General features: G+C 68.5%; 50 protein-coding genes, 1 tRNA gene and 1 pseudogene (2 of these 52 only partly in view). 29 read left to right on the top strand and 23 right to left on the bottom strand.

Annotated features, from left to right (window positions below; genetic code table 11):
• The 5 genes from OG866_RS19985 to OG866_RS20005 form a co-directional block, all read left to right on the top strand.
• A protein-coding gene (locus tag OG866_RS19985; RefSeq protein ID WP_329336524.1) for a transglycosylase domain-containing protein crosses the window boundary here: on the top strand, window positions 1-2,169 show its 3' portion. The gene continues 108 nt to the left of window position 1, outside the view; 2,169 of the gene's 2,277 nt are visible here — the last part of the coding sequence; its start codon lies beyond the left edge, outside the window; it ends in the stop codon at window positions 2,167-2,169.
• Window positions 2,170-2,453: 284 nt separating this feature from the next.
• Window positions 2,454-2,903, top strand: coding sequence for a transposase (locus OG866_RS19990; RefSeq protein ID WP_329336527.1), 450 nt, complete (start codon window positions 2,454-2,456; stop codon window positions 2,901-2,903).
• A gap of 58 nt (window positions 2,904-2,961) precedes the next feature.
• A complete protein-coding gene (locus tag OG866_RS19995; protein WP_329336529.1) occupies window positions 2,962-3,579 on the top strand; it encodes a hypothetical protein in 618 nt (205 codons plus the stop codon).
• A gap of 46 nt (window positions 3,580-3,625) precedes the next feature.
• Entirely contained in the window at window positions 3,626-4,021 is a 396-nt protein-coding gene (locus OG866_RS20000; protein WP_329336530.1) for a hypothetical protein, read from the top strand.
• Between the two features lie 45 nt (window positions 4,022-4,066).
• On the top strand, window positions 4,067-4,504 hold the full coding sequence (locus OG866_RS20005) for a hypothetical protein (RefSeq protein ID WP_329336532.1): 438 nt from the start codon (window positions 4,067-4,069) through the stop codon (window positions 4,502-4,504).
• Between the two features lie 71 nt (window positions 4,505-4,575).
• Here OG866_RS20005 and OG866_RS20010 read toward each other — a convergent pair whose 3' ends face one another.
• The 6 genes from OG866_RS20010 to OG866_RS20035 form a co-directional block, all read right to left on the bottom strand.
• Window positions 4,576-4,977, bottom strand: a complete 402-nt coding sequence (locus OG866_RS20010; RefSeq protein WP_329336533.1) for a hypothetical protein — start codon at window positions 4,975-4,977, stop codon at window positions 4,576-4,578.
• Window positions 4,978-5,021: 44 nt separating this feature from the next.
• Window positions 5,022-5,432, bottom strand: coding sequence for a hypothetical protein (locus tag OG866_RS20015; protein ID WP_329336535.1), 411 nt, complete (start codon window positions 5,430-5,432; stop codon window positions 5,022-5,024).
• A gap of 36 nt (window positions 5,433-5,468) precedes the next feature.
• A complete protein-coding gene (locus OG866_RS20020; protein ID WP_329336537.1) occupies window positions 5,469-5,672 on the bottom strand; it encodes a LuxR C-terminal-related transcriptional regulator in 204 nt (67 codons plus the stop codon).
• A gap of 509 nt (window positions 5,673-6,181) precedes the next feature.
• The gene (locus OG866_RS20025; RefSeq protein WP_329336539.1) at window positions 6,182-6,346 is read right to left on the bottom strand and encodes a hypothetical protein; all 165 of its coding nucleotides are present in this window, start codon (window positions 6,344-6,346) and stop codon (window positions 6,182-6,184) included.
• A 65-nt stretch (window positions 6,347-6,411) separates the two neighbouring features.
• Window positions 6,412-10,746 (bottom strand): golvesin C-terminal-like domain-containing protein, encoded by a 4,335-nt coding sequence (locus tag OG866_RS20030; protein WP_329336541.1) that lies wholly within the window; start codon window positions 10,744-10,746, stop codon window positions 6,412-6,414.
• A gap of 567 nt (window positions 10,747-11,313) precedes the next feature.
• A complete protein-coding gene (locus OG866_RS20035) occupies window positions 11,314-11,781 on the bottom strand; it encodes a GatB/YqeY domain-containing protein (protein ID WP_329336543.1) in 468 nt (155 codons plus the stop codon).
• A 100-nt stretch (window positions 11,782-11,881) separates the two neighbouring features.
• Between OG866_RS20035 and OG866_RS20040 the strand changes: the two genes are divergently transcribed.
• The 3 genes from OG866_RS20040 to OG866_RS20050 all read left to right on the top strand — a co-directional run bounded on the left by OG866_RS20040 (window position 11,882) and on the right by OG866_RS20050 (window position 13,912).
• Complete coding sequence (locus OG866_RS20040; RefSeq protein ID WP_329336544.1) at window positions 11,882-12,808, top strand: metallophosphoesterase; 927 nt, start codon at window positions 11,882-11,884, stop codon at window positions 12,806-12,808.
• 193 nt (window positions 12,809-13,001) lie between these two features.
• Window positions 13,002-13,796 (top strand): Pr6Pr family membrane protein, encoded by a 795-nt coding sequence (locus OG866_RS20045; protein WP_329336546.1) that lies wholly within the window; start codon window positions 13,002-13,004, stop codon window positions 13,794-13,796.
• Window positions 13,797-13,838: 42 nt separating this feature from the next.
• Window positions 13,839-13,912 (top strand) — tRNA-Pro (locus OG866_RS20050).
• A 119-nt stretch (window positions 13,913-14,031) separates the two neighbouring features.
• Here OG866_RS20050 and OG866_RS20055 read toward each other — a convergent pair.
• Window positions 14,032-15,539, bottom strand: a pseudogene (locus tag OG866_RS20055) (LacI family DNA-binding transcriptional regulator).
• Between the two features lie 444 nt (window positions 15,540-15,983).
• Between OG866_RS20055 and OG866_RS20060 the strand changes: the two are divergent.
• From OG866_RS20060 to OG866_RS20075, 4 genes are all read left to right on the top strand, one after another.
• On the top strand, window positions 15,984-17,459 hold the full coding sequence (locus OG866_RS20060; protein ID WP_329336548.1) for an ATP-binding protein: 1,476 nt from the start codon (window positions 15,984-15,986) through the stop codon (window positions 17,457-17,459).
• Window positions 17,460-17,528: 69 nt separating this feature from the next.
• The gene (locus OG866_RS20065; RefSeq protein WP_329336550.1) at window positions 17,529-20,297 is read left to right on the top strand and encodes a Z1 domain-containing protein; all 2,769 of its coding nucleotides are present in this window, start codon (window positions 17,529-17,531) and stop codon (window positions 20,295-20,297) included.
• Window positions 20,294-21,304, top strand: coding sequence for a PD-(D/E)XK motif protein (locus tag OG866_RS20070; RefSeq protein WP_329336552.1), 1,011 nt, complete (start codon window positions 20,294-20,296; stop codon window positions 21,302-21,304). The genes OG866_RS20065 and OG866_RS20070 overlap by 4 nt, the downstream gene beginning before the upstream one ends.
• A complete protein-coding gene (locus OG866_RS20075) occupies window positions 21,297-23,306 on the top strand; it encodes an AIPR family protein (RefSeq protein WP_329336554.1) in 2,010 nt (669 codons plus the stop codon). The genes OG866_RS20070 and OG866_RS20075 overlap by 8 nt, the downstream gene beginning before the upstream one ends.
• 40 nt (window positions 23,307-23,346) lie before the next feature.
• Here OG866_RS20075 and OG866_RS20080 read toward each other — a convergent pair whose 3' ends face one another.
• Window positions 23,347-23,535 carry an AbrB/MazE/SpoVT family DNA-binding domain-containing protein gene (locus OG866_RS20080; RefSeq protein WP_329336555.1) on the bottom strand — a complete coding sequence of 63 codons (189 nt, stop codon included), beginning with the start codon at window positions 23,533-23,535 and terminating at the stop codon, window positions 23,347-23,349.
• Window positions 23,536-23,591: 56 nt separating this feature from the next.
• Here OG866_RS20080 and OG866_RS20085 point away from each other — a divergent pair, with 56 nt between their 5' ends.
• On the top strand, window positions 23,592-24,041 hold the full coding sequence (locus OG866_RS20085) for a very short patch repair endonuclease (protein WP_329336557.1): 450 nt from the start codon (window positions 23,592-23,594) through the stop codon (window positions 24,039-24,041).
• A gap of 12 nt (window positions 24,042-24,053) precedes the next feature.
• Here the strand turns inward: OG866_RS20085 and OG866_RS20090 are convergent, their stop codons facing one another.
• A complete protein-coding gene (locus OG866_RS20090; RefSeq protein WP_329336558.1) occupies window positions 24,054-25,991 on the bottom strand; it encodes a DNA cytosine methyltransferase in 1,938 nt (645 codons plus the stop codon).
• A gap of 411 nt (window positions 25,992-26,402) precedes the next feature.
• Window positions 26,403-28,445 carry a hypothetical protein gene (locus OG866_RS20095; RefSeq protein WP_329336560.1) on the bottom strand — a complete coding sequence of 681 codons (2,043 nt, stop codon included), beginning with the start codon at window positions 28,443-28,445 and terminating at the stop codon, window positions 26,403-26,405.
• Between the two features lie 189 nt (window positions 28,446-28,634).
• Between OG866_RS20095 and OG866_RS20100 the strand changes: the two genes are divergently transcribed.
• From OG866_RS20100 to OG866_RS20110, 3 genes are all read left to right on the top strand, one after another.
• Window positions 28,635-30,023, top strand: a complete 1,389-nt coding sequence (locus tag OG866_RS20100) for a DNA-binding protein (protein ID WP_329336562.1) — start codon at window positions 28,635-28,637, stop codon at window positions 30,021-30,023.
• Between the two features lie 83 nt (window positions 30,024-30,106).
• Complete coding sequence (locus OG866_RS20105; protein ID WP_329336564.1) at window positions 30,107-30,667, top strand: hypothetical protein; 561 nt, start codon at window positions 30,107-30,109, stop codon at window positions 30,665-30,667.
• Entirely contained in the window at window positions 30,664-31,344 is a 681-nt protein-coding gene (locus tag OG866_RS20110; protein ID WP_329336566.1) for a hypothetical protein, read from the top strand. Before OG866_RS20105 ends, OG866_RS20110 begins: the two co-directional genes overlap by 4 nt.
• A 332-nt stretch (window positions 31,345-31,676) precedes the next feature.
• Here OG866_RS20110 and OG866_RS20115 read toward each other — a convergent pair whose 3' ends face one another.
• A complete protein-coding gene (locus OG866_RS20115) occupies window positions 31,677-32,633 on the bottom strand; it encodes a DMT family transporter (RefSeq protein ID WP_329336568.1) in 957 nt (318 codons plus the stop codon).
• Window positions 32,630-33,241, bottom strand: a complete 612-nt coding sequence (locus tag OG866_RS20120) for a TetR/AcrR family transcriptional regulator (protein ID WP_329336570.1) — start codon at window positions 33,239-33,241, stop codon at window positions 32,630-32,632. The genes OG866_RS20115 and OG866_RS20120 overlap by 4 nt, the downstream gene beginning before the upstream one ends.
• A 168-nt stretch (window positions 33,242-33,409) precedes the next feature.
• On the opposite strand from OG866_RS20120, the gene OG866_RS20125 reads away from it, so the two are divergent.
• From OG866_RS20125 to OG866_RS20135, 3 genes are all read left to right on the top strand, one after another.
• On the top strand, window positions 33,410-34,438 hold the full coding sequence (locus OG866_RS20125) for a formylglycine-generating enzyme family protein (RefSeq protein ID WP_443063544.1): 1,029 nt from the start codon (window positions 33,410-33,412) through the stop codon (window positions 34,436-34,438).
• A gap of 240 nt (window positions 34,439-34,678) precedes the next feature.
• Window positions 34,679-34,996: a zinc-ribbon domain-containing protein gene (locus OG866_RS20130; RefSeq protein ID WP_329336572.1), complete on the top strand. Its 318-nt coding sequence runs from the start codon at window positions 34,679-34,681 to the stop codon at window positions 34,994-34,996.
• A 78-nt stretch (window positions 34,997-35,074) separates the two neighbouring features.
• Entirely contained in the window at window positions 35,075-35,746 is a 672-nt protein-coding gene (locus OG866_RS20135; RefSeq protein WP_329336573.1) for an O-methyltransferase, read from the top strand.
• On the opposite strand, the gene OG866_RS20140 is transcribed toward OG866_RS20135, so the two are convergent.
• The gene (locus tag OG866_RS20140) at window positions 35,689-36,600 is read right to left on the bottom strand and encodes an NAD(P)H-dependent oxidoreductase (protein WP_329336575.1); all 912 of its coding nucleotides are present in this window, start codon (window positions 36,598-36,600) and stop codon (window positions 35,689-35,691) included. The genes OG866_RS20135 and OG866_RS20140 overlap by 58 nt on opposite strands.
• 125 nt (window positions 36,601-36,725) lie before the next feature.
• Between OG866_RS20140 and OG866_RS20145 the strand changes: the two genes are divergently transcribed.
• Entirely contained in the window at window positions 36,726-37,559 is an 834-nt protein-coding gene (locus OG866_RS20145; protein WP_329336577.1) for a helix-turn-helix domain-containing protein, read from the top strand.
• On the opposite strand, the gene OG866_RS20150 is transcribed toward OG866_RS20145, so the two are convergent.
• Together OG866_RS20150 and OG866_RS20155 are read right to left on the bottom strand one after the other, a co-directional pair.
• Window positions 37,560-38,267, bottom strand: coding sequence for a TIGR03943 family putative permease subunit (locus OG866_RS20150; RefSeq protein WP_329336578.1), 708 nt, complete (start codon window positions 38,265-38,267; stop codon window positions 37,560-37,562). It lies immediately after the preceding gene.
• Window positions 38,264-39,301, bottom strand: coding sequence for a permease (locus OG866_RS20155; protein ID WP_443063651.1), 1,038 nt, complete (start codon window positions 39,299-39,301; stop codon window positions 38,264-38,266). Before OG866_RS20155 ends, OG866_RS20150 begins: the two co-directional genes overlap by 4 nt.
• A gap of 238 nt (window positions 39,302-39,539) precedes the next feature.
• Between OG866_RS20155 and OG866_RS20160 the strand changes: the two genes are divergently transcribed.
• On the top strand, window positions 39,540-41,417 hold the full coding sequence (locus tag OG866_RS20160; RefSeq protein WP_329336580.1) for an NAD-binding protein: 1,878 nt from the start codon (window positions 39,540-39,542) through the stop codon (window positions 41,415-41,417).
• 154 nt (window positions 41,418-41,571) lie between these two features.
• On the top strand, window positions 41,572-41,982 hold the full coding sequence (locus tag OG866_RS20165) for a hypothetical protein (protein WP_329336581.1): 411 nt from the start codon (window positions 41,572-41,574) through the stop codon (window positions 41,980-41,982).
• Here OG866_RS20165 and OG866_RS20170 read toward each other — a convergent pair.
• Window positions 41,979-43,811, bottom strand: coding sequence for a S9 family peptidase (locus OG866_RS20170; protein WP_329336582.1), 1,833 nt, complete (start codon window positions 43,809-43,811; stop codon window positions 41,979-41,981). The genes OG866_RS20165 and OG866_RS20170 overlap by 4 nt on opposite strands.
• 131 nt (window positions 43,812-43,942) lie before the next feature.
• Here OG866_RS20170 and OG866_RS20175 point away from each other — a divergent pair, with 131 nt between their 5' ends.
• Both OG866_RS20175 and OG866_RS20180 read left to right on the top strand, forming a co-directional pair.
• Complete coding sequence (locus OG866_RS20175; protein WP_329336583.1) at window positions 43,943-44,317, top strand: nuclear transport factor 2 family protein; 375 nt, start codon at window positions 43,943-43,945, stop codon at window positions 44,315-44,317.
• Between the two features lie 43 nt (window positions 44,318-44,360).
• The gene (locus OG866_RS20180; protein ID WP_329336584.1) at window positions 44,361-45,146 is read left to right on the top strand and encodes an SURF1 family protein; all 786 of its coding nucleotides are present in this window, start codon (window positions 44,361-44,363) and stop codon (window positions 45,144-45,146) included.
• Between the two features lie 55 nt (window positions 45,147-45,201).
• Here the strand turns inward: OG866_RS20180 and OG866_RS20185 are convergent, their stop codons facing one another.
• The 4 genes from OG866_RS20185 to OG866_RS20200 all read right to left on the bottom strand — a co-directional run bounded on the left by OG866_RS20185 (window position 45,202) and on the right by OG866_RS20200 (window position 49,739).
• Window positions 45,202-46,359, bottom strand: coding sequence for a hypothetical protein (locus OG866_RS20185; protein WP_329336586.1), 1,158 nt, complete (start codon window positions 46,357-46,359; stop codon window positions 45,202-45,204).
• Complete coding sequence (locus OG866_RS20190) at window positions 46,356-46,931, bottom strand: SigE family RNA polymerase sigma factor (RefSeq protein WP_329344205.1); 576 nt, start codon at window positions 46,929-46,931, stop codon at window positions 46,356-46,358. The genes OG866_RS20185 and OG866_RS20190 overlap by 4 nt, the downstream gene beginning before the upstream one ends.
• A 460-nt stretch (window positions 46,932-47,391) precedes the next feature.
• A complete protein-coding gene (locus tag OG866_RS20195) occupies window positions 47,392-48,462 on the bottom strand; it encodes an aspartate-semialdehyde dehydrogenase (protein WP_329336588.1) in 1,071 nt (356 codons plus the stop codon).
• Entirely contained in the window at window positions 48,462-49,739 is a 1,278-nt protein-coding gene (locus OG866_RS20200; protein WP_329336589.1) for an aspartate kinase, read from the bottom strand. The genes OG866_RS20195 and OG866_RS20200 overlap by 1 nt, the downstream gene beginning before the upstream one ends.
• A gap of 277 nt (window positions 49,740-50,016) precedes the next feature.
• Here OG866_RS20200 and OG866_RS20205 point away from each other — a divergent pair, with 277 nt between their 5' ends.
• From OG866_RS20205 to OG866_RS20220, 4 genes are read left to right on the top strand one after another with little or no spacing between them, the layout of a single operon-like run.
• Window positions 50,017-50,745, top strand: coding sequence for a tRNA-dependent cyclodipeptide synthase (locus OG866_RS20205; RefSeq protein ID WP_329336590.1), 729 nt, complete (start codon window positions 50,017-50,019; stop codon window positions 50,743-50,745).
• The gene (locus OG866_RS20210) at window positions 50,735-51,922 is read left to right on the top strand and encodes a cytochrome P450 (RefSeq protein ID WP_329336592.1); all 1,188 of its coding nucleotides are present in this window, start codon (window positions 50,735-50,737) and stop codon (window positions 51,920-51,922) included. The genes OG866_RS20205 and OG866_RS20210 overlap by 11 nt, the downstream gene beginning before the upstream one ends.
• A gap of 60 nt (window positions 51,923-51,982) precedes the next feature.
• On the top strand, window positions 51,983-52,666 hold the full coding sequence (locus OG866_RS20215; protein ID WP_329336593.1) for a response regulator transcription factor: 684 nt from the start codon (window positions 51,983-51,985) through the stop codon (window positions 52,664-52,666).
• The gene (locus OG866_RS20220; RefSeq protein ID WP_329336595.1) at window positions 52,663-54,018 is read left to right on the top strand and encodes a sensor histidine kinase; all 1,356 of its coding nucleotides are present in this window, start codon (window positions 52,663-52,665) and stop codon (window positions 54,016-54,018) included. The genes OG866_RS20215 and OG866_RS20220 overlap by 4 nt, the downstream gene beginning before the upstream one ends.
• On the opposite strand, the gene OG866_RS20225 is transcribed toward OG866_RS20220, so the two are convergent.
• On the bottom strand, window positions 53,984-54,493 hold the full coding sequence (locus OG866_RS20225; protein ID WP_329336597.1) for an SgcJ/EcaC family oxidoreductase: 510 nt from the start codon (window positions 54,491-54,493) through the stop codon (window positions 53,984-53,986). The two genes, OG866_RS20220 and OG866_RS20225, sit on opposite strands and share 35 nt — an antisense overlap.
• A 158-nt stretch (window positions 54,494-54,651) precedes the next feature.
• On the bottom strand, window positions 54,652-56,727 hold the full coding sequence (locus OG866_RS20230) for a tetratricopeptide repeat protein (protein WP_329336599.1): 2,076 nt from the start codon (window positions 56,725-56,727) through the stop codon (window positions 54,652-54,654).
• A 63-nt stretch (window positions 56,728-56,790) separates the two neighbouring features.
• On the opposite strand from OG866_RS20230, the gene OG866_RS20235 reads away from it, so the two are divergent.
• Complete coding sequence (locus OG866_RS20235; RefSeq protein WP_329336601.1) at window positions 56,791-57,522, top strand: sulfite exporter TauE/SafE family protein; 732 nt, start codon at window positions 56,791-56,793, stop codon at window positions 57,520-57,522.
• Between the two features lie 8 nt (window positions 57,523-57,530).
• Here OG866_RS20235 and OG866_RS20240 read toward each other — a convergent pair whose 3' ends face one another.
• Window positions 57,531-57,671: the 3' portion of a tetratricopeptide repeat protein gene (locus OG866_RS20240; protein WP_329336602.1), read on the bottom strand. It continues 2,001 nt past the right edge of the window; the window shows 141 of its 2,142 coding nt (coding positions 2,002-2,142); its start codon lies beyond the right edge, outside the window; the stop codon is at window positions 57,531-57,533.

Consider the following 57,671-nt stretch of genomic DNA (forward strand, 5'->3'; position numbering starts at 1 on the left):
GCCTTCGGCGCGCTCGGACTCGCGGCCAAGGGATCGGTGGAGAGCTTCGACGAGCTCCCGGCCAATCTGAAGACCCCGCCGCTGAGCCAGCGCACCACGATCCTCGACGCCAAGGGCGCCACCATCGCCACGGTCTACTCGCGTGACCGCACGGTGGTCGAGCTCAAGGACATCTCGCCGTACATGCAGAACGCCATCGTGGCGATCGAGGACTCGCGCTTCTACAAGCACGGCGCGGTGGACCTGAAGGGCGTGCTGCGCGCCCTCAACAAGAACGTGCAGAGCAGCGGGGTCGCCGAGGGCGCCTCGACGCTCACCCAGCAGTACGTGAAGAACGTCTTCGTGGAAGAGGCGGGCGACGACCCGACGAAGGTCGCCCAGGCCACCCAGCAGACCATCGGCCGCAAGATCAAGGAGCTGAAGTACGCGATCCAGGTCGAGGAGGAGCTCGGCAAGAAGAAGATCCTCGAGAACTACCTGAACATCACGTTCTTCGGCCAGCAGGCGTACGGCGTCGAGGCCGCCGCCCAGCGCTACTTCTCCACGTCCGCCAAGGACCTCACCCTCGCCCAGTCGGCGCTGCTCGCCGGCATCGTCCAGTCGCCGAGCCGGTACGACCCGATCAACGACGAGGCGGAGGCGACCAAGCGGCGCAATGTCGTGCTGCAACGCATGGCCGAGGTCGGTGACATCTCGGCGGCCCAGTCCAGGAAGGCGCAGAGCGAGAAGCTGGGCCTGAAGGTCAGCAAGCCGAGGAACGGCTGCATCACCGCGGTCGACGACGCCGGGTTCTTCTGTGACTACGTGCGCAACGTCTTCCTCACCGACCCGGTCTTCGGCAAGACCAAGGAGGCCCGGGCCAAGACCTGGAACCAGGGCGGCCTGACCATCCGTACGACGCTCGACCCGCAGGCGCAGGACTCCGTCAAGAAGTCGCTGAAGGACCACGTCTACGAGAGCGACAAGGTCGCCGCCGCGGCCACCCTCGTCGAGCCCGGCACCGGCAAGATCGTGGCGATGGGGCAGTCGAAGCCGTACGGCACCAACGCCAAGCAGCACCAGACGGTGATCAACTACTCGGTCGGCTACGGCATGGGCGGCTCCAACTTCGGCTTCCCGACCGGTTCGACGTTCAAGCCGTTCGTCGCGGCGGCCGCGTTGGAGGAGGGCCGGCCGGCCGACCAGGAGTACTCGTCGCCGTACCAGATGGAGTACCCGAGCCCCGTCCAGACCTGCGACAGCAAGCCGTGGGTCAACACGAGGGGCGAGAAGCTGGAGAACGAGTCGGAGTCGGAGAAGGGCCCCTACCGCCTGCGCAAGGCGATGGAGCTGTCGGTCAACACCTACTTCGTGCAGATGATCTCCGACATCGGCCTGTGCCCCGTGGTCAACATGACCAACAAGCTCCAGGTCGTCCAGGGCAACGGCGACAAGCTGCCCGAGGTGCCCGCGATCGCGCTGGGTTCCAAGGGCATCTCCCCGCTGACGATGGCGACCGCGTACGCCGCCTTCGCCGCCCGCGGCATGTACTGCACGCCGGTCGCCATCGAGTCGATCACCCAGAAGGTCGGCCAGGCGAAGAAGTCGCTCGAGGTTCCCAAGTCGACCTGCTCACGCGCGATGTCCGAGAAGACCGCGGACACCGTCAACCAGCTCCTCAAGGGCGTGGTCGACTCCGGTACCGGCAAGACGGCGGGCCTCTCCGACCGCGACAACGCCGGTAAGACGGGTACGACGGACTCCCGCAAGAACGCCTGGTTCGTCGGCTACACGCCGAACCTCTCGGGCGCCGTCTGGGTGGGCAGCGCCTCCCAGAAGGTCGAGATGAAGAAGATCTACATCGGCGGCGAGTACAACGAGCTCGTCTACGGCGGCCAGGTCCCGGGCCCGATCTGGAAGGACGCCATGACCGGCGCCCTCGCCGGGAAGGACGCCCCGAACTTCAACTTCGTCGACATCCCGGAGGACAACCCGGGTCGCGGTGACGGCGACGGGAACGGCAATGGCAACGGGGACGGCAACGGCGACGGGGACAACGGCGACGACAACGGCAACACCGGCGGCCAGGGCGACGGCGGTACCGACGGCGGTTCGTTCCCGACGCCCACCTTCTCCATCCCGGAGAACCTGTTCCAGGGCAACAACGGGAACGGCGGCGGGCGCGGGTAAGGCGTACGCCTGAGCGAACGGGCCAGGACACCGGAGGCTGCGACTTCTGGCGTCCTGGCCCTCTGGCGTCCTGGCCCTCTGGCGTCCTGGCCCTCTGGCGTCCTGGCCCTCTGGCGTCCTGGCCCTTCTGGCGGCCTGGCCTTCTGGCGTCCTGTGCCTACTGGCGTTTTGGCCTTCCGGCGTCCCGGCCGTCCGCTGTCCAGCCCTGCTGCCATGTTGGCGTGATTGCGACAACTTGGCTCGACCCGCCTCCGTCTCATGTGGCACCGACGACGATGGTGCGCATGGCTGGTGATCTCTCCCGACGACTGGTCTCCGACGAGTTGTGGGCCCTGGCAGAGCCGTTGCTCCCCGCGTTCACGCCGCGCAGACAGGGCGGAGGCACGGCTCCCGTGGACGAGCGCGCGGTGCTCACCGCGGTGGTGTACGTGCTGACCAGCGGCTGCGCCTGGCGGCTGCTGCCGCCCTGGCTCGGGGTCTCGCCGGCGACCGCGCATCGCCGCTTCACCGCCTGGACGGAGGCCGGAGTGTGGCGACGGCTGCGCCGGACCGCGGTGCGTGGCGGGCCCGCGCGTCCGGGCGAGTCCGACTGGGCCGCCGTGATCGTGGACGCCGCGGCGGTGCGGGCCGCAAAGGTGCCCTTTCACGCCCTCGGAAAAGCACCACATGAGACGGACACGAAGTCACAGAATTACTCAGCAACCCCCCAACTCGGGCACCATCAAAGCCCTTGACTCCTCAATTGCGCTGATGATCCTCTGACCCTCACGCGCAGGAGGGGAGGAGTGATTCATGGGATTGCTGAACATCTCCGAGAGGCGAATACGGGGCTTCTTGGCGGGCACAGCGGCCACTCTGGCGATTTTTGCCGGTGTCAGCGCATGCGGCTCGGCCACGGCCGGTGAGGAACACGGGAAGCCGGCCGCAGCGAATGATGAAAGCGAATCCCCCATCCTCCCGGCCAAGGGCCCGCTCGACAGCGCCATGAGGGAAACGGCAGACCAGCGCAAAGGGTTCTCGCTCCGCGATGCGACGGGCCTGAACCGATATGTGAGTCCGGCCCACGCGAAGAAATTCAAGGTCTGCTTCGAGAAGGAGAAACCGAACCTCAGCGCGGTGATCTTCTTCGCGGTCCGGAATTCCGAGACATGCCCCTCGAAGGTCGGCGCCGAGGTGAAAGCCGGCGCCACGCCGAACGTCGTGGGCACCCAGCTCCGCAAGGCCACCGACCAGCTCGTGCTGGCGGGCTACGCACCGCCGCACATACGCGTGGACGTGAGCGGCAAAGCCGTCTCCAAAGAGCGGAGTTGGTCCTACGAGGTCTGCGGGCAGACGCCCGCGGCCGGCACCCCCTTCTCGGCGGACCTGAGGCCACGGCTCGTGATCTCGGCCTCCTGCCACAGGGACTGAACCAGAAACCGACGGATCCAGCACGAGAACAAGAAGGGGTCATCCCATGCGCAAGCTCGCACGCGCCGTGGCCGTACTTCCGATCATGGCGGCACTCAGCATCGGCATGACGGCGACCGCCGAGGCCGAGACGAACTGCACCGACTATTCCGACAACGGCGGCGCCAAGGCCACGTTCCAGGCGTACGGCGAACATCTCCTGATCGACGACATCTTCGCCGACGGGCATTCCGCGATCGGCGGCATCGAGATCTACGGCGACGGCCACTACTTCTACTGGAACAGAATGAGCGCGGACGGCGGCGTCCGCGATGTCGACCTCGACATAGCCGAGGGGACTTCGGTCGTCATCAACGCCTGGCTCGGTGACTGGGACGGCACGGTTACGGGCGGGATCGACTTCGGCTCCAACGTCGTAGCGAACTGCCACGGCGTGGCCTGATCCATCATTCGCGTACCCATACAAGAAACGGAAGTGTGATTGACCATGCGCAGAATTCTCGCGACCTCGGCCGCCCTCGCCCTGTCGCTCACCGGCCTCAGCATGGCGACCGCCCCCGGCGCCTTCGCCGCCACGGACGCGGCCGCCGAGTACGGCTGTCCGGGGAGTCTCATCGACACGTACAACACACCCGCGACCGGTGAAGTGTGGGGGCAGCTGCGTCTGTACTACTCCTCGGCGAACGGCGGGACCAACTGTGCCGTGCTGCTGGCGAAGAAGTACTACGGCACGACCCACTACATGGAAGTGGGCATCAACATATCCGGCCGCAGCGGCAACGCCCCCGACTCGGGCGCGTACAAGTACTACGCGGGACCGGTGTCGGTGACCTCGACCAACGGGCACTGCATCGATCTCGGCGGGGGCGAGGACAACGGTGGCGCGTGGGCCGGCCGGAGCCTCAAGAGCGTCCACTGCGGCTGACCGTTCGTCGCTGACACGGAGAAGGGGCCCGGCACATGCCGGGCCCCTTCTTCCTGTCCTCGGTACGGCCGTCAGGCGACACCGGTGACCGAGGTGCCGCAGGAGCTCCAGATGACCGACTTGGTGCCGTACTCGCCCACACACCCCGTGAGGACGACGGGAGTTCCCTCGACGATGTCGAGGTCGTAGAGCTTCCCCGTGTTCTTGCCGTCGGGGTTCCAGAGTATGTAGCTCTGGAACGTGCCGCCGTGGACGTCGTTGTGGACGTCGAGAATCGCGACGGCGGAATGCCCGTCGGCTTCCTGGTCGATGACGTTCACCTTTTCGCCGTACGCGGTGAACGACACCATCGAGGCGTAGTAGTTCTTCGCGTTGGTGTAGCAGTCCGTCTCGGCCCAGGCGGTGTGGCCGGCCAGGACCGTGAGACCGACCGCGGCACCCGCGATTCCCAGAATTCGCTGATAAGCACGCATGGCTCTCCTCCGGAGGATCGGATCAGGCTTTTGCTGGATTCCTGTCAGGCGGTCGCGTAGACGGTCACGCAGTTGAGCCAGCTCCCGTTGTCGGTCTGGCACACCTTGATGGCGATCGTCTGGCCCTCGGTGATGTCGGGCAGCGGAGCCTCGTACGTGGTGCCGGCGCCCCCGGTGTTGGCCCACCACTTCGACAGGGCGCCGATCTCGGCCACGATGCCTCTGCCGTCCGCGTAGTGGTCGCGCAGGAACATGCGCTCCCCGTTGGCGTAGAAGTCCATTTCACTGACATGGACGTTCTGCCCGTTGAAGAAGCTGACCGTACAGTCCTCGCCTCCGGCGTCGTCGCTCGCGGCGTTGCAGTGTCCGTAGCCGTCGTCGGCGTGGGCGGCTCCGGGGCTGCCCAGGATCAGCAGGAGGGCGGCCGGTACTCCGACCAGGGCCTTCTTGGTCATGCGCAACACGGAATTCCTTTCGTCAGAAGGGGCGGACTACAGCAGACCCAGTTCCTGGGCGCGGGCGCCCAGCGCGACCCGCCCCTTGACCTGCCAACGGGTCATCAGATTTCGCATACGGCGCTGAACCGTGCGATGCCCGAGGCCCACTCTCCGCCCGATGGCGGCCTCGCCCAGCCCCTCGCACAACAACCGCAGAATGCGCAGTTCGACTTCGTCCACGCCTGGTGAGTGATCCATACGAGGCCCCCCCATGAGCACACAGCGACCTGTTCACCTGTGAACGACCCTAGATCAGCCTGTGGACGAGTAATAGGCGCACAAAGTTGATCAGCTGCGCCAATCCGGCATACGGGACGGCGTAATTGCGCCACACATAGCGTGACCCTGCGTGTTTACCGTGCCTTTACGTCCGCTTGGCCAGATTTATTCGAATGTCTGTTGTCGGTGGCGCTTCCTAGACTGGCCATGCAGTCGACACGGGGCCGACTCGGGGGAGGGCGAAATTGACGATTACGCCGGAATCTGAAGCGAGTGCGAAAACGCCGTACATCGACATCGATGACCGAAGAATTCTGAATCTGCTGTATCTGGGGCTCAACGACGCCTCCATCGGGCGGCGCCTGGGAATGGGCCATCGCACGGTGCAGCGCAAGATACAGCGCCTGATGGACCGTCTGGGGGTTGTCGGACGGGTGGCCCTGGGCGCCCGCGCCATGGCGCTCGGCCTGTTGCCCCCCACCGGGTTCTCAAGGAATCAGGAAGGCCACGAAGACGCCCAGCGGGGCCAGCACCAGGGCGGCCGCCATGAGCCAACCCACCTTCCATGAGCTGCTGTCACCGACCTTGACGCAGAACAGCGACATCAAGATCAGGTAGACGGTCATCGGCACGAGCAGGATGCCGGCACCCACGGTCCGCTCCTTTCCACGAGCGCGCCCGGGACCACCGCGAGGGCGGTCCCGGGCGGTTCTACGCCCTACGGCGTGTAGTTGTCGAGGAACCCGGTGGTCGCGGCGTCGCAGTGCACGACACCGGCCGGACGGGCGCCGGGTCCGTCACCGATGATCGGCACGGGAGCGTCCACGGCCCACGGGTTGCCGCCGCTGCCGCGGTCGGTCGCGTCGCACTTCCCGTAGGCGTTCCCGCCGATGCTGTTGACGCCGGGAACGTTGGAGAAGTTCCCCCAGTCTCCCAGCTTGATCCGCTGGCTGGACGGCCGGCCGAGGTTGTCGGTCATCCGGTCGTCTACATAGAGGTACAGGTCGGGCATGTAGCTCTGCCAGACGATGCCGTTGTTCGGCACCGCGTCCCGGTTAGGCACCAGATGCGTCGGCTTGACGCTGCCGTCCGCGCAGAACGCGGCCGCGACGTCCTGCCAGATCGGCGGGGCGTTGCCGATCTGACTGCCGAAGATGTTGTTGTCCCCGCTGTTCTTGAAGAACATCGAGTAGATGTCACCGGCGAAGTTCCGGATCATGATGTTGGTCTCGGGGTGGGCCTTCACCTTGTCCACCCACGCCTTGACGTTGTCGTTGATGTACTTGTGCGCGATCATCGGCCGGTATCCGTGCACACCGCCGCCGACCGCCCGGAAGTCCACGCACGTGCTGTCCGAGTTCAGCCGCGCTCCCCGGAAGTGCGGGAAGAACACCTGCCCCGGGGTGTCGCCGTCGGTGTACGGATGGGCCTCCACGTCCTTGCCGTACTCGAGGGCGTCGTACGTGGTGTAGTCGATGTCGGGCTTGGTGATGCCGTAGTCCGACTCGATGGCCTGGATGATGTCGGTCACGAAGTGCGGCAGATGGGCGTTGCCGATCCGGACCTGGTAGTCGCCCGACTCGCTCCCGGAGACGATCTTCCCGGTGGAGTCGTCGACGATGAAGCTGATCTCGACATCACTCTTGATCTTGTAGCTGTCGTCGGTCTTGAGGGCCACGCTCGCCGGCTGCGACGCGTCCGGGCGCTTGTTGGACATGGCCATCCACACCGGGATGGACATACCGGGCGCCGTTCCGTCGGAGTTCGGCGTCCAGCCGCCCGCCTTGATGTCCTTGTACCACTTCTCGGCGGCGTCGTAGGTCCGCTGTCCGCTGCACTCGCCCACCGGCACGACCGTGGGGCAGCGCGCGGCGCCGGTGATGCCGACCGTGTCCGCCCCGGGGTTGTCCCAGCGCGGCCCCTGGTAGGCCAGGCCCATGCCCCAGTCGTACAGGGTCTTCATGCTGCGCAGCGGCGTGTAGAACTCCTCCGGCAGGTTGCCGTTGAGGTTCTGGTTGGAGTCGAAGATGGCCGCCGCGGTCATGGTCCGCTCCACGAACCGCCCGCTGATCGGCTGCACCGCCACGGCGTCGTACGCGATGTCCTTGTCCCCGGTGCCGTCCTGCGTGATGGTCGACAGCGTGACCTTCGGCTTGTCGTCGAACATGAACGCGCCGAGGGACACCCAGCGGTTGGAGCTGCCGTTCTGGTTGATGACCCGGGTCTTGACGCCCTTGGCGGTGGAGATCTTGTACGTGGCGTACTTGACCTGCGCCCCGTGGTCGGGCAGGTGGACCCAGATCTTCGCGGGCCCGCTGACCGCCTTGTTCAGCGTCCAGGTGCCGGTCATCTTCAGCCGTTCGCCCTTGGCACCCTGCGAGCGGTCGTGGCCGAAGTAGAAGTGACCGCCGAAGCCGGCCCCGAGCTGGTGCAGATCGACCTTGGCCGGCCAGACGGCGGAGATGGTCTGCCCGTCATGGGCGAGCCCCGCCTCTCCGTCACCGAAGTCGAGGGAGAAGCTGCCCTCGTTGGACCAGTCGGCGTTGGCGCAGCCGGGCCGGACCGACGGGGTGCCGCCGGGCAGGTCGTCGATGATCATCGAGCCCGAAGGCAGCCCGGACCGGGAGCAGTTGGGCGGGTAGGCGGTGCCGTCCGCCTGTTCGGCGTCGTAGTCGGGCGAGGTGAAGCGGAAGAACTCGTTGCCGCACGAGTACGAGCAGTCCGTCTTCCAGCTCACCGACTGGTTGTACCAGCACTTGAAGTCGTCGCGGGTGCACGGCCCCGCGCCGGGCTCATTGGCCGCGCCGTCACCGATCTTCGACGGCTCGCACCAGTTGTACGGGCCGCAGAACAGGTCCTCCGGCGGCTTGACCTTGGCTCGGTTGTACTTGGCCGAGCCCTGGACGGTGGCGTCCTCGGAGGTGCCGTTCCACCAGGCCGCGCGGAACGCCGCGACCATCGTGCCCGGGGACTCGATGAAGGACGGGGGGTGGGCGGCGAAGCCCAGCACCTTCTCCGGGTAGGGCCAGTTCTGCGGACGCGCGGCGGCCGAGGCGTCCTCGTTGCCGAGCCGGTCCTCCATGAACGGCATACGGCCGGCGTCCCATTCGGGGTTGGCGGGGTTGTTGGCCCAGCCCACGCCCCAGGCGTCGTTGCCGTTGACGTTCTCGTAGAAGCCCGAGTTGTACGCCCACAGCGCGAAGAACCAGTTCTCCAGCCGGTTGGCGTTGCCGTCGTGGACGACGAGGCCGGCCTTGCGGGTCTGGTTCCACTTGTCGACCAGGATCTGAAGACCGGCGGCTATGTTCGCGGCGTAGTCGAGGCCCACGGCGCGCTGCTTGTCGTAGCCCCAGGCGGTGCCGCCCTTGCCGTGCTCCCGGCCGCCGAGACGCATGTGGTCGGTGACCTGGGTGACGCCGTAGCCGCAGTCGGCCTCGGACCAGTCGATGTCCCAGTCGTTGTCGGTGTTGCCGTCGTAGTAGTCGATGCCGTAGAAGTTCCCGATCAGCGGACTGCCCGTGACGCCGGGCACCGCCGAACGGGCGGCCTGCCACATGTTCGACTCCTGCGTGGTGATGCCGAGCAGCACCTGCGCCGGCACCCGGCCGCCGCCCTCCAGGGTCGGGTTCGGGAACAGGGTCTGCGGCGCGTACGCCGGCATCCCGAGGTTCTTCCAGTTCGCCGACCGCGAGGCGCCGAGGTTCAACTTCCCGGTCACGGCCTTGTCGACGGCCCACTCCACCTGACGCGGCTTGGGCTGCATCGCCTGGTTGCGCGGGTCGTTGCGGGGCACGGAACAGGTCCGTTCCGACTCGACGATCTCGGTGCGGGTGCCGGTGACGTCGGCCGGGTCGTCGGCCGAAAGGGGCTGGGTGGTGAGGGAGTTGGTGCGCATGCCCGACGTCTCGTCGGACGCCTTCTGCGTGCCTTCGGGCGCTTTACCCGTGCCTTTGGGCGCCTTGCCCAGCAGCGGTGACGGCGTGCGCGAGGTCTCCCACTGCGCCGACTTCGACTTCAGCGGCGTCACCACGAACTCGGCCTGCTCACCGCTGTCCCGGACCGTCGCCGTGACGTTCACGGGCCGGGCGTCGAGCGCCGAGTCGGGCTGGAGGTACTTCGGCGAACTCCTGCCGTCCGCCCACTCGGTGTGCTGGACGATCGCGGCACCCTTGGTGGAGAGGGTCGCGTCCTTGTCCGCCCCGGCCAGCCGGGTGACGGTCTTCGGCAGACCCTTCTCGGCCTTCACCCCACCGGTGAGATAGACCTGGCCGCCGCGCCTGGTCAGCCCGGTGTCGCCGAGCGGTCCGGAGCCGAGCCGCGTGACCTTCTTGTCGGCCCAACGCCGCACGAGGGCCGTCTCGTTCTCCTTGAGGCTGTCGCGCTGCACCCGCTCCAGGAACACATAACCGCCGTCGCCGTCGCGGCTGATGCGGTACGGCACGGTACCCGTGGTGGCGAGCTTCTTCTTACGCCCCTCGCCGTCGATCTCGACGAGCGTGCGGCCGACCGCCGCGGCGACCTTCCCGTCACCGGCCGGCACGGAGGAGGTGACCTGCCCGTCCACCACAACGGGCGTGGCGGTCCTGCCGGTTGCCGCGTCGACCCGGATCAACCGGGTCTTCTTCCGGTCCTCCCCCGGCGACTGCGTCAGCACCGCGGTCTCACCGGTGCCGCAACCCGGGTTGTAGTACGACAGCGAGGCGTTGACCTTCAGTTTCGTCACGGCGCCGGTGACCAGGTCGACCACGGCCGTGAAACCACCGCGTGCCATCAGCTTCGGGTCGTTGGTGAACGTGCGCGGCGCGTACACGACCACCGCGCGCTTCCCCGACCCGGTGACACACACGTTGCCGATCCACTGGTCCGCGTCGAACCCCGGCTCGGCCAGCGACGCCAGCGTCTTCCACGCGTAACCGCTCTTCTCCGTCGCGGTCAGCAGATGGAAGCCCTGCGCGTCACCGGTACTGGTCCAGGCGATGTCCGCCGATGACTTGTAGTCCTCGCCGAGTACGTCGACACGGTCGCCGGTGGGCACGGAGTCCGGCCCGGCCACTGCTGCCTTGGTGCCGGTGCTTGTGCCCGTGCCGGGTGGCGCGGCCTCCTCCGCCCAGGCCGTGGCTTGCAGCAGACCCGCGAGAATTCCGCCGGCCGCGATGAGGGCCAGTGGGGCTCGCGCACGTTGCCTTGCTCCTTGGCTTTTTCCTTGTCTGGGACTCAACCACTCGTCCTTTCCTGATACGCGTGCCTGGACGGCACGAATCGTCCGGCCCGCGGATGGACAGGGCGGGGCCGGAAGTTGGGGGGGTGCGTATGCGGCGAAGGGGCGAGGACGGCGTCGTACGACGTCGTATGACTTCGAATGACTTCGAATGACGCGTTCGTCAGTCGCGAAAGGTGAAAGCCCGCTGGTACAAGCCTTGTTGATGCACTATTCGATCAGAGGTGACCTGAACGCCTCAACGGATGCGGGGGAATTGACGTCATTACGCCAGAGCGGCCGGAGGCACAGCGGCACAGCGATACGGCGATACGGCGATACGGCGATACGGCCCGGAAACGCAAAAAGCCCCGCTGTCCCCTCCCGGAAGGGGAGGAACAGCGGGGCTTTTGGGCCCTGTTCTCAGCCGGCGAGCAGCTTCTTCACCGCGGCGGCGACGCGGCCACCCTCGGCGAGACCGGCGACCTTCGGGTTCACGATCTTCATGACGGCGCCCATGGCCCGCGGCCCCTCGGCGCCCGCCGCCTTCGCCTCCTCGACGGCCTGGGCGACGATGTCGTTCAGCTCGTCGTCGGACAGCTGCTTGGGCAGGTACTCGGCGAGCACCTCGCCCTCCGCCTTCTCCCGCTCGGCGCTCTCGGCCCGACCACCCTGGGCGAAGGCGTCCGCAGCCTCGCGGCGCTTCTTCGCCTCCTTGGTGATCACCTTGAGGACCTCGTCGTCGGAGAGCTCACGCTTCTCCTTGCCCGCGACCTCCTCCTTGGTGATCGCGGTGAGGGTCAGCCGGAGCGTCGAGGAGCGGAGCTCATCGCGCTCCTTGATCGCGGCGTTGAGGTCTGCCTGAAGCTTCGACTTGAGCGTGGTGGTCATGGGTTTGATTGTCGCAGGTGTACGACGAGAGACGCCCGTGCATTTACGGGATCCCGGGCGACTGGTCAAGTGCGCGCCCGCGATCTGACACGATGGAGGCATGCGCGCGCGATACGGAGTTCCTTTGGGAATGGCGGCGATTGGCGCCGCCGGACTGCTGTACTCGGCGGGCTTCGAAGCCCGCTCCTTCCGTCTGCGACGGGTGACGGTCCCTGTGCTGCCCGCCGGCATGCGGCCCCTGCGCGTGCTCCAGGTCTCCGACATCCACATGGTCGGCGGCCAGCGCAAGAAGCAGCGCTGGCTGCGCTCGCTGGCGGGACTGCGCCCGGACTTCGTGATCAACACCGGCGACAACCTGTCGGACCCGGAGGGCGTGCCCGAGGTCCTGGACGCGCTGGGCCCGCTGATGGAGTTCCCGGGGGCGTACGTCTTCGGCTCCAACGACTACTACGGCCCGAAGCCCCGTAACCCCGCTCGCTACCTCCTGGAGAAGACGAGCGGCCGGCACGGTCTGAACGGGAACCCGCCCGCGGTCGGCGTGGTTCACAACCCGTGGGAGGACCTGCGGGACGGTTTCGACGCGGCGGGCTGGCTGAACCTGACGAACACGCGCGGCACGCTGAAGGTCGAGGGCGTGTCGGTGGAACTGACGGGACTGGACGACCCGCACATCAAGCGGGACCGGTACGCGGAGGTGGCGGGCGGCCCGTCGTCCTCGGTGGACTTCTCGATGGGCGTGGTGCACGCGCCGTATCTGCGCGTCCTTGACGCGTACGCGTCCGACGCCTACCCCTTGATCCTGGCCGGCCACACGCACGGCGGCCAGCTGTGCATCCCCTTCTACGGCGCCCTGGTCACCAACTGCGACCTCGACACGGACCGGGTGAAGGGCCTGTCGACGCACACGGCGGAGGGCAGGACGTCCTACCTGCACGTCTCGGCAGGCTGCGGCACGAACCGCTACACGCCGGTACGGTTCGCGTGCCCGCCGGAGGCGACGCTGCTGACGTTGGTGGGGCGGGAGTAGGGGACGTTGGTGGGGCAGGAGTAAGGGACGTTGGCGGGGCAGGAGTAGGAGACGTTGACGGGGCAGGAGTAAGGGACGTTGGCGGGGCGGGGCGGGAGGTAGGACAGGGCTGTCACGGGCCGGGTGCCTGAGCGGTTAACCCGCACGGCCCGCCCGTATCGCCCCTTTCGTCCCCCCTGCTTAGCGTGAGGGCATGACCGCCCCGATACCCAGGGACATCCCGGATCTTCCCGCGATCCCGGGCATGCCCGCGCTGCTGCCCTCCCCCGTCCCCGCCACGGCGGTGGTGGCCCCTGTACGCCGCCCGCTGACCGCCGCGTACCGCCTTCTGGTCGCTCTGACGGCCGCCGCGGCGGTGACGATCGACCTGCTCCTGGGCAGCCCGCCACGAGTCCTCAGCTACTTCACGATCCAGAGCGCCGTCCTGCTGGCCTTGGTCTCCACGGCATCGGCCCGCAGGGCCTGGACCGCACGCCGCCCGCTGCCGGCCGCGCTGACCGGCGCGACACTGTTGTATGTCCTGCTCGCGGGCCTGGTGTATCACCTGCTCCTGGCGGAGACGACTACGCCGTTCTCCATGACGGACACGGCGGCGCCGACGGGCTGGGCAAGGATCACGAACGTGGTCCTGCACACGGCCCTGCCGATCGCGGCGACCCTGGACTGGCTGCTCCTGACGGCCCCCGGCCGCCTGCGCCTACGCAACGCGGCGACCTGGCTCGCGTACCCCCTCGCCTACCTGGCCTTCTCCTTCACCCGAGGCGAGCTGCTCCTGCCCGGCACGCCGGCCCGCTACCTCTACCCGTTCCTGGACGTCGACCTCCACGGCTACAAGACCGTCCTCGGCAACGCCCTCCTCCTCGGCCTCTCCTTCTACGCCCTCGCCGTCCTCCTCGTGGCCCTCGACCACATCCGCCCGAACCCCCTCCGCCACCGCACCCACCACCGCGCCAAAACCGGATTTCGTCTCCAGCCACCAGTGGGCTAAAGTAAACGACGTCGCCGCGACAAGCAGGATGTGCAGCGACATCGGGGTGTAGCGCAGCTTGGCAGCGCGCTTCGTTCGGGACGAAGAGGTCGTGGGTTCAAATCCCGCCACCCCGACAGAAAAACACCAGTTCAGGGCCGGTGCTGAGAGATCAGCACCGGCCCTGAACTGTTCTCCAGAGGCTCTCTGGAGAAATCCTGGAGAAGATCTTGGAAATCGTCTCCAGACCAGTGCCCTACCCGCGAGCCCTCAGCAGCGCATCCAGAGCAGCAACGGGCGAGCCGGGGCTCATCGCCCGGCGCGCGTCCAACGCCTCCTCCCACATTCCGGTGAGCGCGGACATCAGCGCCTGCCGCATGCCAGCCGTGATGTGGTCTAGCGGGACTGCACGGAGCCGTCCTCATGACCCATGCGTTCGTCCATCAGCTTCGGCGGGGTCCCCACCTCTCTCATCAGGGTCTTGTGCGTATGGCGCAGTCCGTGCGGCGTCAGCCCAGGAGCGATCGGCACCCAGCACGCCTCAGCCCGCTTGGAGGCCCCTCGCCCACGTGCGGGAATCCCGGGCCACGGCTCAGCGACGACCGGCACAGGGTGCTCTTCCTGATTGCCGCGTCCGGGGTACCGTCCCGTGGCGGCAGGTCGAAAGAGCCAGGTGGCGAAGCCCGAGCGTCGCCAGTGTGCGGCCAGCTCCCCCGCTCCCGCGTTACGGACATACCCGAGATCGGTGATGGCCTCCAGCACCTTCAGGCGAGTCGGCTCCGCCACAGCGCCAGGGCGGTTGAGGACGTTGGACACCGTGCCCGTCGAGACGCCGGCGCGGCGAGCGACGTCGACCAGCTTTGCTCCTGGACGGCTCACAGAGCCATTGGCAGCGCCGTGACCACGGAAGACGTAGGCCAGTCCGTGGCACTCACAAGGCTTCGGTTTCGTCCGGGCGATGTGGCTCGCAAGCAGTGCAGCGAGGAAATCCGGAGCATCAATGTCCCGATAGGAGTCGTCCTTGGGCGGGCAACGGTGCAGTTCGCCGGTATCCAGCTCGTAGAGCTGCCACTCAACGCGAATGCTCTTCGGCCGGACGAACTCGGCCTGAAGGCCAATGATCTCGCCCCAGCGCATGCCTGTGTAGCCCTTGAGGACTCCGCCAACGAACTCATCGTCTCGGCCAGACAGCAGCGCCATCCGCTCGGCGAGCAGCAGAATGCCGAGCGCCGTGGTGACCGCCTTCTCCGGGCCACGGTTGCGGGAACGGCCGGCGCGCTTCCCTCGTCCGCGTCGCTTGGTCGCTGGATTGGAATCACGCAGACCCTCGTCAACAGCGTCGGCAAGGATCAGGTGCAGTGTCGCCCGCCATGTCTTGACGCTGGTAGCCGCGTAAGGAACGGCACGTTCGCGCTTCTCCCAAGCGGCGATGTCGGTGCTCAGGATGTCGGCGATGGCGAAATCCTCGAACGCGGGGAGCAAGTGTTCTTCGATGTGCCGCCGGTAGGTCTGCATGGTGGATGCCGCCAAGTCCTGTGCGGCGTACCAGCGGTTCACGTAGGCACCGAAAGTGATCCGCTCAGGAGGCGCCTTCTTCGTTCCGGCCAACAGCTTCGCTTCTTCGGCGTCCGCCGCCTTCTTTGCCGCTGCCTTGGTCCGGAAGCGGATGGCGTCATCATCGGCATCGCGCACGGTGGCGTACTTGCCGGGCGCGAGCTTGTACCGGCCCCGCCAGTAGCTGCCGAGGTTCTCGGCGTAACCCAACTTGCTCTCCCTAGCGGTGGCCGACGATGTGCGTGCGGCTTCGCTGGTTACCGCGGTGCGAAGGTCGCTGGCGTAGCGCATCGAGATTGGCGCTGGACGGCCTGCGCCGCTTCCCGGGGCGGGCCCTATAGCTCGCTGACAGCGGAACGGCAGACAGCTCCAGCACTTGTCGAATGCCTCAGACCGTGAACGGCGGTAGTGGCTGTGGAGGCGATGACGGTCACCGTGTCTCGATAGCCGCACACACTGGAATCCGCAGAACACCAGGCCATTCACCCCGCGCCTCTACTAGCATCGACCGTGGGCGGGCGTTTGCCGGGTGGAGAACCTGGCGACGCGGAGGGGGCACCTCCTTGATTTCGCGGTGTTCCTTTGATTCATGTGGATCATGAGTCAGCCGCACAGTGAGAGGGCCCATATCGGGGAAGCAGGCTCGAACCACGCATGACGTACGACATCGCGGCCCCCGAACCCGCGGGCATGGTGGCTTCGCTCAGCTCCCTGGGGTACTCGTTGCCAGCTGCCGTCGCGGATCTCGTCGACAACAGCATCGCGGCTGAGGCCCGGCACATCGACGTCGAGTTCACCTGGGCGGGACGGGACTCATGGATCGCAGTCGCCGACGACGGCAGGGGCATGAGCGCCCAGGAACTCGTCACGGCAATGACCGTGGCGGCTCGCGGGCCCGCGACCTCACGTTCCTCCACTGACCTGGGCCGTTTCGGCGTCGGTCTGAAGTCCGCCTCGTTCTCGCAGTCGCGGCAACTCTCCGTGGCCACAGCGACCGACGGTGTGTGGCACGTACGGACCTGGGACCTCGATGTCGTTGAGGAGTCAGGCGAGTGGAGGCTCCTCCACGGAACAGACGTCGACACAACCATCGTGCTGGACAGGCTTCGGAGCGGCACTGACCACGGGACGATCGTGCTCTGGCGGCGGCTCAACGGCTACAACGGTGGTGACGTCCGCGAGGACGACGAGCGCACCCAGAAGCAGTTCTACGCCGAGGCCGCCCGCACGGAGTCGCACCTCGGAATGGTATTCGCCCGATTCCTCACCGGGAGCCGCCGCCGGAACCTGCGCGTGTCCGGAACCCCGGTGGACCCCTGGGATCCGTTCATGGGTAATCACCCCTCTGTCCAGCGGCTCCCCACGGAGGAACTGCCTCTCGGCGGCAGTTCCGTGAGGGTCGAGGCGTTCATCCTCCCCAGCGCCCACCGGCTTACCCCGGAGGAGTACGGCCTGGCTGCAGGACCACAAGGATGGCTCGACCAGCAGGGCTTCTACGTCTACCGCCGCAACCGCCTGATCCTGGCCGGCGACTGGCTGGGACAGAGAGGCATGCGTCGCGAGGAGAAGTACAACCTGGCACGCATCGCCGTCGACATCCCGGCCGAGGCGGACGTCGAATGGGGTGTCGACGTGAGGAAGTCCAGCGTCGTCCCGCCCGTGGGCCTACGTCCGCATCTCCACCGCATCGCACGACAGGCCCGGGCGAGGGCCGCAGACGTGCTGCGGCACCGTGGACAGGTTGCTGCGCGTACGCACGGTGATCCCCTGTCGTACGCGTGGAACGTGCGCCGACCGGATGGCAGGGTCACGTGCCGGATCAACCGCAGCCATCCACTGGTCCAGGCTGCTCTGCGCCCCGGCGGCAACAGCACTGCAGACGTACGCGCATTGATCCGGCTTCTGGAGGAGACGGTGCCCGTCGCCGCCCTCCGTGTGATGCATGAGACGGACACCAGCGACGACCCGGAACCGTTCGGTGGTCCAGGACTCGCCGACGAAGGGGCTACCGAGGTGGCAGAGCGCATTTACGAGTCACTCGTCTCGGGCGGCCGATCGCCCGCCGCTGCGCGCGAGAGGTTGCGGACCATGCCTCCCTTCGACCAACTGCAGGGCTTCTGGAGCGGATGAACCCTGAGTCGTTGTCAGTGGCCGCCCCTACTCTGCTCGACACCGTCTACATCCCGCTGGAGGTCCCACGTGAGCGTTCCCGACGACCCCATGGCCAAGGCCACGCGTCTGGTTCTCGGATTCCTGCCACAGGACCGTCAGCCGAAGCCGGACGAGGTGCAGAACGCGGTCAACGCCATCTTCGGGATGCTGGCCGCGCAGGGGGAGGCCCTTGACCGGGACCAGTTGGCCAAGGAGATCGAGGCCATGACCGCCGTGTTCCAGGAGCGGTCGCTGGCACTCGTGGACCCCAAGGGGCACGAACCCTGGTTGCCCGAGGCGAAGAACGACCGTGCCTGGGACTTCTGGGAGCGCTACCGGCGGTATCTCGAAGATGTGGTGAACCTTCCGCCGTGGGTCGTGAGGCGACTGGACCAGAGCTCGGACGAGGTACTGAGCCAGTTGGAGGATCCTCGCCGTTCTGGCCCCTGGCGTCGCCAGGGGCTCGTGATCGGCCAGGTGCAGTCAGGCAAGACGGGCCAGTACATCGGGCTCGCCGCGAAGGCCGTGGACGCGGGATACCGGTTCATCGTGGTCCTTGCCGGCATCCACAACGACCTCCGGAGCCAGACACAGCTGCGGATAGACGAAGGGCTCCTGGGTTTCGACACCCAGCACCAGAACCGATCGAACGAGGACGGTCGTTCACGCGCGATCGGCGCGGGAGCCATGCCCCTCGCCAAGAAACTCGACATCGCGTCACCGACAAGCAGTGCGGAGAAGGGGGACTTCGGGCTCGCGACGGCCAAGGCCATCAACTTCCCCCTCGGCAGCTTCCCCGTCGTCCTCGTCGTCAAGAAGCACTACAAGATCCTCGAATACCTGCGTAACTGGGTGACAGACGTCCACGGCACCGAGGACGAGAACGGCGAGAAGGTCGTGAAGGACCTCCCTCTGTTCGTCATCGACGACGAGGCCGACAATGCCTCGATCAACACGGTCCGTGACCCCGAGGCAGACCCGACCAAGACCAACGCCGCGATCCGCAGGCTCATGAAGAGCTTCGACAAAGCCGCCTACGTCGGGTACACGGCCACCCCCTTCGCCAACATCTACATAGACCCCGACGTGGACCACGGCGTCGCAGGGGAAGACCTCTTCCCGTACAGCTTCATCCGCAGTCTTCCCTCGCCGTCGAACTACCTTGGTCCGGAGCGGGTCTTCGGGCTCCGGGTCGACGACGAGGACGAGGAGGACGTGGAACCGCTGCCGCTCGTGCGCCATGTGGACGACGCCGACAGCTGGCTCCCCACCAAGCACAAGTCCGGTGACATCCCTGGCGACAGGCTCCCGCAGTCCCTGCGCGACGCGATCTTCTCGTTCGTGCTCGCCTGTGCCGCCCGCCGGGCGCGAGGGCAGACCAAGGTTCACAACTCGATGCTGGTGCACGTCACCCGCTTCACCGCGGTGCAGAGCCTCGTTCGCGACCAGGTCGACGACCACCTGCGGCTCATCGTTGACATGATCCGAGACCGGTACGGAAAGGGCCCTGAGCTCCGCGCCGAGCTCCGGGGGCTCTGGGAGCGGGACTTTGTTCCCACCACGGACAAGTTCCCGGCTGATGAGGTGCAACGTCTGACCTGGGAGCAGGTCTCCGAACAACTCCTTCCTGCCCTCAGGAAGATCCAGGTCAAGACGGTGAACGGCACCTCCAAGGATGCGCTCGACTACTACGAGAACCGGAGAAACGGCCTGTCCGTGATCGCCATCGGAGGACAGAAGCTCTCCCGCGGCCTCACCCTGGACGGCCTGACCGTCAGCTACTACCTGCGCGTGTCGAAGACGTACGACACCCTCCTCCAGATGGGCCGGTGGTTCGGATACCGCCCCGGCTACGAGGACGTGTGCCGTCTGTACACCACGCCCGCGCTTGAGAACGCCTACGTGGAGGTCACCGCCGCGACCGACGAACTCCGCAGGGAAGTCGAGGAGATGGCGGCCCTCAGCCTCACCCCGAAGGAGTTCGGGCTGAAGGTCCGTTCCTCGTCTCTGGGGCTCACCGTGACCGCGGCCAACAAGATGCGCCAGAGCGCGAAGATCCTTCTCAGCTACTCGGGGGAGGGACCGGAGACGGTGATCTTCAAGCTCGCCGACAGGACCGTCGAGAACAACTTCAAAGCCCTCGAAACCCTGGTCCGTCGGCTGGACGACGTCGCGGAACTCGTACCTGGGGGTTCAGGGACCAACGTGCGGTGGGGAGGGGTTCCCCCTGAGGTCATCTCGGAGTTTCTCACCACCTATGAGACCGACCGCATGGCTCAGCGGGTTCGTCCGAGGCTCATCGCCAAGTACGTGGAGCAGTGCGCCAGGGTGGGTGAGCTGGGCAACTGGACCGTGTGCCTGGTCAGTAGCACAACGTCGCAGTCGCCACGGGACATCGCGGGGCACACCGTCGGCCTCGTGACCCGCAAGGCGCTCAACGACGGCTTCAGGGCCGAGGGAAGGTACACGATTCGCCGGGTACTCAGCCCGCCCGACGAACTGATCGGCCTCGAAGAGGCGCAGGAGGACGCGGCACGAAATGCCGCAAAGAAGGAGGCGGAGAAGAAGGAGAAGGCGTCGGCTCCGAAGACGCCGGCGGGCCCCCACATCCGGCGGCAGCGGCGGACCGACCAGGGCCTCCTGCTGATCTACCCCATCGAGCTGCCACAGGCCGCCGACGGTGAGGCGATGACGCCCCTCGTGGGCTTCCAGGTGAGCTTCCCGCACTCCGACTACCAGTCCAAGACCGAGTACATCGCCAACACCGTCTGGCTCCAGGAGGACATCTACACCATCGCCGAGGAGGACGAGGCGTGACCGTCACCGAGGACGAGTGGCGCGAACTGGAGAGTCCCCAGGACACCCCGGGGCGGTCCAGCCTCCGTCTGTACCCGGAGTCCCCGCTCGACATCTTCCTCTCCGTCTCCCACCCCGGCCGCCAGCGCATGTTGGTTTTCCGGGCGGATGCTCGCTCCGCAGACCCGATCGTGCGGTCGGTGGGCCGACTCCCCAAGGCAGCAGGGATCGAGATGAACCTGAGTGCCGTGTCCCGGGTTGAGTACGAGCTCCAGGTGATCCTGACAGCGGACGGACTTCGCGAGGTGTTCAACCCGCTCGTCGCCGACGTCGCCGAGACCGCCAAGTCCGCTCCGGCCGCAGCTGAGGCCCTGGCAGCCGCCGTGGACAGGTTCGAGAGGTGGCAGGACCTCCTGCGCGCTGTCAGCAGGGACGGGCTGAGCGCCGAGGCACGGCGCGGACTCTACGGCGAACTCCTGGTACTCGGAGACGTCCTCCTGGCCTCCCTCGGCCAGGCCGAGGCGATCGAGGCATGGACCGGTCCCACGGGGACCAACCAGGACTTCCAGCTGTCCGAGCTGGCCATCGAGACCAAGGCCAGTGTCGCGAAGCGGCCCCGGAGTATACGGATCGCCAGCGAGAGACAGTTGGACGGAACCGGGACGCCCGCGCTGCTCCTCGCACTCGCGAACCTCGACGAGCGGCGGGGTGGATCGGGAGAGAGTCTGAACAGGAGGGTGGAGGGGATACGACAGCAGCTCACGAGTCCCGCCGCCCGGGCCCGGTTCGACGGTCTACTCGTCCAGGTCGGTTACCTCCCCGGGCACCATGACCTCTACGAAGAACCCCGGTACACCCTCCGCGAGCTTCGGTTCTGGCACGTACGGGAAGGCTTCCCCAGGCTGGTCGAGTCGGACCTGCCCGAGGGCGTCGGTGACTGCACCTACCAAGTGAGCACCTCGGGTCTGGACGCCTATCGCGCCACGGCCGACGAGGTGATGGAACTGATCGGGGGGTCCCATGGCTGAGCTCGACCTGGCCGAGTTCTCGCGGAGCCTCGTCGCCGACGTACAAGCGACCGCTGACGCCGAGGGAACGACCACCCCGGAGGCGTTCACACGCCGGGTCTTCGAGGACCTGGAGCAGGCCGGCGTCGTGTCCAACACTTTCACCGCCTACCACAAGATGCACGGCCACGAGGTGCACGGTTACGGCATAGGAGAGTCGGGCGAGTCCCTGGACCTGTTCGTGACGGACTTCCACCTGGAACCACTGGAGTCCAAGCTCACGAAGGCACAGACCGAGACGTCCTTCAGGCGGCTGCTGGCGTTCGTACAGCGTTGCCGGGACGGGCTGCAGCAGCACATCGACGAGTCGTTCGACGTGTACGACATGTGCGCTGCGGTCGAGAAGGCCCTCACCGAGGTACAGCGGATCAGGCTCTTCCTGCTCAGCAACAGGGTGGGTACCGCAACCGAGTTGCCGGCCTCGGAATTCGACGGCCTCCCGGTGACCCAAGAGGTGTGGGACCTGGCACGGCAGCACCGTCATGCGACGTCGGGCGCTCTCGGCGAACCCATCATGGTGCCTTTCAACCCTCCTCTGCCCTGTGTCTCCGCCCCGAGTTCGGAAGAGGACCACTCCGTGGTCCTGGCCGTCATACCTGGGGAGATGCTCGCCGAGCTGTACGCCGAGTACGGCACCCGGCTCCTCGAACTCAACGTTCGCTCCTTCCTCCAGACCCGCGGCGCGGTCAACCGGGGCATCCGGGAGACCCTGCTGAACGCACCTGGCAGGTTCCTGGCCTACAACAACGGCATCACCGCGACCGCGTCGCAGGTCGACTTCGTGAGGGGCCCGGACGGCGAGCCCACCCACATCTCCGGAGTGCACGGCCTCCAGATCGTGAACGGCGGCCAGACGACTGCCTCGCTCCACTACGCGCTGAGCCGGGACAAGGCCGACCTGTCCCACGTCCGGGTCCAGATGAAGCTGACGGAGGTGGCGCCCGAGCGGCTCGCGGAGATCGTTCCCAAGATCTCGGAGTACTCCAACACGCAGAACCGGGTGACCCAGGTCGACTTCAGTTCCAACCACGACTACCACGTGGACATGCAGCGGATCACCCGCTCCCTGTGGGCCCCCGCGACGGACGGCAGTGGTCAGGAGACCCACTGGTTCTACGAGCGCGCCCGCGGCCAGTACACGGACGAGTTGGCGAAGGCCCGCACCCCTGCCAGGCAACGGCAGTTCAAGAAACTGAACCCGACGAAAAAGAAGTTCACCAAGGCGGACCTCGCCAAGTTCGTCCACTCGTGGAACCAACTGCCGTACCACGTGAGCCGCGGGGCACAGAAGAACTTCGTCGAGTTCATGTTCAACGTCGACAAGGCACCGCCCCGCGTCGACATCCAGTACTGCCAGCGGGTGATCGCAATGGCCATCCTGTTCAAGGCGGTGGACCGGATCGCCGCCATCCATGGAGCGGGCAGCCACAAGAGCATGATCACCACGTACACCGTGGCTCGCCTGTCCTCGGCAACGGACCGCCGGATCGATCTCGACCGGATCTGGCGAGAGCAGGACGTCTCACCGGTGCTGGAGGCCGCGATCCACGATCTGTGCCCCCGCGTCATGCGCGCGGTGACCACTCCGCTTGAGGGCAACCACGTAGGCGAGTGGGCCAAGAAGGCGGCGTGCTGGGACGCCGTGTCCAGGGTGCCCTGGACGCCCCCCCGAGCCCTGACGGCGGAGCTGCTCGACCACTCACTGGACGAGGCGGCACTCGCCGGCGGTACCGGTGCTGAGGAGGGAGCAGGTGAAGAGGCAGCTCTGATCCCTGCCGACGAGTGGTACGCAATCGAGCGCTGGGCCAAGGAAACCCGCAACCTCGAACCCTGGCAGCGGCAGCTGGCCCAGTTCGTCGGAAGGCGCCTCGAACTGGAGCAGGAGGTTCCAGAGACGCAGGCCGTTCAGGCCCTGCACGCCCGTAACGAGGCGCTACGACTGGGGTTCACTCCCGACCCGTAGCCAGCAGCTCCGCGTCCTGGGCGCGAAGCCACTACCTACGTCAGAGCATCCCCTTCTCGATGAAGTCACGGATCGCGTCCTCGGCCCGCCTGAGGACGATCCGCCCGTCCCCGTCGCTGAACGCGACAAGGTCGGTCCCCGGTGCGATGCCGGCCTCTGCCAGCAGGCCGAGAGGCAGCTCGACACGGCCCTGGTCATCGACGTGAAGTTCGGCTGGTTCCCGGAGCATGAGGAGAGTGTGGCACTCTCCCTCTCGGAGGACGTCGACAGGCTCGGACTGCGATCATGGCCGGAGCTGGCAGGACACCGGATCGGCGGTGGGTCGCCACTGCGGAGGGGGAGCATCTTCGAGGTCGACGTGCCAGGGACACCAAGCCCGAGATCGCCCTCAGGAAAGCCGTGCACCGGTTGGGCCTCAGGTTCCGTCTCCAGCGGAGGGTGGCGCCGCGGTGCACGGCCGACTTCGTGCTCCCTCGGCATCACGTTGCTGTCTTCGTCGACGGTTGTTTCTGGCACGGCTGTCCTGACCACAGCCCCAAGGAGTTCCGAGGGCCCAACGCCGCTCTCTGGCAGGAGAAACTCAAGACCAACAGGGAGCGGGACCGACGCAACACAGCGCAGGCCATGGCCACCGGATGGACCGTGGTTCGGATCTGGGAGTGCGAGATTCGTCGCGACGTTGAGAGAGCCGCGCAGCGGGTGGCAGAGGCTACCGATTCGAACGGCCCGGGGTGAGTCGCCGATCGGCTATACCTGCGTGACGGCCAGAGTCAACAGGTCATCGGACAGGTTCTCCCGGCTGACGCAGTGGGCGACGAGCGGGCACTCCGAACACACAGGCTGGTCCTCCCTGCACAGGTCCATCCCGATGAGCCGGATAGCCCCCATACGCAGAGGTGCGTCCTTGCCCGCGCCCACGAGCTTCACCAGGTTCACGCGGCCCTCACTCAGGCGGTTCGCGTGATCCGTCTCGACACCGTTCACACGAGCCGCGACCCGCAGCGTGCCCGTGCCGACCAACATGAGGTCCTCTCCGATCAGCAGTCGGTAGAGAGACTCCTCGGCTGGCTTCATGGCCAGCTTGGCTGGTACGTCGAGCCGCTTTCCCCACTGCCAGTCGTAGGGCTTTTCCACCAGCGGTGCCAGACGGTCCACGCGGGACCGGGCGGGAATCGTGGGCGCCGCGTCAACCAGCTTCTTGAACAGTGCCGCGGTGAGTGTCTTCGACCTTCTGACAGAGGTCATCAACTCCGCCATCGCTGCCCGCTTGATCTTCGCTCCGGAGAGTATGGCCACCACAGCGGCATGCAGCGGCACTGACTCCTCACCGGGAAGCTGGTACCAGTCCCCACCCATACGCCTTTGCTCCGCCCACTCCGCGAGGCCGTTCCTGACCTCCCGCCAGTGGGGCTGGAGCCCGGCAGTCTCCGCGGTGGCGTCACCAACCGGCTTCAGCGCCTCGGCAGCGGCCTCTCCCAGGAGCGGGGGTACGGCGTTCCCGATCTGCCGGAAGGCGTCACTCCTGGTGCCGGCGAACCGGAACCTGTCCGGAAAGGTCTGAACGCGTGCCGCTTCCCGCACAGTGAGAGTCCGCAGCTGCTCCGGGTGGATGTACCAGTAGCCGTCCTTGGCGATGTGGGCAGTGATCGTACGACTGAGTTCTCCCCAGGCCAGCTTCTTGTACTTGTCCGTGTACTTCTCCGCGCTGTACCGCTGGTATTTCTTCTCATCCCCGGTCAGTTTGTCCTGAAGATCCGAGTACTTGGTGTCGGATTCCATAACCTCGAAGATCCGGTGGTCGTCCCTCCGGACTCTCCGGGTCATGTGGTCCCAGACCAGCCCACGAGGCGCCTCTTCGCGCATCTTCGTGGCGAATCCGGACAGGTTGCGAGGCTTTCGGTACTTCAGCTCCCGCTCTCCGACCCGTTCCGTGGGAACGACCTCCAGCTCGGGCAGGTCACCGATGGCGTCGCGCAGGGTAGTGCGCTCCGAGTCGGGCTTCCGCCAGGTGAAGTCGTCGACGTCCTTCCTGGCGAGGAGGATGAGACGCTTCCGATGCTGCGGGACACCGTAGCTCCACGCGTCAACGAGCCGCACCTGCGTCGCGTAGCCGAGGTCCTCCAACTCCTCCTCGATCGTCCGGATGACGAAGAAGTCGTCGTGAAGCCCCATGTCGGGGACGTTCTCCATGAGGACCGCCCGCGGATTGATCCGCTTCACCATGTCCAGGTAGGCGCTCCACAGCTCCTTCCGGCGGTCTTCCGGGTCACGGCCGTGGTTCTTGACAAGGTCACGGATCTTGTTACGCCCGGCCCTGCTGAAGGGCTGGCAGGGAGGTCCACCCGCCACGAGGTCGATCTTGGCGGACTTGAGGATCTCCTCAAGCCTGTCGCGCTCGGCGGGGTCACCGAGATCCATCTCCAGGCTGAGGCCCGGGAAGTTCGCCCTGTGGGTTTCCAGCGCACGCTCGTCGAAGTCCACGGCTGCCGCAGTGGTCCATCCGGCCCGCTCGACGCCTGCGCTGAGACCACCGGCACCGGAGAAGAGATCCACAGCCAATCTCTTGCCCTTACCGAAGCCTTCCAGCCAGTCCTGAAAACCCTCCGGGGTGCAGCTGTTCTTGTTCGGATCCAGCTTGAGGTAGTCACTGCGTTCAAGAGGTACGCCGTAGTGCCCCTTCGTCACAGCACAACCCTTCGTACGCAAGACATGAACGAGCACCAGGAGATCACAGACGCGCTGGTGGAAGCAAGGATTCCGCCGAAGTGGACATCAGGAAAACCTGCTGCTCACCCGCCGCGTACCCCCAGGTATCCCGGTCCTCGGGACCCCGGTCCCCTGGGGCCGGACCTACTCTCTAGTGGGCTCCGAGGTGACCAATCGTAAACGATCGACAGATCACAGCCCTCATCGCTTCAACGACTGATCCTGCCTCTGGGACACGCTCATGCGTTCGCCGCAGGTGACCCTCGTTGAGCTACGGACGCGCCTCCTACCTGCCGGTAGACAGGGTGATGCCCCAAGCCGGGCTGGTTTTTAGGGCTGTCTTCGCTGGCGCGACGGACTGGCGGCGGCCCGGACGCGCTGCCAAGAACGTCAGACGGCGGAGTTTTCGAGTCCCGTGATCCACGGCCAGCGAGGCGCGTGCCTCCGCAGGGTTCGATGCGCAGGGGCGAACCCATGTACGAGTTCGTAGGGGCGAGCGCTGCCCAACCGGTGGCACTCCCCGGCGAGAATTTCAGCGAAGGCCAGCAGCTTGCGTCGGGCTGGGCCCTCAAACAGTTGAGCTGCTGCCTTCGCCCCGCCGCTGATCAACTTCGCGGTGCTGATCAGCTCGTCTTTGGCGGCGGCATCACCCTGCCCAAGGGCAGTCGACAAGCGGTCTCGTTCTCCAACTACGTGGGCAGCAGCCGAGACGAGAACCGTCGATGCGGCAGTCTCGGCGGGCTCTCCTGCATTGGTCATGGCATTGGCCAGCATGGGGAGCTCAGCGAACGGGAGGGGATCCACAATCTCCCAGAGAGACTCCGCGACTTGGAGCCCGGCGCGTGTTCCCGAACGGTCCACGCACAACGGCAGGCGGTCAGGGGAGCACTGACGCACTTCCCAGATCTCGACTCCGGGGTCCGCCATGGCAGCCCTAAGAATGGTCCGGCATGCCTCTCTCAGAGTCTGAATGGAGAAGTCGGGAACGTCCAACCGCACAAGACTTCCTTGGCGTCGGATGTCCAGCACCGGGAATCTGGCTTCTCCAGCTGCTTGAAGGATGGCGAGGTCTCGGCTGACGTAGTTCGGGTCTTCCGTGCCCCGGATGACCAATGATGCGTTCTGCGCGTAGGACACAGCGACCCCGTGCTCGAACCCACGGCAGATGGCGCGAGCGCGGATCGCCGCATCCAGAACCTGGTCCAACTCAGCTGGCTGCCCGCCGAGAAGGAGCGTGTTGCTGACTGGATCCCAGCGAAAGTCTTCGTGTGCGTTCGCATTGCGCCAGTCAGAGCGGATCGTCGAGACCAGCAAGCTGCACAACGGCTGATCATCTTCAGCTGCGAGCAGATCCCGCACGGTCGCGAGTGAGGCCCCTTGCGGGACCGCCCTGCCCAGCAGTTCCAAGACCACGGTGGCCGTGCGCTTGACGTCACCTTCCAGCACGGCCCGGTGCAGGTCCATGGCCGCACGCGCCTTTTCTTCCTGGTGCTCCGCACGGTTGTAGGCATCACGGTAGGCGGACTGTCCGCGATGGGAGGACAGCATCTCCGGCTCACGATCACCATGTCGCGCAATCGCTGAACACGTCAGTTCCGGTTCTGACTTCAGATGACACGTCACCAGATCACGTGCCAAGAGGGTTGCACGGTGCGTCACCAAGGGACGGTCGGTCAGCGCGAGAACAGCAAGCTGATTAAGAAGGTGCACCGTCAGCGGTAGCGAGTCGTCGATCAGGTGCCTCATGCTCAGGCGCAGCCGACGATCGAGTGCCTTTGGATCCTTCGCCCAAGCAGTCAGCAAACGGGCGCGTGACGCCACACCCGAGCCGGGGCTCAGTTCCTCGGCCGACACCCCGAGCGTTCGCTGATAGACGTCCTCGTCAGGAAGACCAGCCTGATCAATCCTGGCAGCAGCCTCCAAGGCGCGTCCAGTTGCCTGGGCCGCGAGTGCATGCTTTCGTACTGCGGCCCAGGCGGACTCCGACCATCCCTGGTCCAGACAGGCGAACAGCGCTTGAGCCTCGGCCCGATTCGCCCGCGCCAGGTCAGCCGGCAGCCGTCGCTCGGCCGCGCTAGTCCGGGACGGACTGAACCGGGACACCTCATCTGCGACGGCACCCAAGGCGACAACCGACCTGCCGAGGCGCCGCAGCAACTCTGGAAGTTGCTTCCCGACAGTCCCGCCGGAAGCGGTCCGCAGGCGCATGACTTCCGCAACTATCTCGTCGGTCTCCCGCTGAAGCCCGGGTAAGTCTGCGTCCCCCAACACTGACTTCCACTGCGCGCGGGTCACCGGCACAAAGGCAACATCCTGCTGTCCCCCGGTCTGCTCAGGGGGCGCAGTGAGATTCAGCTTTCTGATCACTGCTTGCGTAGCGGCACAAGACTCTCGTTCAACCGCGCCCAGTTGGTCAGGGAGGGATACGTCCATCAGCACAGGATGGCACCGGCGCCCTGCCTGAAGCCCGTCGTTTTCCCCATGCCGGTCGCGTCCTTGCGAGGCTTGCCCGGAACCCCCTAGGAGTCCTTTGGGTTCCGGAGAAACCGACTGATCGACGGGTCGACCGCCCGTAGGCTCTGGACTTCTGGCGTGACGCTGTCAGGCATCTGAGGGGGGAAAGTGGATCATCTCTTCGCCGTTGCCGGCCGGTCGGCAACACCGATCTCACCGACCGGTCTGGCTGCGGAAGGGCTCCTCGAACGGCAGCATTTGCAGGAGTGGGTGATCGACAACCCGCAAGTCCTGGGTCAGTCGGTACTGGTGATCACCGCTGAGTTCGACCGGTGGGCCGACACCGACGGGGTGCCTGCACGGGATCGGCTGGACGTCCTTGGGCTGGATGCCACCGGGCGCCTGGTGGTGGTCGAGCTGAAGCGGGGCACAGCAGATCGGGACGTTCATCTCCAGGCGATCACCTACGCTGCGCTGGTGTCCCGGTTCGACCTGGACACTTTGGCGCAGGTGCACCGCGACTTCCTGGCCGGCAGGGGTCAGGCCGTCGAACTCGACGCGTGCAGGCAGCGCCTCCTCGACCATGTGGACGGAGACTGGAGTCCGGAACTGCTCCAGCGCCCCCGCCAGGTGATCATCGCCGCCGACTTCCCCAAGCAGGTGACCCACACCATGGTGTGGCTGTCGGAGATGAACCTCGTCCAAGTGGGCCTGTGGAAGGTGGAAGGCCACCTCGTCGTCGGCTTAACCAAGGTCTATCCGACACCGGAGGTTGAGGAGTTCACCCTCGCTCCGGCCCGTGTCGAAGCCAAGGCCGCAGCCCGCAAACTGGAGGAACGTTCCCGGGCCCGCAACGCCGCTCACGTCCTCGTCGCCGCCGGCCTGTTGCCGGACGGGACCAAGCTGCGGCTGGCGCCGAGGCACGGCGCTCCGCAATCCATCCGCGAGGCCATCCTTGCCTGGGTGGGTGAGGATGACGAGCGCGCAACGGCCATCTGGAACAACAACACGGCCAAACCACTTACCTGGGGCGGCGACGGCATGCCGTACACGCCTACCGGACTGGCTAACCACATCTTCAAGAACGTGACCAGCCGGACACCTGACGGGATACAGGGGACGACCTGGTGGGACGTCGACACCAACGATGTCCCGAACACGGTCGATCCCGATGAATGGGCGGCGTTGGCCGGAGCCAGCCTCGCGGACCTGGCCAAGCAGCTCAACCGCGCCCGCAAGGACTGGACGAGCCTCCACACCCTGCTGAGTGCCATCCCGTCCGGGCGATGGACGACCTACGGCAACGTGGCGTCCGTCATCGGCAGCCACGCAGTTCCCGTCGGCACCCATCTGGCCACCTGCGGTCAGTGCCCCAACGCGTGGCGGGTCCTCACCATGTCCGGTCGCATTAGTGCAGGCTTCCGGTGGACCGATCCGACCCGCACGGATGCACCCGCGGATGTCCTGGCAAGCGAGGGTGTCCGATTCTCCTGTGGAGCTGCCGTTCCGGAAGCCCGCCTGTCGCTGGAGGCACTCCGGAATCTGATCGACGGCTAACTGCGGTTCCTTCGAACACAGCCTGGGGAAGAACCGTGAACCGACTGGCTACGCCAGACGAAGGCTACTGATACGAGGGGGACATGAACCAGTTCGAACTACGCCGTGTGGAAGAGCAGCTCCGCGAAGCGCTGCAAGACACCGCCCTAAGTTGGGTGCTCGACGATGTCGACGCGGCAATCGCCGCGGGAGTGCCGGAGGAGAAGATCCTCCGCCGACGCCAGCAGCGCCGCGGCGATAACCTCCCCGCCACGAGTCCGGCTGCAGCAGCGGCTCGATACGAGGTCGTGGACCGCAGCATGCTTGGCCTCGGAGAGTACGAGTCTTCACGCAAGGGAGGGACCCTGGTCATCGCCACGCGAGCCATGACAGAGGAAGAACGTGTGCAGCTCCTCCTTGATGCGGTAAAGCGCGTGCTCGTCGACCTGCCTGAAATGGAACTGGAGGTGCTGAAGACGCTCCGGTCTGAGCCCGAAGGCGACGCTGGCAGCCGGAGCATGGCTGAGGGGGTCGTGTTCGAACCAGACGAAAGCGCTCGAACGCGCCGTAGCCGAACTGAGTTCCGGGGAGATCGGGTGCCGGCTGAGCGACGTACACGCGTCAGCCAGCTGCTGGCCGAAGTGACGAGGGAGGTAGTCAGTTGAGCACGGTCAATGACCTAGTCAACGAGATCAAGAGCCTTCTGGCTGCGGGGGCGGTGTCGTACGACTCCGCTTCGAAGCCGTCCGACGTCTACGAGGGCTTCATCTTCTCCCTGATCGTCACCACCGCGAGTCGGCATGGTGCCACTGTCACCTACGAAGACGTCTACGGGGCGAAGGCCAGCAATCTTGTTTTCCGGACAGGGCCCGGTCACCTGTACGGCAACAGCCAGCCCTTCACCCACGCCGTGATCGAGTTCGACGGTGCCCCCGCCCTTGAAGTCCACCTCGGCGTCTATGTGACCGGCTCGTCGGGCGTCCTGCACGAGTGCGACGTGTTGGTGCTGCCAGCCGAGGAAGCCGCCCTGAGCCGAGCGCAGGGCATCGCACCACGAGGCAGTCAGAGTGTCCTCATCGTCGAGTGCAAGTACTACGTCTCCAACCTCGGCATCGGCCTCGCACGGAACTTCGAGGGGCTGCGCGCCGACATCCGCACCCAGAACGAACTCTTCGTCGCCAACACCAGATCGTCGAGCATCGTGCGGTACCTCGATGCCCGGAAGAGAGGCTTCGAGCCCGACGTGGTACCCAACTCACCGCAGGCAGGCTATCTCCAGGCCGAGATCAGGAAGACCTTCAAGAGCTACCTGAGCAAGCACGCCCCCTCAACGGTGATCTGAGCCCGTCGCACGAGCGTCGCGCACACGTTTTCAGCGCATGCCGATGTGGCGGGACGGGCGGCCCCAGCGACCGTTGGCCACGATCCCCTTGGGAGCCATCTGGGAGCCGACCCGCTCCCCGAACCCCTTCGAGGCCACCCGAGACCATGACAGCCCGGTGCTCTGAACAGGGAAAACGCCATCCGCGCTGGCGAGATCACCACCCGACCCTCATTCGGGACGAAGAGGTCGTGGGTTCGGATTGCGCCACCCCGGCAGGCGAGACGCCAATTCAGGCCCGGTGTTGAGGGATCAGTGGCGGGCCTGAGTTGTGTTGTGGGGGCGGGGGTGGCTCAGGGGGTGTCGAGTGCCGGTGTTGGGGTCGGGGGTTGTTTGGGTTCTGGGGTGGTGGTGGTCAGGACTGCCAGGCAGGCGACGACCAAGGCGATGCCGGTCCAGGCGAGGGTGGGGAGGTGTTCGTTCAGGATCAGGACGGCCATTAGGGCCGCGACCGCCGGTTCCAGGAGGGACAGGGTCGTTGCGGTGCTTGCGGGGATGTGGGTCAGGCCGTGGCCGAAGAGGAGGTAGCCGAGGAACATGGGGATCAGGGCCATGTAGGTGCCTACGGCTGCGTTGGGCCAGGAGGTGAGGAGAGGGGCGCCTGTGGTGAGCAGGATCGGGAGGAGGAGGACGCCGCCTGTGCCGAATATCGTGCCCATGGCCGCCGGTGAGGATATGCCCTTGTTGATCAGGCGGTGGGCTGCCCAGGAGTAGAGGGCGTAGGTGCCGCCCGCTGTCAGGCCCAGGCATACGCCCAGCACCGTTCCGGTGGCGGATTCCGTGCCCTTGGATGGGTCCGTCGCTTTCGCCGCGCACAGGAATGCCGTTCCGGTCAGGCCCAGCGCCGCGCCTGCCGTCCAACGGGGGGTCAGGCGGTGGCCGTCCGCCATGCGTTCGATCAGGGCCGAGGCGAGTGGCGCAGAGCCGATCGACACCACCGTTCCGGTTGCTACGCCGGCCAGGTGCATGGAGCTGTAGAACGCCAAGGGGTAGGCGGCCACGGCCAGTGCGCCCAGGAGGACGACGCCGGTCTGCGCTCGCAGGTTCTGTGTCTCTCTGCGGATGCTCGGGGCCGCTATCAGGGCCTGGAGCAGTCCGCCCAGTCCCATGGCCACCGCTCCGATCGCCAGCGGGCCCACCTCCGGCGCGAACGTCGCCGCCGTGCCCGTCGTGCCCCACAGCAGCGATGCCAGCAAGACGCACACCGTGCCGGTGAGGTGGTTGGTGATGTGGCTGCCGGGGCGGCTCACAGGCGGTCCAGGATGTCCGCGGCCATCTTGCGCGCGTGCTGGAGACGGGTGTCGGCGCCTTCCAGCCCTGCCCTCGCCATCGCGCCCTCCAGCAGGAACGACAGGTGTTCCGCCGTCGCGCGGGTCTGTTCCGCCGGGTGGTCGGGGAGCAGTTCCGTCAGGTGGCCGGCCAGCAGCGCTTCGACCTCCTCCTTGTGGCGCCGCACCACCGCCCGGCCCTCGTCACCCGCGGGCAGCTCCGCCGCGGCGTTCAGCAGGCCACAGCCCCTGAAGCCGTGCTCGTAGGCGAAGTTGGCGTGGTCTGCGTACGCGTCGAAGACGGCCAGTACGCCGCCCCGCGCGTCCGGGGCTGCCGCCAGCCGACGGGCGTAGAGGTCCAGCCACTCCTCGTGCCGTGCGTCGAGGTAGGCCCTGACCAGGTCGGCCTTGGAGGAGAAGTTGTTGTAGAGGCTCATCTTCGCCACGCCCGCCTCGGCGGTGATCGTGTCGATGCCCGTCGCCGACACCCCGTCCGCGTAGAAGCGTCGCGCGGCTGCCGCCAGCAGCCGTTCCCGTGCGGCGCCCCGGCGTCCGCGGGGCTTCGGGGCGGCGGCCTCGGGGTCGGTCATGACAGCCTCCAAATAATTAATTAGGTAGGTCAGTCTACCTAATTAGCGGCCCGGTGCTGTCCCGGTCGGCCGCTCAGAAACTCCCTGTACGTTCGGCAGCGTCGGCCGGGCCCAAGACCGGCCCCCAAGACCGGCCCCCAAGACCGGCCTCCGAGAAGCGGAAACGCCATGAGCGAACCCCAGGCAAGCGGGCGCTGCTGTATGCCCTCGACCAGAAGGTCGGCGCAGGACGCGGTACGGGTGCAGCCCCCGCCTCGCACCGAGCCGCTGGGCCCGGTGGACCTGGTGGACCTGGTGGACCCGGTGGACCCGGTAGACCCGGTGGACGCCGGCGTCCTACTGCCCGGCGGTGAGTTCCTCATGGGGGCCGAGGACGCCGACGGGGTCGCAGGGGACGGGGAGGGGCCGATTCGGAGGGTGCGGGTCGCGCCGTTTCGGATCGATGCGCACGCCGTCAGCAATGAGCGGTTCGCCGCCTTCGTCGCCGACACCGCGTACCGCACCGACGCCGAGCGCCTCGGGTGGTCGTACGTCTTCGCCGGGTTTCTTCCTGCCGCGTTGCGGCGCGGGGCGGCTCGCCCTGAGGCGACCCCTTGGTGGTGTGCCGTGGGTGGGGCCAGTTGGCGGGAGCCCGAGGGGGCCGGCAGTGGGGTGAAGGGGCGGGAGGACCACCCCGTGGTCCATGTGTCCTGGTACGACGCCGCCGCCTACGCCTCCTGGGCCGGGAAGCGGCTGCCCACCGAGGCCGAGTGGGAGTACGCGGCCCGGGGCGGGCTGGAGCAGCGGCGTTATCCGTGGGGGGACGAGCTCGATCCAGAGGGTGAAGACCCGTACCGGTGCAATATCTGGCGCGGGGTCTTCCCGACCAGGAACACCGCCGCCGACGGGTATCGGGGCACCGCGCCCGTCGACGCCTTCGCGCCCAACGGGTTCGGGCTGTACAACATGTCCGGCAATGTGTGGGAGTGGTGCGCCGACTGGTGGGGCGTCGAGCACGGACACGCTCCCGGGAACGGGCGGCGGCCGTCGGTCGATCCGCCAGGGCCTCCCGACGGCACCCGCAAAGTCATCCGCGGCGGCTCCCACCTGTGCCACGCCTCCTACTGCAACCGCTACCGCGTCGCCGCCCGCACCGCCAACACCCCGGACAGTTCCAGCGGGCACACCGGGTTCCGGTGCGTGGCGCCCGCCCATTGAGCCAGAGACCTACTTCGTACCTGCTCAGATGGCTGCTCGCCTACCCGCTCACCCCTTGGCCGTCAGGGCCTGGCACGCCACGTCGCGACGCCCCCGCCTGGTGGAAGCGGTGCGCGGGGCGGTCGTACGGCATCTCCGCCGTCCCCTGACGTCTCGCTGACATGATCCGGGTCCATCACGCGAGCCGTAGCCTTGGGCCGCAGGAATCGAACCGATGAGCCCGCTAAGGACGTCCATCCAATGATCATCTTCGGCACCAAGGGATACCTCTACCAGCTCGCGATACTCACGCTGGTCTGCGGCGGCTGCGGCAACCCCGCCGCTCACACCCTCAGGAAGCGCGTCACGAAGTTCACGCTGTTCTTCGTGCCGCTGTTCCCGATCTCGACCAAGTACGCGGCGCAGTGCACCTTCTGCGGTACGGAAGTGAAGATCGGCAAGGAGCAGGCCGAGCAGCTCCAGGCGCAGGCGGCGGGCGCCCAGGCCGGGCAGGGGCAGGGATACGGACCGGGGCAGGGGCAGGGGTACGGGCAGCCGCAGCAGCCGTACCAGTCCTGAGGAACTCGGTGGTGCGGCGTCCGCCTACCGGGTAAGTTCCCTTAGGGAACTTACCCGGTAGCGAGAAGGAGCCGCCCCGTGTCGCAGCAGCAGACCTGGACCGCCGTCGACGACTACTTCAACGAGCTGCTCGTGGCGGAGGACCACGCCCTGCTCGCCGCCGTGGAGGACAGCGCGGCGGCCGGGCTCCCTGGGCATCAAGTCGCCGCCAACCAGGGCAAGTTGCTGAACCTGATCGCGCGCATCCAGGGTGCGCGTTCCGTGCTGGAGATCGGCACCCTCGGCGGGTACAGCACCATCTGGCTGGCCCGCGCCCTGCCCGAGGGCGGGCGGCTGGTGACGCTGGAGGCCGATGAGCGGTGCGCCGAGGTGGCCCGGGCCAATGTGGCGCGGGCCGGGCTCGGGGACATCGTCGACCTGCGGCTCGGCAAGGCGCTGGACACGCTGCCCGCGCTGGTGGAGGAGGGCGCGGGGCCCTTCGACCTCGTCTTCGTCGACGCCGACAAGCCCTCAAACCCGGACTATCTGCGGTGGGCGCTCAAGCTCACCCGGCCCGGCAGTGTCATCGTCGGTGACAACGTCGTCCGGGACGGTGCCGTCACCGACCCCGACAGCGACGACCCCCGCGTCCAGGGTGTCCGCCGGTTCACCGAACTCATCGCCGAGGAGCCCCGGTTGACGGCCACGACGATTCAGACCGTCGGGTCCAAGGGGTACGACGGGTTCACGCTCGCCCTCGTCACCGGCTGAGCCCCGGGAGCCGAAGCGGAAGCGGGCGCGCGCGAGAGCGGGTCCTCGTGCGTGTGCTTGTGCGGATCCGTGTGCGTGTGCAGGTCCAGGCCGGCCGTGCCCGGGCGCTCCCGTCCCGGCAGCAGCCGCATGTCGTGGTCGTAGTCGCCGCCCGTGAGGGAGCGGAAAGGCACCGGGGTCTCCGTGAACAGGGCGTCCAGGCGGCGCGCGTACGCCTCGCGGGCCGGGGCGTAGCGCTCGGCGGGCATGTGGTCCGTGCCGTACACCGCGAAGGGTTCGAGCGGGGTCATGCCGGTGAACCAGAACAGGCCGTGCTGGAGCGGGTGGAGTACGTCGGTGAGGCGGCCGTGGATGCCCCGGTCCGAGAACGCCGTCTCGCGGGCGCCCAGCGTCACCGAGAGCAGGGCCCGGCGGCCGGCCAGCGCGCTGCCGCTGTCGTCGTACGGCGGCGGGACCTCCGGGCCGTAGCCGAAACCGCTGGTGAACACCCGGTCGATCCAGCCCTTCAGGATCGCCGGGGTCGAGAACCACCACATCGGGAACTGGAGGATCAGCGCGTCCGACCAGCGGATCTTCTCCTGTTCCGCGGCGATGTCCGGGGCGAGGCGGCCGGTCAGCGTGGCCTCTTCGGAGTCGCGCATCACATGCAGGCGGCGGCCCTCCTGGGACGAGTGGTTGAGGCCGTGGTCCGGGTAGTCGTCGACGTCGACCGTCGGCTTCCACTTCATCGCGTACAGGTCGGAGAGCCGTACCTCGTGGCCCGCGGCGCGCAGATGGTCGACCGCGAAGGTGGTCAACGCCGCGTTCAGGGAACGGGGTTCGGGGTGGGCACTGACGACGAGGATCTTCTTCATGCCGTCACGGTCTCCCGGCGGCCGGGGCGTAGCCAGAACCCTCTTCGACCGGTGGAACGCCAGTCCTGGTACTGCGAGGGCCACTCACCGCCGATGCCTCTGCGCCGCGCCCCATACTGGAGGTCATGGACGACGGGATCTACGACAGCCGACGTGCCCTCGGTGGATTTCTGCGCGCCCGTCGTGGGCGGGTCACCCCGGAGACGGTCGGGCCCACCGGCGTGAGCAAGCGGCGGCGGGTGCGGGGGCTGCGGCGCGAGGAGTTGGCCCTGCTCGCCGGGATCAGCGTGGATTATTACGTCCGCCTCGAACAGGGGCGGGCCACCCAGCCGTCCGCCGAGGTGCTCGACGCCCTGGCCCGCGCGCTCGGCCTCGACGCGGCGGAGCGGCTCCATCTGGACACCCTGGCCGCCGCGCGGCCCGACCCCGTGCCGCGGACCCGGATCGGGGTCGGGCTGCGGCGGGCGATGGACGCGATGGACGGGCTGCCCGTCTTCGCCACCGACCACCGGCTCGACGTGGTCGCCTGGAACCGGCTCGGCGCCGCGCTGATGGGCGGCCTGGACGTGCCCGGCCGCCGCGACGCCAACAACGCGCGGTTCGTCCTCCTCGACCCCGCCGCGCGGGATCTCCACCCCGACTGGGAGGAGCGGGCCGCCGAGGTCGCGGGGCAGTTGCGGGTCGCGGCCGGACGTCACCCCGACGACCGGGAGCTGACCGGGCTCATCGCCGAACTGGCCGACGTGAGCCCGGAGTTCCGGCGTTTCTGGGCCTCCGAGGAGGTCACGATGTGCGCGGCGGGACGCAAACGGCTCCGCCATCCCGTCGTCGGGCTGCTGGAGCTGGACTTCGAGACCCTGCACGTGCCCGCGGGGCCCGGGGAGTCCGGGCTGGTCCTGCATGTGTTCAGCGCGGCTAAGGACAGCCCGGAGGCCGCCGCCCTCGCCAGGCTGGCCTAGTCAGTTGTTCCAGGTCTCGTCGTACGGGTCCTTGGGCGTCGCCACCGGGCGGGCCGAGGTGACCTTCAGGTACGGGATCGGGCCGTTGTTGACCGGGTCCGTGGTGCGCTCGGGTGTGTAGCCGCCGGTGACCTCCAGCCAGGCGTCCGGTTGCAGCACCGGAGGGATCTTCCCGCTCAGGGCGATCTTCACCGGCTGGGCGTCCGCGGCACAGCAGTTGAGGGCCATGCGGACGAGGTAGGGGCGGCCGGACTTGTCCAGGGCGACGAATCCGGTGACCTTGATCTCGCGGCCGCGCAGCTCACGGCCGTGGTCGTAGACCGCGCGGCCCGCGTAGTCGGCGACACCGAGGCGCAGTGGGCCGGTGGCGGGCAGGTCTTCGTAGCCGTAAGCCTGTTGGAGGGCCGTGCCCGTGCGCATGGCGCTGTAGGAGCCGAGGGCGGGCGGGGCGACGAGGACCAGGGCGAGGAGAGGGAGGATCAGGAGCCAGGAGACCCGGGGCTCGGCGTGGTGGTGGTCGTCGTCGTGGGTGCTCCGGCGTTCGTACCAGAGTGTCGCCAGCGCCGCCGCGATCAGGACCGCGCCGGAGAGCAGGAGCAGCGGGCGCAGGCCCGCCTTGACGTAGCGCAGGTAGAGGTCGGTGGAGCCCGCGTGCAGCAGGGTCGCGCCGATCAGGAACATGACCGCCGACTGTGCGTGCCGGTTCACAGCAGCACCGCCCCCGTCAGCACCGCCACCAGCACGGCGAGGGCGAAGGTGGCGGGCGCGAAGCGGAGCGCGAAGCCGCGGCCGAAGGTGCCCGCCTGCATCGCGAACAGCTTCAGGTCGATCATCGGGCCGACCGTCAGGAACGCCAGCCGCGCGGTCAGCGAGAACTGCGACAGCGACGCCGCCACGAACGCGTCCGCCTCCGAGCAGATCGACAGCAGGACGGCGAGAACGGCGAGGGCCAGCACGGACACCACCGGGTTGCCGGCCGCCGCACGCAGCCACTGCTCCGGTACGACCGACTTCAGCGTCGCCGCCGCCATCGCACCGATGACCAGGAACCCGCCGGCGTGCATCACGTCGTGCCGTACCGAACCCCAGAACGCCGCGCCCCTCCCCCGCCCCTCGTAGGAGGCACGCGCCGGTGGCCGCAGCCAGTCCGCGCGGCCGAGGCGCAGCCACAGCCAGCCCATCGCGCAGGCCGTCAGCAGGCCCGCGACCAGGCGGGCCAGCACCATCTCCGGGTTCCGCGGGAAGGCGACGGCCGTGGCCGTCAGCACCACCGGGTTGATCGCCGGCGCGGAGAGCAGGAAGGCCAGCGCGGCGGCCGGGGTGACGCCCCGTCGTACCAGCGCCCCGGCCACCGGCACCGACGCGCACTCGCAGCCCGGCAGCACCGCACCCGCCACCCCCGCGACCGGCACCGCCAGCGCCGGGTTCTTCGGCAGGGCGCGGGCGAAGAACGCCGGCGGCACGAACACCGCGATCGCCGCGGACAGCAGTACGCCGAGCACGAGGAACGGCAGCGCCTGCACGGTCACCGCCACGAAGACCGTCATCCAGCTCTGCATCACGGGGGCGGCCAGGGCGCCACGGATCGGGCCCTGGAGCAGCAGGACCAGGAGCAGGAGCATGGTGAGGAGGAGGGGCGAGTTCAGGTGCCGGGCTTCCTGATCCGTCTTCCCCGGCGGCTGCGCGTCCGCCGGAGGTGGCGTCGGGCCCGCCTCGGGCGGGGCTTCTTCGGTGATCGCCACGGGTGAGGTACCTCCGGTGGTGCGCGCGGGCGCGGGTTTCACGTGGAACACGTGGATTTCCCTCCCCTTGAGTACGGCGAGCAGGTCGCGGGTGTTCAGCGCGTTCCGGGTCACTCCGATCACTTCTGGAACCGCCCGTCTCATTGAGGCAGTCTTTTCCCTCGTGGCGAGCCTTCCGAATCAGAGTCAGCAGGGTCAGTCGGGGCACCAGAGTCGGCAGGGTGACACGGCCGCGCACATGGTGGTGTGCGGGGACGACGGGCTCGCGCACCGGCTGGCCGCCGAGTTGCGGGGTGTCTACGGGGAGCAGGTCACCCTCGTCGTACCGGCGGCCGAGCGGACCGTACGGCCGCCCGTGGTCGGGCGGGCCCGGGCCGCCTCGGCGGCGCTGCTCGACCGGGTGGTGAACGCCGCCGCCGGGCGGACCGGCGGGAGTGAACCCGTCGGTGGCGAACGGCTGGTGGAGGCCGCGGAGGCGACCGAGGCCGTGCTCGCCGACGCGGGCGTGGAGCGGGCCGCCGCGCTGGCGCTCGTGTACGACGACGACGAGACCAACATCCGTGCCGCGCTCACCGCCCGCCGGCTCAACCCGCGACTGCGGCTCGTACTGCGGCTGTACAACCGGCGGTTGGGCCAGCACATCGAGGAACTCCTCGATCAGGCCGCCGCGTTGGCCGCGGGAGGGGAGGGCGATGGCGGTGGCGGTGGCGGTGGCTTCGATGCCTCCACGACCGTGCTGTCGGACGCCGATACCGCCGCGCCGGCGCTGGTGGCCTCCGCTGTCGCCGGGACCAGCAAGGTCGTCCAGACGGACGGGTTGTTGCTGCGGGCGGTGGAGCGGGTGCCGGGGCAGGGGGGTGGGGCGGGGCTCGCCACATTGGCGCTTCTGTCCGGAACCGGTAATGGTGTCGCCGGGGAGCAGGGGCCCGAGTTGCTGCCGGACGCGGTCGCGGTGCGGGACGCGGTGGGGCGCGGGACCGTGGTGCTGGAGCAGGTGTCGTACGCGGGGCCGTCGTTGCCCTCGGGGCGGGGTGGGATCGTGCCGCCGTTCGCCTCGTTGTTCTCGCGGCGGTTGCGATGGTCGCTGGCCGGGCTGGTCGGGTGTGTCGCGGCGCTCGCCGTCGCCCTGTCCGTCGTGACGGGTGAGCATCCGCTGTTCGCGACGTACGAGACCCTGCTCGATCTCTTCGCCATCAACGATCCCGCGCTCGGGGCGCCGATCGGGCGGCAGATCCTGCAACTCCTCGCCGGGCTGGTGGGGTTGTTGCTGCTGCCGGTGCTGCTGGCCGCGGTGCTGGAGGCGCTGGGGACCTTCCGGTCCGCGTCGGCGCTGCGGAAACCTCCTCGGGGGCTGGGTGGGCATGTGGTGCTCCTCGGGCTCGGGAAGATCGGTACGCGGGTGCTGACCCGGTTGCGGGAGCTGGACATTCCCGTGGTGTGTGTCGAGGCGGGGGCCGAGGCGCGGGGGTTGGCCACGGCTCGGCGGTTGCGGGTGCCGGTGGTGCTCGGGGATGTGACGCAGGAGGGGGTGCTGGAGGCCGCGAAGATCCATCGGGCGCATGCGTTGCTGGCGGTGACCAGTTCCGATACGACGAATCTCGAGGCCGCGTTGTACGCGCGGTCCGTGCGGCCCGATCTGCGGGTGGTGCTGCGGCTGTACGACGACGACTTCGCGACGGCGGTGTACCGGACGTTGCGGGCCGCGCATCCGCGGGCGTCGACGCGGAGTCGGAGCGTTTCTCATCTGGCCGCGCCCGCGTTCGCCGGGGCGATGATGGGGCGGCAGATTCTGGGGGCGATTCCGGTGGAGCGGCGGGTGTTGTTGTTCGCCGCGCTGGAGGTGGGCGGGCATCCGCAGCTGGAGGGGCGGACTGTGGGCGAGGCGTTTCGGGCGGGGGCGTGGCGGGTGCTGGCGTTGGACACGGCACCCTCGGGACCCGGAGCGGAGCCGGCTGTGGAGGGGGCGTACGAGGAGGCGGCGGTGCCTTCGGGGCTGGTGTGGGATCTGCCGGACACGTATGTGCTGAAGGCCGCGGATCGGGTGGTGTTGGCGGCTACGCGGAGGGGGTTGGCGGAGTTGCTGGGGCGGCGGGTGCGGGACACTGCGTTGAGCTGAGGCGGCTGGGTGGGGCAGTCGGCGCGGGCTGGGCGAGGCAGTCGGGGCTGGGGCTGGGCGGGGGTGGGTTTCGCTTGCCCGCGCCGGCGGGGTGCCGCTGCGCCCACCCGTGCCGCCCCAGCGGCACGACTGCCCGCAGCTGGAGCGGGGCCGCGTGCCGCTGAGGCAGGGCGGGACGCGGCACGACTGCCCGCAGCTGGAGCGGGGCCGCGTGCGGCTGGGGCGGGGCGGGATGCGGCACGACTGCCCGCAGCTGGAGCGGGGCCGCGTGCCGCTGAGGCAGGGCGGGACGCGGCACGACTGCCCGCAGCTGGAGCGGGGCCGCGTGCCGCTGAGGCAGGGCGGGACGCGGCACGACTGCCCGCAGCTGGAGCGGGACGGCGTGCCGCTGGGGCAGGGCGGGATGCGGCACGACTGCCCGCAGCTGGAGCGGGGCCGCGTGCCGCTGGGGCAGGGCGGGATGCGGCACGACTGCCCGCAGCTGGGGCGGGACGGCGTGCGGCTGGGGCGGGGCGGGATGCGGCTGTCCCGCAGCAGTGGCCGCGTGGTTGCTGGTGGGGGTTAGGGCAGGTGTCGTTCTGCGAAGTCCAGTTCCAGTCTCACCTGCTTGATGCGCTCGTCCACCACCAGGGAGCCGTGGCCCGCGTCGTAGCGGTACACCTCGTGGGTCGCTCCCCTTGCCTCCAGCCGCTTCACGTAGTTGTCGATCTGGCGGATCGGGCAGCGGGGGTCGTTGACGCCGGCCGAGATGTAGACCGGGGACTTGACCTGGTCGACGTAGGTGAGGGGGGACGAGGCCTCGAAGCGGTCCGGGACTTCGTCCGGGGTGCCGCCCAGGAGCGTGCGGTCCATGGCCTTCAGGGCTTCCATCTCGTCGTGGTACGCCGTGACGTAGTCGGCGACCGGGACCGCGGCGATGCCGAGGGTCCAGGCCTCGGGCTGGGTGCCGAGGCCGAGGAGGGTGAGGTAGCCGCCCCAGGAACCGCCGGTGAGGATGAGACGGGTGGGGTCGGCGAGGCCGGATGTCACCGCCCATTCCCTGACCGCCGCGATGTCCTCCAGCTCGATGAGGCCCACCCGGTGCTTCAGGGCGTCGGTCCAGGCGCGGCCGTAGCCGGTCGAGCCGCGGTAGTTGACGCGGACCACCGCGTACCCGTGGTCCACCCATGCCGCCGGGCCCGCCGCGAAGGCGTCGCTGTCGTGCCAGGTCGGGCCGCCGTGGATGTCGAAGACCGTGGGGAGCGGGCCGGTCGCGCCCGCCGGCTTCTGGACCAGGGCGTGGATACGGCCGCCGGGGCCCTCCACCCACACGTCCTCCACCGGCACCGAGCCGGGGGACTTCATGCCGGGCGGGTCGAGGACGACCGCACCGGACGTGGAGCGGACCGTCGAGGGCTCCGCCGCCGAGGACCAGAGGTACTCCACGCTGCCGTCGGGGCGGGCCGTAGCCCCGGAGACCGAGCCCGCGGGCGTGGGGATCTTCACCAGCTCACGGCTCGCCAGGTCGTAGCGGAACAGTTCGCTGCGGGCCTCGAAACTGTGGGCGATGAGCAGGCCCGTGCCGTCCGGGTACCACTCCGCGCTGACGTCACCCGGCAGGTCGAGGGCCAGGTCCGTCTCCTCCCCCGACGCCACGTCCCACACCAGCGGCTCCCAACGCCCCCGGCGCTGATGCCCGATGAGCAGGCGGCTGTCCCCGTCGACCGGCGCGAAGCCGAGGACCTCCAGGCCCAGTTCCTCGGTGCCGCCCTTGGTGTCGTCCAGTTCGGCGACCGGCGTGCCGTCGAGGCGGACCACGCGCAGCGCCGAGTGCATCGCGTCGCCGTGCTCGGTGTGCTCCAGGGCGATCAGCGAGCCGTCGTGGGAGAGGTCGCCGACGCCCGCCGACTCGCGGTGGCGGTAGATCTCCACCGGGGTCTCGTCGGTGCGGGCGACATAGATCGTCGTACCGTCCTCGTCCGTCGAGCGGCCGACCACCGCCGTACGGCCGTCGCGGCCGAGAGCGAGGCCCGCGGGGTAGGAGGCGTCCAGGCCGGGCGCGGCCGGTTCGTCCGCGCCGCCCGTGAAGGGCTGGCGGCGCCAGACGCCGAACTCGTCGCCGTCCTTGTCGTCGAACCACCAGATCCACGCGCCGTCCGGGGTGAGCACGCCGTCCGTCGTGCCGTTCGGCCGGTCGGTGACCTGGCGCTGGGCGCCGGTGGCGCGGTCCCAGGCGTACAGCTCGTACGTCCCTGTCGCGTTCGACACGAACAGGGAGCGGTCCGGGGCGTCCTCCGCCCAGTCCGGCAGGGAGACCCGGGGCGCCCGGAACCGCTTCTCCCACTCCGGCATCGTCTGCTGCCGTTCGCTCTGTTCGCTCTGCTCGGGCGCCGCGGACCCGTTGCTCTCAGTCATGGGCCCATACTGCCCGCCCGCACAGACATATCGCTGGCGGGGTCCTCAGCCTGTGGATAACTTCGCGGTCATGCACGGTCCCCCACGCCCGGCCGGGGCGATTGTCAGTGGTCGGGTGCAGACTCGTCCGCATGACCGAACTGCGCAAGACAGTCGAGACCTTCTGGGCCAGTGCGGAGGCACGGGACTGGGAGACGTTCGCGGGGACGCTGGCCGCGGACGTGGTGTACACGCTGCCGCAGACGCGGGAGCGGATCAGCGGGCGGGAGCGGTACGTGCGGTTCAACCGGGAGTACCCGGCTGACTGGCATCTGCGGATCGAACGGATCGTCGCCGAGCCGGAGCAGGTGGTCACCTGGGCCCACTTCACGGTGGGGCTGGAGGAGATGTACGCCATCTCGTTCTTCACGGGGGACAGGGACGGGCGGATATCCGCTGTCACCGACTTCTGGCCGGAGCCGTACGAACCACCGGGCGGCCGGGATCACCTCACCGAGCGGTACTGACCCCGCGGGCAGACCCGGTCGGCCTGCCCCGTACCGTTGAGGTGTGTACCGGTTTCTGCTGACGCCCCGTTGGTGGGGGATCAACGTCTTCGTGCTGCTCGCCATCCCCTTCTGCGTGTTCATGGGGTCCTGGCAGCTGAGCCGCTTCGAGGAGCGGATGCAGGACCACGACCAGGCGACCGCGCAGGCCGCGACCAACAAGCGGGAGGCCGCGGCCCCGCTGGCCGAGCTGCTGCCCGTGGACCAGAAGACGTCCGGGCGGCAGGCCACCGTGAGCGGGCGGTACGGCAAGCAGTTGCTGGTGCCGGGGCGGGAGCTGGACGGCAGGCGCGGGTTCTATGTGCTGACGCTGCTGCGCACCGACGGCGGCAAGGCGCTGCCGGTGGTGCGGGGCTGGCTGCCGGGGGCCGCCGATCCCGCGAAGGCACCGGCCGCGCCGAAGGGCGAGGTCACTGTCACGGGGGCCTTGCAGGCATCCGAGCAGCCCGGGGAGAACGGGGTCAGTGCGCAGGGCGGGCTGCCCGCGGGGCAGACCTCGGCGATCAGCGCCGCCTCGCTGGTGAACCTGGTGTCGTACGACCTGTACGACGCGTGGGTCACCCTCGACAAGGCCGACCCCGGGATGAAGGCGGTGCCCGCGAGCGTGCCGGCCGACAGCGGGCTGAACCTGAAGGCGTTCCAGAACCTGGGGTACACCGGCGAGTGGTTCGTGTTCGCCGGGTTCGTGGTCTTCATGTGGTTCCGGTTGCTGCGGCGCGAGGTGGAGTTCCTCCGGGACGCGGAGCTGGGGCTGGTGCCCGAGGAGAGCGAGCAGCGAGCGGCTGTGTGACGCCGGCCGGCATCACACAGCGTCCGAACAGCGCCAGAAAGCCCCCGCAGGCGTCCTACGACGCCGCCAGCACGCCCGTCCAGTAGACCGTCCCCGCGCACGCGTTGCTCACCGTCGTGGAGGCCGACGCGACGCCGCCCTCGGCGGAGTTGGTGACCGTGACGCTGCCGTCGGCCGTGCCGCCGTCCTCCGTGACGAGCTGGGTGGTCGTGCCCGTGTCGCCACCGGTGGAGGTGCCGTCCGTGGTGGTGCCGGTGTCCCCGCTCGGGGTCGGGTCGGGGGACGGGTCCGGGTCGCCGCTCTCGACGGGGCAGGTCTCCGAGGGGACCCAGGCGAACTGGATGTCGTAGGAGGCGCCGGGCTGGAGGACCAGGGAGGCGAGTTCCGTGGACGGGTCGGGGAGCGAGGCCGCGGCGTCGCCGGCGACGTGCCGGACCTGGCCGACCTTGGCGATGTCCGCCGCTCCCGCCACCGCGAGGCTGATCGAGCCGGGGCCCGAGACCGTGCAGGCGGCGGTGGAGGTGTTGGTGTAGCGGAAGGTGCCGTAGACCGCGCCGGCGGTGTCGGCGGCGCCGGAGCTGGCGGTCGCCGAACCGAGGTCGGCGGCGGTGCAGACGGGGACGCCGACCGTGCTGGTCGCGGAGGGGTCGGTGGCGCCGGCGGAGCCGCCGTTGGAGGTGGAGCCCTTGCCCTCCTCGTCGCCCTTGTGGTCGCCCTTGTCCTTGTCCTCGACCTTGCCGGAGCTGCCCCCGGAGGTGGACTCACCGCCGTCGGGGCCCTTGCCCTGGCTCGCGCCGCCCTGGGCCTGCGAGTAGTGGCCGGCGTTCAACGGGTCGGCGTCGGAGCCGGTGGCGCCGGAGACGTGCAGCAGGGCGGGGACGGCGGTGCCGATGAAGAGCGCCGCGGCGGCCATGCCCACGAGGGCCTGCCGCTTGCGGGCCCGGCGGGCCGGTACCGCGTGCCGCAGGTGGTCCAGTGTGCCGTCGCGCGGCTCGATCTCCTGGACCGCCTGGTGCAGCATGCGGCGCAGTGCCAGCTCGTCCGAGTCGAACCCGCTGTCGGGGCTCTGGTCGTCGAGGCCGTGGTTCACAGTTCCGTTCCCAGCGTGTGATTGCTTCGGGGTGTCCTGCCCGTCCCCGCCCGGCTCGTGCCAGTCGAAGGGCTGGTGCAGATGGCGCCGCCCGTCCCGGCCCGCATCATGGTCCCCGCTCATGCCGGTGCCTCCATGGCGACGCGGAGCGCGGCGATGCCGCGGGAGCCGTACGCCTTCACCGAGCCCAGGGATATCCCGAGCGTCTCGGCGACCTGCGCCTCGGTCATGTCCGCGAAGTAGCGCAGGACGAGGACCTCGCGCTGGCGGCGCTGGAGTCCCTTCATCGCCTTGATGAGGGAGTCACGCTCCAACAGGTCGTACGCCCCCTCCTCGGCGCTCGCCATGTCCGGCATCGGCTTGGACAGCAGCTTCAGTCCGAGGATGCGGCGGCGCAGGGCCGAGCGGGAGAGGTTGACGACCGTCTGGCGCAGATAGGCGAGCGTCTTGTCGCGGTCACGGACGCGCTTGCGCGCGGAGTGGACACGGATGAAGGCCTCCTGGACGACGTCCTCGCAGGAGGCGGTGTCGTCGAGGAGGAGGGCGGCGAGACGCAGCAGGGAGCTGTAGTGCGCCCGATAGGTCTCGGTGAGGTGGTCGACGGTCGTACCGGCCGCCGTCACATCCTCGGCGCCGTCGCGCTGGTTCGGTATGCGGGCGGGCCGCGCTGCGGGCATGGGCGCGATCACCGGCATGCCGCCGGGCGCGCCGGGCATGCGGGGTCGTAGGGCCGCGGGGCGGGGCCGAAGGGCCGTACCGCCACGTGCCGCGCTGAAATCGAGAACCTCTGCCACGCCAGTTGGACACCCTGACCCCCGTGAGGGTTGTACGTGCCTCGCGTCACTTTTGCGTCGGACAGCGCGACGCCTTGGGAACCAGCCCCCCGTCTTGTGCCAGGCAGCACTACTGACCGTGCGTCAAGCGCCTTCATGCCTACCCGCTCTTCCCCTGTGTCCTGAATGGTTCGGGGCGTCCCCACGCCCCTGGCAGCATCCGCGCGCCCCCTGAAGGGCGTTCGCAAAGACGCTCCCCGCCCTTCGCGCGGTTGCGGAGAGCGGGGAGGAAAATCTTCGGACGACAACGACGTCCACAGCAAGTGGTCCGGACCATCGACCGGCTCACACTTGGTTCACAGATCTTACAAACCTGTCGGGTTCAGGCGCCCTTGAATTCGCCCGCGACCAGTTCAGCGATCTGCGCGGTGTTCAGCGCCGCGCCCTTGCGGAGGTTGTCACCGCACACAAAGAGTTCGAGGGCGGTCGGGTCGTCGAGGGCCCGGCGCACCCTCCCCACCCAGGTGGGGTCGGTGCCGACGACGTCGGCGGGCGTCGGGAACTCACCGGCCGCCGGGTTGTCGAACAGCACCACTCCCGGCGCGGTGGCGAGGATCTCGCGCGCCTTGGCGACGGTGACCTGGCCCTCGAAGCGGGCGTGGACGGTCAGCGAGTGCGTGGTGACCACCGGAACCCGGACACAGGTGACGGCGACGGGCAGTTCGGGCAGGCCGAGGATCTTGCGGGTCTCGTCCCGCACCTTCATCTCCTCCGACGACCAGCCGTCCTCCCGCAGGGACCCGGCCCACGGCACCACGTTCAGCGCGACCGGCTCCGGGAACGGCCCGGTGTTGTCGCCGACGGCCCGCCGTACGTCCCCGGGGTGCGTCCCCAGTTCCGTACCGGCGACCAGCGCGAGCTGCTGGCGCAGTGTCTCGACCCCGGCACGGCCGGCTCCGCTCACCGCCTGGTACGAGGACACCACCAGCTCACGCAGCCCGAACTCGGCGTGCAGCGCGCCCAGGGCGACGATCATCGACAGGGTCGTGCAGTTCGGGTTGGCGATGATGCCGCGCGGCCGGACGCGGGCGGCGTGCGGATTGACCTCGGGGACGACGAGGGGCACCTCCGGGTCCATCCGGAAGGCGCCCGAGTTGTCCACGACGATCGCACCGCGTGCCGCGGCGACCGGCGCCCACTGCGCGGAGACCTCGTCGGGTACGTCGAACATGGCGACGTCGACCCCGTCGAAGGCCTCCTCGGCCAGGGCCACCACCTCGACCTCCTCGCCGCGCACGGCCAGCTTGCGGCCGGCCGAGCGCGGGGAGGCGATCAGGCGGATCTCGCCCCAGATGTCCGCGTGCTGGGACAGGATCTGGAGCATGACGGTGCCGACAGCTCCGGTCGCCCCCACGACCGCGAGCGTCGGCCGCGCCGATCCTGTCCCGGTCATCAGCGTCCCGTGCCTCCGTAGACGACGGCCTCGTCGCTGTCGGAGTCCAGCCCGAAGGCGGAGTGGACGGCACGGACGGCCTCGGGCACGTCGTCGGCGCGGGTGACGACCGAGATACGGATCTCGGAGGTCGAGATCAGCTCGATGTTCACGCCCGCGTCGGACAGCGCCTCGAAGAAGGTCGCGGTCACGCCCGGGTTGGTCTTCATACCGGCGCCGACCAGGGAGATCTTGCCGATCTGGTCGTCGTAGCGCAGCGACTCGAAGCCGATGCCCTCCTTGTGCTTCTCCAGGGCGTCGATGGCCTTGCGGCCCTCGGCCTTGGGGAGCGTGAAGGAGATGTCCGTCAGACCGGTGGAGGCGGCGGACACGTTCTGCACGATCATGTCGATGTTGATCTCGGCGTCGGAGATCGCCCGGAAGATCGTGGCGGCCTCGCCCGGCTTGTCCGGCACGCCGACGACCGTCACCTTGGCCTCGGAGGTGTCGTGCGCGACACCGGAGATGATGGCCTGCTCCACCGGCTTGTCCCCTTGCTTGATCGGTTCACTGCTGACCCACGTGCCCTGAAGCCCGCTGAAGCTGGACCGGACGTGGATCGGGATGTTGTAGCGGCGGGCGTACTCCACACAGCGGTGGAGCAGCACCTTGGAGCCGGAGGCCGCGAGCTCCAGCATGTCCTCGAAGGCGATCCAGTCGATCTTCTTCGCCTTCTTCACCACGCGCGGGTCGGCGGTGAACACGCCGTCCACGTCGGTGTAGATCTCGCACACCTCGGCGTCGAGGGCGGCGGCCAGCGCCACGGCCGTGGTGTCGGACCCGCCGCGGCCGAGGGTGGTGATGTCCTTCTTGTCCTGGCTGACACCCTGGAAGCCCGCGACGATGGCGATGTTGCCCCGGTCGAGGGACTCCCGGATACGGCCGGGGGTGACGTCGATGATCCGCGCTTTGTTGTGGACCGAGTCGGTGATGACACCCGCCTGGCTACCGGTGAACGACTGGGCCTCGTGGCCCAGGTTTTTGATCGCCATGGCCAGCAGGGCCATGGAGATACGCTCTCCGGCGGTCAGCAGCATGTCGAACTCACGCCCGGCAGGCATCGGGGATACCTGCTCGGCGAGATCGATCAGCTCGTCCGTCGTGTCGCCCATCGCGGAAACGACGACGACCACCTGGTGGCCGTTCTTCTTCGCTTCCACGATCCGCTTGGCGACGCGCTTGATGCCCTCGGCATCGGCTACGGAGGAGCCTCCGTACTTCTGCACGACAAGGCCCACGTGCGCTCCTCGCTCAGTCAGTCTCTATCCGCACATACGCATATGTACTGCGGTCGGCTCAGTCTATCGAGCGTCCGAAATCGACCTTCGTGAAACCACATGGTGAGACCCGGACGCCCAGCACGACCCTGCCCATCCGCACGATGAACACTCGGCAAAGTGGGCCAGGTCACCCGTTGACGCTCTCCGTAGTCGAACGCTAACTTCGCGTCGTCGTCGCCACACCAGGAGCACTCGGCTCCCCCGGGACTAGCGACGCGCGAAGGACTTCCTTCCCTTGACGACTGCGACCGTCTCAGAGATCCAGCACGTCACTCCCGCCGACCTCTTCGAGGTCCGCCCCTTCACCCCGCACTGCGAGGTCATCCGGGCGGCCGGCGACCACGCGGTGATCGGGGTCTCCCCCGGCAACAGCTACTTCTCCGCCCGCCGGGTCCTGGACCTGGCCCGCTGGGCGCTGGCCCACTTCGACCGGGCGGACTTCGTCCACACCGACCTGCATGTGGCCGAGATGTACGAGGCCTCCGGCTATCCGGCCGACGACGCGCGCCGCAAGGCGGTGAAGAACCTGCGCGGGGTGCGCGCGAAAGTGCAGGCCGCCGTACAGGCGGCGGACCCCGGCGGAACCCGGCTGCGCGCCCACGCCATGTCGGACCTGCGCTCCGTCCCCGCCTACCGCGACCTGCACGCCCACCTCACCGCCCGGCTCGGCACCGACGACGAGTTCCGCACGACCTGCGAACAGCTCGTCGGCACCTTCCTCGCCGGCAAGGTGACGGACGTGACCGAGGCCCAGCGCCGGGTCTGCATGGCGTACGTCTGCGCCGAGGCCCCGCTCTTCCTGGACACCCCGGCGATCCTGGGCGTCCCGTCCTCCCTGAACTGCTACCACCAGCTGCTGCCGATGGCCGAGCTGCTGTACGCCCCCGGCGCCGGCCTGCGCGCCTCGCGCAACCAGGGCCACGCGATCGTGACGCCCGCGGAGGAGGTGCACGTTGTCCGCTGACACCCTCATCGACTTCCCGTTCTCCTGGCGCGGCGACCAACTCCCGGCGGAGGTCGAGGAGTTGAGGTTCAGCTCCCCCGTGCGCCGGGTCCGCACCATCGCCGGTGACGAGGCGTGGCTCGTCTCGTCGTACGCCCTGTGCAAGCAGGTCCTCGAAGACCCCCGCTTCAGCCTCAAGGACACCTCGGCGCCGGGCGTGCCCCGGCAGTACGCGCTGACGATCCCGCCCGAGGTCGTCAACAACATGGGGAACATCACGGGCGCCGGACTGCGCAAGGCCGTACTGAAGGCCCTGAATCCGAAGTCGCCGGGGCTGGTGGACTGGATGCGGGCGTACGCCGAACAGCTCGTCGACCAGCTGGTGCGCGAGGGCGCGCCGGTGGACCTGCGGGGCGGTTTCGCCGACCCGTACTCGGCCGGCATGCACTGCCGCGTCCTCGGCATCCCGCAGGCCGACGCGCCGCGGCTGATACGGAGCCTGGACATCGCGTTCATGAACTCCGCGTGCCCGGTGGCCGGGGCCCGGCTCAACTGGGACCGGGACATCGCGTACATGACCGAGCGGCTGGACGACCCGGCGACGACCGGTCTGATGGCCGAGCTGGCCGCCCTGCGCACCGACCCCGACTACGCGCATCTCACCGACGAGATGCTCGCGACCGTCGGCGTCACGATGTTCGGCGCGGGGGTCGTCTCCACGGCCGGGTTCCTGACCATGGCCCTGGTCTCGCTGCTCCAGCACCGGGCGCTGCGGGCCGAGCTGGTCGCCGACCCCGGGCAGATCCCGGCGGCGGTGGAGGAACTGCTGCGGATCAACCTGTCGATCGGGGACGGGCTGCCACGGCTGGCGCTGGAGGACGTACGTCTGGGGGATGTGCAGGTCGGCGCGGGCGAGCTGGTCCTCGTACTCGTCGAGGGCGCGAACTTCGACCCCGCCACTTTCCCCGACCCGCACCTCGTCGACCTCACCCGTCCCAACAGCGCCGCGCATCTGTCCTTCGGCGGCGGCCGGCACTACTGCCCGGCGACCGCCCTCGCCCGGCGGCATGCCGAGATCGCCCTGGAGGTGCTGCTGGAGCGAATGCCCCGGTTCCGCCTCGCGGTGCCGATCGAGCAGCTGGTGTGGCGCACGGGCTTCATGAAACGCCTTCCGGAGCGGCTCCCCGTCATGTGGTGACCACCTTCTGAGGGGCTCGGTGACCGGTCGTCTTTAAACTTCAAGCACTATGGTTCGCCTGTGCGCGTACTGCTGGTGGAAGACGATGAACCGGTCGCCGAGTCCCTGCGGCGAGGACTGCTGCGTTACGGCTTCGAGGTGGCCTGGGTCACCACGGGCGGCGCCGCCCTGCGGCACGAGGAGCCCTACGACGTCGTCCTCCTCGATCTCGGTCTGCCCGACACCGACGGCCTCGACGTGTGCAGGGCGCTGCGCGAGCGCGGCAGCGTACCGATCATCGTGATCAGCGCGCGCAGCGACGAGACGGACCGGGTGGTCGGCCTTGAGCTCGGCGCGGACGACTACGTCTCCAAGCCGTTCGGGGTACGGGAGGTCATCGCGCGGATAAGGGCGGTGATGCGGCGCGCCCAGCCGAAGGCGGACGTCGCGGCCGGCCCCGACCGCTACGGCGACCGCCTCACCGTCGACCGCAAGGCGGCCCGGGTCCGGCTGGACGGCGAGGAGGTGGCCCTCGCCCCCAAGGAGTACGACCTGCTGGCCTTCCTCACCGAGGAGCCGGGCGCGCTGATGTCGCGCGAGCAGATCATGGAAGCGGTCTGGGACGCGAACTGGTTCGGCCCGACGAAGACGCTGGATGTGCATGTGGCGGCGCTGCGGCGGAAGTTGGCGGGCGCGATCACCATCGAGGCGGTCCGGGGTGTGGGCTTCCGGCTGGAGATCGTCAAAGACGCGTCGGCCTCATGAACCGGCAACTGATCCGCAGCTACATCCTGCTCGTCGCGGTGGCCATCCTGCTGTTCACGGTGCCGGTGGCGTTCACGCTCACGAACCAGCTGCGGGGCGACACCAAGCAGTCCGTGCTGCGCGAGGCGAACACCATGGCGCTGCTGCTGGGCAACGGCGACCGCACCTCGTGCGAGGCACTGAACGAGGTTGCCCAGGCGTACGACAAGAAGACCCCCGGCACCGTCGAGGTGACGCCGACCAGCGACTGCGTCCCTGACCTGCCCGCGCCGGCCTCGGACCCGGCGCTGGACCGGGCCGTCCACGAGAACACGGAGACGACCGACTGGGGTTCCGACTTCGTCTGGGGCAAGCACCTCACGGTCACCGTCCCGGCCGAGGGCGACGCCGCCGTACGGATCGTCTACTCGACCTCGGACATGACGACCAGGCTGTGGCAGATCTGGGGCTTCCGGGCCGCGCTGGCCGTGCTGGTGCTGGCCGCCGCGGCAGCGATCGGCGCGTACGCCGCCCGCCGCATCACCGCCCCCCTCCGTGAACTCAACGCCATGGCGAGCAAGTTCAGCGACGGCGACCTCACCGCGCGCTCGCCGGTGACCGGCCCGCCGGAGACCCAGACGCTGGCCCGCACCCTGAACCAGGGCGCGGAACGCCTGGACACCCTGGTGGCCTCGCAGCGCATCTTCGTCGCGGACGCCTCCCACCAACTCCGTACCCCGCTCACGGCGTTGCGCCTCTCTCTGGACAACATCGCGGACGGCGTGGACGACGAGTTCGTACGGGAGGACGTGGAGCAGGCGACGGCGGAGGTGGTCCGGATGAGCCGACTGGTGAACGGACTGCTGGTGCTGGCGCGGGCCGAGGCGAAGGTGACGGCCGCGGAGCCGCTCTCGCTGCGGGACATCGTCGAGGAGCGGTTGGCGGTGTGGAGACCGGCCGCCGACGAGCGCGGAGTCACCATCGCGCTTGGGGGGAGTAGTGCCGACGGCCGGCCGTCTGTGCTGGCCAGCCCCGGTCATCTGGACCAGGTGCTGGACAACGTGCTTTCCAACGCCCTGGAGGTGTCGCCGGACGGCGGCACGATCACGGTCTCGTACGAGACGCGGGGCGATGAGGTCCTGCTGTCCGTGCTCGACCAGGGGCCGGGCATGTCCGACGCGGAGAAGTCCCGCGCCTTCGACCGGTTCTGGCGTGGCCAGGGTCTGACCGGGCGCTCCGGGTCCGGGCTGGGCCTGGCCGTCGTCAAACAACTGGTGACCGACGACGGCGGGACCGTGAACCTGGCGGACGCGCCCGGGGGTGGGCTGGTGGTGCGGATCAGCCTTCGGGCATCGCCGAGGAGTGGTGGTTGACGATCTTCCACTCGCCGCCGCGCTTCTCGTACTCGTAGGTGTAGCGGGCCTCGACGACGCGCTTGGCGCCGGTGTCGGGGTCGGTGAGCGTGAACTCGTAGACGCCGGCGTCGAGGACGGAGTTGTTGTCGAGGACGTTGATGTGCGTCTCGATCTTCTTGCCGACCGGCTTGTTCTCCAGGAAGTGCTCGAAGTAGTCGACGATGCCGGCGCGGTCGGTACGGACCTTGTTGGACACGGTCGGCAGCAGCACCGCGTCCTTGGCGTACCGGTCGGCGACGGTCTCGGCGTCGCCGGTCCGCAGGGCGGCGTTCCAGCCGTCGAAGAGGGCGGCGATCTCGGCCTTGGCCGGCTTCTTGCCCTGCTTCTCCTTCTCGGGCCCGGCGACACCGACGCCGGCGGCGAAGGTACCGACGGCGACGAGGGCACCGGCGGTGACGATGGCTACACGCTTGGTTATCGGGCGAGGGGTCATGTCATCTCCAGTGCGGGCGAGTTGCTTCGGGGTTGCCTCCTCCGCTCTGTCTGCGGTTCCTGTGGAGGAAGTGACTCCAGACTCGCGTGGCGCTGGTTAGGGGTGGTGCAGGTGAGATGCAGGGGAAGGACAAGGCGGTGACAAGGTACGCAGGGTGATCAGCCCGTCACTTCTGGTGGCGAGCTCAGACGGGCGTAGTGCGCACGGAGCTCTTCGAGATGCGGGGTCTCGCCCAGCAGCCGTTCCCAGTCGCCGATGAGCTGGACGAGCAGCTCGCGGACGCGATCGGAGGCGCCGACCGTACTCCACAGGAACATGGCGAACGCCTGACGGGTGTTGAGGGTGGCCCGGCTCGTCTCACCGTAGATGCGCTCCCTGCGCGCGATGCACTGCTCGAAGAGAGCCGTGGCCGCCTCAATGTCCCCCACGGCCTCGCGGACCCATATGAGCTCCCAGTGGACCGCGTCGTAGAACCTGTTTTCCTCCCCCTGGGTCGCCTCGATCCTGGCCAGCCACCGCTCGATCGCGTCGGTGGCTTCGGCTGCGTGGGCGCTGCTGTCCTCCTCGACGCTGTATCTCAGCGCCTTGGCCCACACCCTCCACACGTCGAGAGCGACCTCGTGTTCGCTCCCCAGGACCCGTTCGGCTCGCGTCGCGTTCTTCTTCGCCAGCTTCAGAGCTTCCTTCAACTGCCCTGCCCTAAGCAGGACTTCGGCCAGTTCCGCCCGTGTCTCGAACGTCCCCGGGTCCTTCGCGCCGAACACCCGCACGCGGTCGGCCAGATCCCGCTCCGTCAGCTCGATCGCGCGGGCGTAGTCACCGGCGTACCGATACTCCTCGGCACGATTCCGGCGCAAGGTGAAGGTGATCTCCGCACGGGGGCCGAACGCACGCTCCGCCGCCGCCACCGCCCGCTCGTGCAGTTCCATCGCGCGGCTGCGCCCGTACTCCTGGGAGGACTTGAGTCCGCCCATGTTGAACAGCCAGGCCTCGTACTCGCCGTCGGTCTCCGGGTCAGAGTGGCCGGCGAGCGCCTCCACATGCGTGAGCCACCGCACGTCCGCGTCGACGCCGCGGAACGTGTTGCTGTTGCCGCGCAGTACGCGGGCGGCCTCATGCCCCGCGCCGCCCTCCGCCCGAGCCACCGCCTGCACCAGCCGGTGCACCGAGATCGTGTCGTCGTCGTGCACCTTGACCAGACTGTGCGCGGCCAGCCGCCGCACGGCCTCCGTGACCTCCACCGGAGTCCCCATCGCCTCCAGATAGGCCCGCGGGATCCCCTCCGGCGCCCACCACCCCACAACCCCCAGAATCCGCCCCGCCAACGGCGTATCGGCCAGCCGGTCCAACGACACCCGCCACACCCGCGCCACCGTACGGGCCCGATCAGTCCCCTCGGCCGACTGGGCGAACACCTCCTCGGGATAGGCGGCCAGCAGTTCCAGATACCGCCCCGCCGAGATCCCCGCCTCCGCGCAGTACGCCGCCGCCTGCTCGACGGCGAGCGGCAGATATCCCAACTCCCGGCACAGGGCGTCGACTTCCTCCCCCGGCCCGTCGATCCGCTCGAACAGCTCGGCCGCCTCCGCCGGGGCCAGCACGTCGAGCGACAACGGCCGAGCCAGCCGGTGCCATCCACTGGCCCGCCGTGTCGTGATCAGGAACCGTCCGCCCGTGGCCCGCCCCAACAGCGGCCGCACATCCGCCGGATCGGACACGTTGTCCAGCACCAGCAGCCACCCCTCGCGCCCCGCCAGCCACTGCACGGCCCGCTCGCGCAGCGCCTCCCGGGACAGTACGTCCCGCAGCGCGGGCTGCAACGCGACCGCCAACTCGGCCAGCCCGGAGTCGAGATCGGCCACCGTCTCCGCGGTGATCCACCAGACCGGGTTGTACGACCCCACCCGCCCCGCCGCCCACCGCGCCGCAAGCGTCGACTTGCCGATGCCGCCGAGCCCATGGACGGCCTGCACGACAACCCCGTTGGTGTCCCTGAACGCCTCGTCGAGCAGCCCGAGTTCACGCTCCCGGCCGACGAACAGCGAGGTCCGGTCCGGCAGGTTGACCAGTCCCTCGGGCGCACGCTCCGGCAGCGCGAACGCCTCCGTCGGCAGATTCACCGACGTCTCGGCGTACATCGCGACCGAGCCGTCCCCGGTGAGCGCCTGCCGTATCCCCTGCGCGGACGCGATCGACCGCTGCCCCGCCGCCTCGGCCCTCGACTCCCCCGTCATACGGTCATCATGGCGCCCGCGAACACGCAGACGCACCACGTTCCGGGCGAAGGAGACCGAACCATGACAGGCGGATGGCAGGGCGACGTACTACTGGGAGGCATCGTCCTGCTCGGCTCCTCCGTCCAGTGGCTCACCGGCATGGGCTTCGCCCTGGTCGCCGTACCCGCCCTGATCCTGCTGCTCGGACCGGCGCAGGGGGTGGTGCTGGCCAACTGTGCCTCGGGGGTGATCTGTGTCGTGGGGCTGCTGGACGGGTGGCGGCGGGTGCGGCTCGCGGCGATGGTGCCGTTGTGCGTGGCGGCGGCGTGCACGGTGCCCGCGGGCGCCTGGATGACCCGCCACCTCCCGGAACCCGTCCTGTTGTTGGTCATGGGCGCACTGGTGACCGCCGCCGTCGTCCTCGTCATGCGCGGCGCCCGCCTCCCCGCCCTGCGCGGCACGAAGGGGGCCGTGGCCGCCGGGGCGGTCGGCGGGTTCATGAACTCCGCGGCCGGGGTGGGGGGCCCGCCGATATCCCTGTACGCCCTCAACGCGGGCTGGTCGGTACGGGAGTTCGTGCCGAACGCCATGTTCTACGGCGTCATCGTCAACGCCTTCTCCGTGGCGGCGAACGGGGTGCCCGAGCTGAGCGCGCCGAGGTGGCTCACGGTGGTCGTGGCCATGGCGGCGGGCGGCGTCATCGGCAGGACACTCGCTTCCCGCATCCCGGAACAGCGGGCCCGGCTGCTGGTCCTGCTGCTCGCGCTGACGGGCGGGCTCACGGCACTGGGCAAGGGCCTGTGGGGGCTGTGAGGCGAGCGTCAGTCGAGGACGGCCAGCACTGCGGACCGGAACTCCCGGGCGGTCGGTGTGTCGCCCAGGGCACGCTCACAGTCCGCCAGCAGGGCCGAGACCAGCGTCCGTGCCCTGTCCTTGTCCCCTGCCTTCATCAAGGCCAGGGC

It is taken from the genome of Streptomyces sp. NBC_00663, from assembly GCF_036226885.1.
GTDB lineage: Bacteria > Actinomycetota > Actinomycetes > Streptomycetales > Streptomycetaceae > Streptomyces.

Coding starts and splice junctions, on each gene's coding strand:
- OG866_RS20035 (WP_329336543.1), bottom strand. CDS start 11,781: ATGACCACCACGCTCAAGTCGAAGCTTCAGGCAGACCTCAACGCCGCG.
- OG866_RS20060 (WP_329336548.1), top strand. CDS start 15,984: ATGACGTACGACATCGCGGCCCCCGAACCCGCGGGCATGGTGGCTTCG.
- OG866_RS20005 (WP_329336532.1), top strand. CDS start 4,067: ATGCGCAGAATTCTCGCGACCTCGGCCGCCCTCGCCCTGTCGCTCACC.
- OG866_RS20105 (WP_329336564.1), top strand. CDS start 30,107: ATGAACCAGTTCGAACTACGCCGTGTGGAAGAGCAGCTCCGCGAAGCG.
- OG866_RS20170 (WP_329336582.1), bottom strand. CDS start 43,811: ATGACTGAGAGCAACGGGTCCGCGGCGCCCGAGCAGAGCGAACAGAGC.
- OG866_RS20175 (WP_329336583.1), top strand. CDS start 43,943: ATGACCGAACTGCGCAAGACAGTCGAGACCTTCTGGGCCAGTGCGGAG.
- OG866_RS20020 (WP_329336537.1), bottom strand. CDS start 5,672: ATGGATCACTCACCAGGCGTGGACGAAGTCGAACTGCGCATTCTGCGG.
- OG866_RS20145 (WP_329336577.1), top strand. CDS start 36,726: ATGGACGACGGGATCTACGACAGCCGACGTGCCCTCGGTGGATTTCTG.
- OG866_RS20080 (WP_329336555.1), bottom strand. CDS start 23,535: ATGCTCCGGGAACCAGCCGAACTTCACGTCGATGACCAGGGCCGTGTC.
- OG866_RS20130 (WP_329336572.1), top strand. CDS start 34,679: ATGATCATCTTCGGCACCAAGGGATACCTCTACCAGCTCGCGATACTC.
- OG866_RS20220 (WP_329336595.1), top strand. CDS start 52,663: ATGAACCGGCAACTGATCCGCAGCTACATCCTGCTCGTCGCGGTGGCC.
- OG866_RS20140 (WP_329336575.1), bottom strand. CDS start 36,600: ATGAAGAAGATCCTCGTCGTCAGTGCCCACCCCGAACCCCGTTCCCTG.
- OG866_RS20160 (WP_329336580.1), top strand. CDS start 39,540: ATGGTGGTGTGCGGGGACGACGGGCTCGCGCACCGGCTGGCCGCCGAG.
- OG866_RS20075 (WP_329336554.1), top strand. CDS start 21,297: ATGGCTGAGCTCGACCTGGCCGAGTTCTCGCGGAGCCTCGTCGCCGAC.
- OG866_RS20225 (WP_329336597.1), bottom strand. CDS start 54,493: ATGACCCCTCGCCCGATAACCAAGCGTGTAGCCATCGTCACCGCCGGT.
- OG866_RS20040 (WP_329336544.1), top strand. CDS start 11,882: ATGCGCGCGCGATACGGAGTTCCTTTGGGAATGGCGGCGATTGGCGCC.
- OG866_RS19995 (WP_329336529.1), top strand. CDS start 2,962: ATGGGATTGCTGAACATCTCCGAGAGGCGAATACGGGGCTTCTTGGCG.
- OG866_RS20095 (WP_329336560.1), bottom strand. CDS start 28,445: ATGGACGTATCCCTCCCTGACCAACTGGGCGCGGTTGAACGAGAGTCT.
- OG866_RS20230 (WP_329336599.1), bottom strand. CDS start 56,727: ATGACGGGGGAGTCGAGGGCCGAGGCGGCGGGGCAGCGGTCGATCGCG.
- OG866_RS20015 (WP_329336535.1), bottom strand. CDS start 5,432: ATGACCAAGAAGGCCCTGGTCGGAGTACCGGCCGCCCTCCTGCTGATC.
- OG866_RS20045 (WP_329336546.1), top strand. CDS start 13,002: ATGACCGCCCCGATACCCAGGGACATCCCGGATCTTCCCGCGATCCCG.
- OG866_RS20195 (WP_329336588.1), bottom strand. CDS start 48,462: ATGACCGGGACAGGATCGGCGCGGCCGACGCTCGCGGTCGTGGGGGCG.
- OG866_RS20190 (WP_329344205.1), bottom strand. CDS start 46,931: ATGCCGGTGATCGCGCCCATGCCCGCAGCGCGGCCCGCCCGCATACCG.
- OG866_RS20235 (WP_329336601.1), top strand. CDS start 56,791: ATGACAGGCGGATGGCAGGGCGACGTACTACTGGGAGGCATCGTCCTG.
- OG866_RS20120 (WP_329336570.1), bottom strand. CDS start 33,241: ATGACCGACCCCGAGGCCGCCGCCCCGAAGCCCCGCGGACGCCGGGGC.
- OG866_RS19990 (WP_329336527.1), top strand. CDS start 2,454: ATGGCTGGTGATCTCTCCCGACGACTGGTCTCCGACGAGTTGTGGGCC.
- OG866_RS20185 (WP_329336586.1), bottom strand. CDS start 46,359: ATGAGCGGGGACCATGATGCGGGCCGGGACGGGCGGCGCCATCTGCAC.
- OG866_RS20000 (WP_329336530.1), top strand. CDS start 3,626: ATGCGCAAGCTCGCACGCGCCGTGGCCGTACTTCCGATCATGGCGGCA.
- OG866_RS20010 (WP_329336533.1), bottom strand. CDS start 4,977: ATGCGTGCTTATCAGCGAATTCTGGGAATCGCGGGTGCCGCGGTCGGT.
- OG866_RS20085 (WP_329336557.1), top strand. CDS start 23,592: ATGGCCGGAGCTGGCAGGACACCGGATCGGCGGTGGGTCGCCACTGCG.
- OG866_RS20125 (WP_443063544.1), top strand. CDS start 33,410: ATGAGCGAACCCCAGGCAAGCGGGCGCTGCTGTATGCCCTCGACCAGA.